Annotated in this window: 51 protein-coding genes, 1 rRNA gene, 1 pseudogene and 1 riboswitch; of the genes and pseudogenes, 17 read left to right on the forward strand and 36 right to left on the reverse strand. The window is 53.8% G+C overall.

What is annotated here, in order from left to right; all coding sequences use genetic code 11:
* The 6 genes from V4U88_RS07960 to V4U88_RS07985 form a co-directional block, all read right to left on the reverse strand.
* Nucleotides 1–123 (reverse strand): 16S ribosomal RNA (locus V4U88_RS07960); the annotation flags it as partial.
* A gap of 394 nt (nucleotides 124–517) precedes the next feature.
* Nucleotides 518–1,489 (reverse strand): SDR family NAD(P)-dependent oxidoreductase, encoded by a 972-nt coding sequence (locus V4U88_RS07965; protein ID WP_334073361.1) that lies wholly within the window; start codon nucleotides 1,487–1,489, stop codon nucleotides 518–520.
* 80 nt (nucleotides 1,490–1,569) lie between these two features.
* Entirely contained in the window at nucleotides 1,570–2,094 is a 525-nt protein-coding gene (locus V4U88_RS07970; protein ID WP_334072746.1) for a TetR/AcrR family transcriptional regulator, read from the reverse strand.
* A gap of 221 nt (nucleotides 2,095–2,315) precedes the next feature.
* On the reverse strand, nucleotides 2,316–2,741 hold the full coding sequence (locus V4U88_RS07975; RefSeq protein ID WP_334072747.1) for a VOC family protein: 426 nt from the start codon (nucleotides 2,739–2,741) through the stop codon (nucleotides 2,316–2,318).
* Nucleotides 2,742–2,791: 50 nt separating this feature from the next.
* Nucleotides 2,792–3,061, reverse strand: a complete 270-nt coding sequence (locus V4U88_RS07980; RefSeq protein WP_334072748.1) for a hypothetical protein — start codon at nucleotides 3,059–3,061, stop codon at nucleotides 2,792–2,794.
* 74 nt (nucleotides 3,062–3,135) lie between these two features.
* Nucleotides 3,136–3,936, reverse strand: a complete 801-nt coding sequence (locus V4U88_RS07985; protein WP_334073362.1) for a sulfite exporter TauE/SafE family protein — start codon at nucleotides 3,934–3,936, stop codon at nucleotides 3,136–3,138.
* 356 nt (nucleotides 3,937–4,292) lie between these two features.
* Between V4U88_RS07985 and V4U88_RS07990 the strand changes: the two genes are divergently transcribed.
* Both V4U88_RS07990 and V4U88_RS07995 read left to right on the forward strand, forming a co-directional pair.
* Nucleotides 4,293–5,525 carry an aminopeptidase gene (locus V4U88_RS07990; RefSeq protein WP_334072749.1) on the forward strand — a complete coding sequence of 411 codons (1,233 nt, stop codon included), beginning with the start codon at nucleotides 4,293–4,295 and terminating at the stop codon, nucleotides 5,523–5,525.
* 161 nt (nucleotides 5,526–5,686) lie between these two features.
* Complete coding sequence (locus V4U88_RS07995; protein WP_334072750.1) at nucleotides 5,687–7,018, forward strand: glycosyltransferase family 2 protein; 1,332 nt, start codon at nucleotides 5,687–5,689, stop codon at nucleotides 7,016–7,018.
* A gap of 3 nt (nucleotides 7,019–7,021) precedes the next feature.
* Here the strand turns inward: V4U88_RS07995 and V4U88_RS08000 are convergent, their stop codons facing one another.
* On the reverse strand, nucleotides 7,022–7,222 hold the full coding sequence (locus V4U88_RS08000) for a hypothetical protein (RefSeq protein ID WP_334072751.1): 201 nt from the start codon (nucleotides 7,220–7,222) through the stop codon (nucleotides 7,022–7,024).
* Between the two features lie 29 nt (nucleotides 7,223–7,251).
* Nucleotides 7,252–8,001 (reverse strand): hypothetical protein, encoded by a 750-nt coding sequence (locus V4U88_RS08005; RefSeq protein WP_334072752.1) that lies wholly within the window; start codon nucleotides 7,999–8,001, stop codon nucleotides 7,252–7,254.
* A gap of 198 nt (nucleotides 8,002–8,199) precedes the next feature.
* Between V4U88_RS08005 and V4U88_RS08010 the strand changes: the two genes are divergently transcribed.
* A complete protein-coding gene (locus V4U88_RS08010; RefSeq protein WP_334072753.1) occupies nucleotides 8,200–10,749 on the forward strand; it encodes a glycosyltransferase in 2,550 nt (849 codons plus the stop codon).
* 77 nt (nucleotides 10,750–10,826) lie between these two features.
* Here V4U88_RS08010 and V4U88_RS08015 read toward each other — a convergent pair whose 3' ends face one another.
* The 7 genes from V4U88_RS08015 to V4U88_RS08045 all read right to left on the reverse strand — a co-directional run bounded on the left by V4U88_RS08015 (nucleotide 10,827) and on the right by V4U88_RS08045 (nucleotide 18,265).
* Nucleotides 10,827–11,585 (reverse strand): glycosyltransferase, encoded by a 759-nt coding sequence (locus V4U88_RS08015; RefSeq protein ID WP_334072754.1) that lies wholly within the window; start codon nucleotides 11,583–11,585, stop codon nucleotides 10,827–10,829.
* Complete coding sequence (locus V4U88_RS08020) at nucleotides 11,554–12,309, reverse strand: galactosyltransferase-related protein (protein ID WP_334072755.1); 756 nt, start codon at nucleotides 12,307–12,309, stop codon at nucleotides 11,554–11,556. Before V4U88_RS08020 ends, V4U88_RS08015 begins: the two co-directional genes overlap by 32 nt.
* Nucleotides 12,310–12,327: 18 nt before the next feature.
* Entirely contained in the window at nucleotides 12,328–13,437 is a 1,110-nt protein-coding gene (locus V4U88_RS08025) for a class I SAM-dependent methyltransferase (protein WP_334072756.1), read from the reverse strand.
* 42 nt (nucleotides 13,438–13,479) lie between these two features.
* Complete coding sequence (locus tag V4U88_RS08030; protein WP_334072757.1) at nucleotides 13,480–14,421, reverse strand: glycosyltransferase family 4 protein; 942 nt, start codon at nucleotides 14,419–14,421, stop codon at nucleotides 13,480–13,482.
* Nucleotides 14,422–14,836: 415 nt separating this feature from the next.
* Complete coding sequence (locus V4U88_RS08035; protein ID WP_334072758.1) at nucleotides 14,837–16,240, reverse strand: protoporphyrinogen oxidase; 1,404 nt, start codon at nucleotides 16,238–16,240, stop codon at nucleotides 14,837–14,839.
* 113 nt (nucleotides 16,241–16,353) lie between these two features.
* Nucleotides 16,354–17,118 (reverse strand): MerR family transcriptional regulator, encoded by a 765-nt coding sequence (locus V4U88_RS08040; protein ID WP_334072759.1) that lies wholly within the window; start codon nucleotides 17,116–17,118, stop codon nucleotides 16,354–16,356.
* Between the two features lie 166 nt (nucleotides 17,119–17,284).
* The gene (locus V4U88_RS08045; protein WP_334072760.1) at nucleotides 17,285–18,265 is read right to left on the reverse strand and encodes an aldo/keto reductase; all 981 of its coding nucleotides are present in this window, start codon (nucleotides 18,263–18,265) and stop codon (nucleotides 17,285–17,287) included.
* 151 nt (nucleotides 18,266–18,416) lie between these two features.
* On the opposite strand from V4U88_RS08045, the gene V4U88_RS08050 reads away from it, so the two are divergent.
* The gene (locus V4U88_RS08050; protein WP_334072761.1) at nucleotides 18,417–21,743 is read left to right on the forward strand and encodes a DEAD/DEAH box helicase; all 3,327 of its coding nucleotides are present in this window, start codon (nucleotides 18,417–18,419) and stop codon (nucleotides 21,741–21,743) included.
* Nucleotides 21,744–21,899: 156 nt separating this feature from the next.
* Nucleotides 21,900–22,751, forward strand: a complete 852-nt coding sequence (locus V4U88_RS08055; RefSeq protein WP_334072762.1) for an AraC family transcriptional regulator — start codon at nucleotides 21,900–21,902, stop codon at nucleotides 22,749–22,751.
* 30 nt (nucleotides 22,752–22,781) lie between these two features.
* On the opposite strand, the gene V4U88_RS08060 is transcribed toward V4U88_RS08055, so the two are convergent.
* Together V4U88_RS08060 and V4U88_RS08065 are read right to left on the reverse strand one after the other, a co-directional pair.
* Complete coding sequence (locus V4U88_RS08060) at nucleotides 22,782–23,159, reverse strand: discoidin domain-containing protein (RefSeq protein ID WP_334073363.1); 378 nt, start codon at nucleotides 23,157–23,159, stop codon at nucleotides 22,782–22,784.
* A gap of 51 nt (nucleotides 23,160–23,210) precedes the next feature.
* Nucleotides 23,211–24,380 (reverse strand): annotated as a pseudogene (locus tag V4U88_RS08065) (glycosyl hydrolase family 8); the annotation flags it as partial.
* A 315-nt stretch (nucleotides 24,381–24,695) separates the two neighbouring features.
* Between V4U88_RS08065 and V4U88_RS08070 the strand changes: the two are divergent.
* Together V4U88_RS08070 and V4U88_RS08075 are read left to right on the forward strand one after the other, a co-directional pair.
* Nucleotides 24,696–24,875, forward strand: coding sequence for a hypothetical protein (locus V4U88_RS08070; protein ID WP_334072763.1), 180 nt, complete (start codon nucleotides 24,696–24,698; stop codon nucleotides 24,873–24,875).
* Between the two features lie 134 nt (nucleotides 24,876–25,009).
* Nucleotides 25,010–25,867, forward strand: a complete 858-nt coding sequence (locus V4U88_RS08075; protein ID WP_334072764.1) for an SDR family oxidoreductase — start codon at nucleotides 25,010–25,012, stop codon at nucleotides 25,865–25,867.
* A 20-nt stretch (nucleotides 25,868–25,887) separates the two neighbouring features.
* Here V4U88_RS08075 and V4U88_RS08080 read toward each other — a convergent pair whose 3' ends face one another.
* Genes V4U88_RS08080 through V4U88_RS08090 form a run of 3 tightly spaced genes read right to left on the reverse strand, consistent with a single transcriptional unit; the run spans nucleotide 25,888 to nucleotide 29,769 of the window.
* Nucleotides 25,888–26,982, reverse strand: coding sequence for a GerAB/ArcD/ProY family transporter (locus tag V4U88_RS08080; protein WP_334072765.1), 1,095 nt, complete (start codon nucleotides 26,980–26,982; stop codon nucleotides 25,888–25,890).
* 22 nt (nucleotides 26,983–27,004) lie between these two features.
* Nucleotides 27,005–28,246 (reverse strand): Ger(x)C family spore germination protein, encoded by a 1,242-nt coding sequence (locus V4U88_RS08085; protein ID WP_334072766.1) that lies wholly within the window; start codon nucleotides 28,244–28,246, stop codon nucleotides 27,005–27,007.
* An 11-nt stretch (nucleotides 28,247–28,257) separates the two neighbouring features.
* Nucleotides 28,258–29,769: a spore germination protein gene (locus V4U88_RS08090; RefSeq protein WP_334072767.1), complete on the reverse strand. Its 1,512-nt coding sequence runs from the start codon at nucleotides 29,767–29,769 to the stop codon at nucleotides 28,258–28,260.
* A 133-nt stretch (nucleotides 29,770–29,902) separates the two neighbouring features.
* Here V4U88_RS08090 and V4U88_RS08095 point away from each other — a divergent pair, with 133 nt between their 5' ends.
* Nucleotides 29,903–31,048 (forward strand): hypothetical protein, encoded by a 1,146-nt coding sequence (locus V4U88_RS08095; protein ID WP_334072768.1) that lies wholly within the window; start codon nucleotides 29,903–29,905, stop codon nucleotides 31,046–31,048.
* An 8-nt stretch (nucleotides 31,049–31,056) separates the two neighbouring features.
* Here V4U88_RS08095 and V4U88_RS08100 read toward each other — a convergent pair whose 3' ends face one another.
* The 8 genes from V4U88_RS08100 to V4U88_RS08135 all read right to left on the reverse strand — a co-directional run bounded on the left by V4U88_RS08100 (nucleotide 31,057) and on the right by V4U88_RS08135 (nucleotide 42,659).
* Complete coding sequence (locus tag V4U88_RS08100; RefSeq protein ID WP_442951879.1) at nucleotides 31,057–32,247, reverse strand: MFS transporter; 1,191 nt, start codon at nucleotides 32,245–32,247, stop codon at nucleotides 31,057–31,059.
* A gap of 25 nt (nucleotides 32,248–32,272) precedes the next feature.
* Nucleotides 32,273–32,728: a MarR family winged helix-turn-helix transcriptional regulator gene (locus tag V4U88_RS08105; protein WP_334072769.1), complete on the reverse strand. Its 456-nt coding sequence runs from the start codon at nucleotides 32,726–32,728 to the stop codon at nucleotides 32,273–32,275.
* Between the two features lie 151 nt (nucleotides 32,729–32,879).
* On the reverse strand, nucleotides 32,880–33,302 hold the full coding sequence (locus V4U88_RS08110) for a PaaI family thioesterase (protein WP_334072770.1): 423 nt from the start codon (nucleotides 33,300–33,302) through the stop codon (nucleotides 32,880–32,882).
* Nucleotides 33,303–33,306: 4 nt separating this feature from the next.
* Nucleotides 33,307–35,022 (reverse strand): AMP-binding protein, encoded by a 1,716-nt coding sequence (locus tag V4U88_RS08115; RefSeq protein WP_334072771.1) that lies wholly within the window; start codon nucleotides 35,020–35,022, stop codon nucleotides 33,307–33,309.
* A gap of 29 nt (nucleotides 35,023–35,051) precedes the next feature.
* Entirely contained in the window at nucleotides 35,052–36,836 is a 1,785-nt protein-coding gene (locus V4U88_RS08120) for an acyl-CoA dehydrogenase family protein (protein ID WP_334072772.1), read from the reverse strand.
* Between the two features lie 24 nt (nucleotides 36,837–36,860).
* On the reverse strand, nucleotides 36,861–38,042 hold the full coding sequence (locus V4U88_RS08125) for an acetyl-CoA C-acyltransferase (RefSeq protein ID WP_334072773.1): 1,182 nt from the start codon (nucleotides 38,040–38,042) through the stop codon (nucleotides 36,861–36,863).
* 24 nt (nucleotides 38,043–38,066) lie between these two features.
* Complete coding sequence (locus V4U88_RS08130; protein WP_334072774.1) at nucleotides 38,067–40,463, reverse strand: 3-hydroxyacyl-CoA dehydrogenase/enoyl-CoA hydratase family protein; 2,397 nt, start codon at nucleotides 40,461–40,463, stop codon at nucleotides 38,067–38,069.
* 18 nt (nucleotides 40,464–40,481) lie between these two features.
* Nucleotides 40,482–42,659: a (Fe-S)-binding protein gene (locus V4U88_RS08135; protein WP_334072775.1), complete on the reverse strand. Its 2,178-nt coding sequence runs from the start codon at nucleotides 42,657–42,659 to the stop codon at nucleotides 40,482–40,484.
* Between the two features lie 204 nt (nucleotides 42,660–42,863).
* On the opposite strand from V4U88_RS08135, the gene V4U88_RS08140 reads away from it, so the two are divergent.
* Genes V4U88_RS08140 through V4U88_RS08150 form a run of 3 tightly spaced genes read left to right on the forward strand, consistent with a single transcriptional unit; the run spans nucleotide 42,864 to nucleotide 45,277 of the window.
* A complete protein-coding gene (locus tag V4U88_RS08140) occupies nucleotides 42,864–43,445 on the forward strand; it encodes a TetR/AcrR family transcriptional regulator (RefSeq protein WP_334072776.1) in 582 nt (193 codons plus the stop codon).
* A gap of 38 nt (nucleotides 43,446–43,483) precedes the next feature.
* A complete protein-coding gene (locus V4U88_RS08145) occupies nucleotides 43,484–44,251 on the forward strand; it encodes an electron transfer flavoprotein subunit beta/FixA family protein (protein ID WP_334072777.1) in 768 nt (255 codons plus the stop codon).
* Nucleotides 44,252–44,293: 42 nt separating this feature from the next.
* The gene (locus V4U88_RS08150) at nucleotides 44,294–45,277 is read left to right on the forward strand and encodes an electron transfer flavoprotein subunit alpha/FixB family protein (RefSeq protein WP_334072778.1); all 984 of its coding nucleotides are present in this window, start codon (nucleotides 44,294–44,296) and stop codon (nucleotides 45,275–45,277) included.
* Here V4U88_RS08150 and V4U88_RS08155 read toward each other — a convergent pair.
* Complete coding sequence (locus V4U88_RS08155) at nucleotides 45,252–45,431, reverse strand: hypothetical protein (protein WP_334072779.1); 180 nt, start codon at nucleotides 45,429–45,431, stop codon at nucleotides 45,252–45,254. The genes V4U88_RS08150 and V4U88_RS08155 overlap by 26 nt on opposite strands.
* 85 nt (nucleotides 45,432–45,516) lie before the next feature.
* Here V4U88_RS08155 and V4U88_RS08160 point away from each other — a divergent pair, with 85 nt between their 5' ends.
* Complete coding sequence (locus V4U88_RS08160; RefSeq protein ID WP_334072780.1) at nucleotides 45,517–47,391, forward strand: ABC transporter substrate-binding protein; 1,875 nt, start codon at nucleotides 45,517–45,519, stop codon at nucleotides 47,389–47,391.
* 50 nt (nucleotides 47,392–47,441) lie between these two features.
* On the opposite strand, the gene V4U88_RS08165 is transcribed toward V4U88_RS08160, so the two are convergent.
* Nucleotides 47,442–48,038, reverse strand: coding sequence for a nitroreductase family protein (locus V4U88_RS08165; RefSeq protein ID WP_334072781.1), 597 nt, complete (start codon nucleotides 48,036–48,038; stop codon nucleotides 47,442–47,444).
* Nucleotides 48,039–48,269: 231 nt separating this feature from the next.
* On the opposite strand from V4U88_RS08165, the gene V4U88_RS08170 reads away from it, so the two are divergent.
* Both V4U88_RS08170 and V4U88_RS08175 read left to right on the forward strand, forming a co-directional pair.
* The gene (locus V4U88_RS08170) at nucleotides 48,270–49,424 is read left to right on the forward strand and encodes a DUF4062 domain-containing protein (RefSeq protein WP_334072782.1); all 1,155 of its coding nucleotides are present in this window, start codon (nucleotides 48,270–48,272) and stop codon (nucleotides 49,422–49,424) included.
* Nucleotides 49,421–49,612, forward strand: a complete 192-nt coding sequence (locus V4U88_RS08175; protein ID WP_148449589.1) for a hypothetical protein — start codon at nucleotides 49,421–49,423, stop codon at nucleotides 49,610–49,612. The genes V4U88_RS08170 and V4U88_RS08175 overlap by 4 nt, the downstream gene beginning before the upstream one ends.
* Before the next feature lie 84 nt (nucleotides 49,613–49,696).
* Here V4U88_RS08175 and V4U88_RS08180 read toward each other — a convergent pair whose 3' ends face one another.
* Together V4U88_RS08180 and V4U88_RS08185 are read right to left on the reverse strand one after the other, a co-directional pair.
* Nucleotides 49,697–50,011: a DMT family transporter gene (locus tag V4U88_RS08180; RefSeq protein ID WP_334072783.1), complete on the reverse strand. Its 315-nt coding sequence runs from the start codon at nucleotides 50,009–50,011 to the stop codon at nucleotides 49,697–49,699.
* Between the two features lies 1 nt (nucleotide 50,012).
* Complete coding sequence (locus V4U88_RS08185) at nucleotides 50,013–50,375, reverse strand: DMT family transporter (RefSeq protein WP_334072784.1); 363 nt, start codon at nucleotides 50,373–50,375, stop codon at nucleotides 50,013–50,015.
* Nucleotides 50,376–50,456: 81 nt separating this feature from the next.
* Nucleotides 50,457–50,562, reverse strand: a riboswitch (guanidine-I (ykkC/yxkD leader).
* A gap of 142 nt (nucleotides 50,563–50,704) precedes the next feature.
* On the opposite strand from V4U88_RS08185, the gene V4U88_RS08190 reads away from it, so the two are divergent.
* Together V4U88_RS08190 and V4U88_RS08195 are read left to right on the forward strand one after the other, a co-directional pair.
* Complete coding sequence (locus V4U88_RS08190) at nucleotides 50,705–51,436, forward strand: futalosine hydrolase (RefSeq protein ID WP_334072785.1); 732 nt, start codon at nucleotides 50,705–50,707, stop codon at nucleotides 51,434–51,436.
* The gene (locus V4U88_RS08195; RefSeq protein WP_334072786.1) at nucleotides 51,433–52,263 is read left to right on the forward strand and encodes a 1,4-dihydroxy-6-naphthoate synthase; all 831 of its coding nucleotides are present in this window, start codon (nucleotides 51,433–51,435) and stop codon (nucleotides 52,261–52,263) included. Before V4U88_RS08190 ends, V4U88_RS08195 begins: the two co-directional genes overlap by 4 nt.
* Before the next feature lie 824 nt (nucleotides 52,264–53,087).
* On the opposite strand, the gene V4U88_RS08200 is transcribed toward V4U88_RS08195, so the two are convergent.
* The 3 genes from V4U88_RS08200 to V4U88_RS08210 all read right to left on the reverse strand — a co-directional run bounded on the left by V4U88_RS08200 (nucleotide 53,088) and on the right by V4U88_RS08210 (nucleotide 55,530).
* The gene (locus V4U88_RS08200; RefSeq protein WP_334072787.1) at nucleotides 53,088–53,972 is read right to left on the reverse strand and encodes a radical SAM/SPASM domain-containing protein; all 885 of its coding nucleotides are present in this window, start codon (nucleotides 53,970–53,972) and stop codon (nucleotides 53,088–53,090) included.
* 111 nt (nucleotides 53,973–54,083) lie between these two features.
* Nucleotides 54,084–54,503, reverse strand: a complete 420-nt coding sequence (gene fosB / locus V4U88_RS08205) for a metallothiol transferase FosB (protein ID WP_334072788.1) — start codon at nucleotides 54,501–54,503, stop codon at nucleotides 54,084–54,086.
* Nucleotides 54,504–54,570: 67 nt separating this feature from the next.
* Nucleotides 54,571–55,530: a DUF4183 domain-containing protein gene (locus tag V4U88_RS08210; protein ID WP_334072789.1), complete on the reverse strand. Its 960-nt coding sequence runs from the start codon at nucleotides 55,528–55,530 to the stop codon at nucleotides 54,571–54,573.
* A gap of 198 nt (nucleotides 55,531–55,728) precedes the next feature.
* Between V4U88_RS08210 and V4U88_RS08215 the strand changes: the two genes are divergently transcribed.
* Nucleotides 55,729–56,142 carry a DUF4183 domain-containing protein gene (locus tag V4U88_RS08215; RefSeq protein ID WP_334072790.1) on the forward strand — a complete coding sequence of 138 codons (414 nt, stop codon included), beginning with the start codon at nucleotides 55,729–55,731 and terminating at the stop codon, nucleotides 56,140–56,142.
* A 66-nt stretch (nucleotides 56,143–56,208) separates the two neighbouring features.
* On the opposite strand, the gene V4U88_RS08220 is transcribed toward V4U88_RS08215, so the two are convergent.
* Nucleotides 56,209–57,534: a voltage-gated chloride channel family protein gene (locus V4U88_RS08220; protein ID WP_334072791.1), complete on the reverse strand. Its 1,326-nt coding sequence runs from the start codon at nucleotides 57,532–57,534 to the stop codon at nucleotides 56,209–56,211.
* Nucleotides 57,535–57,671 lie beyond the last annotated feature (137 nt).

A 57,671-nucleotide genomic window follows, 5' to 3' on the forward strand; every position in this document is an offset into this window, starting at 1 on the left:
GTGTTACTCACCCGTCCGCCGCTAACCATCAGAAGTGCAAGCACTCCATCAAGTCCGCTCGACTTGCATGTATTAGGCACGCCGCCAGCGTTCGTCCTGAGCCAGGATCAAACTCTCCAATAAAGTTGAAACTCATTGAATAAGCTGATAGCTCATTTTGAATCTGACGAGAATTTTACTTCTCATTTTAATACTCACTCGTTGTTCAGTTTTCAAAGATCAACTTCATTCATTTCGTTATCGCCTCATCATCGGCAACTTTTATATCTTATCATATGAGCAAGCTAGATTGCAAGAACTAATTCTTACCATTTCGCTTGCCACCATACCGTCGAAGCGGCAGGAATAATAATATAACATATTCAGCTAATGCTTACAAGTGATAAATTGTTCCAGGATTTCAGCTTTCATGCTTCAAGTTGCTATAAGCCTCGCCAAAACCGACTGGACACTTATCTTACCACGAAGAAAAAAGGATATCCATATATAAAGATATCCAAGGAAAAAGCTTCTTTATTTATTGGGACTTTGCTTTCTCATCTTCCTCCTGCAGCTTCACGATGGTATCGCGAATCGCTTTTTCGTGAGGCGTCCAGATGAGAGGTCCGATGTGTCTTTCGTATTTCTCCCCGCTCAACACAAACGGCTCTTCCGTCAAATATAGCATCTCGACAACCTCTTTCATCACCGGATTAAACCATCCCGCCATAGTCAGACTAACCTTCCCCATTGGAATCACCGTTTTCTTCCGCCCGCTGGCTTGCTGGGCAATCCGGACCAACTCGTGCCCCGAAAGCAGTCCCGGGCCGGGGATGTGCCAGTTTTGTCCATAAGAGCTATCCCGTTCCGCAATATTTACAATCATATTGGCCGCGTCTGGCAGATATACATATTCCCGGGGAACCTTCATGTTTCCGATAAAAGCGGTGCCCTTACCGGCCGCAATCGCCTGCATGGTCAATGAAAGGTAAGAAGCCTGGGCCGAAGGCCCGTAATAATCGGGGAGCCGGACGATCAACGGGCGGGCTTTTTTCCACCGCGAACTCAGGATCATCTTTTCATAAGCGAGACGGGTTTTCCCTTTACGAGTATGCGGAGTTTTAGGATGATCTTCCGTCGCTTTCTCCACGGTTCTCCTCCCATAAGGGTATATTCCATCCACCACTACCACTTTGGTCCCCAAACGTTCGGCCGCCTGCATCACCGCCTCGCCCAAAGGGAGAAGCCGGGTCTCCATCTCGTGATAAGGAATGTTGGCACTATGAAAAATAACATCCGCCCCCTCGGCGGCTTTCACAATGTCCTCAGGATGAAAAGCATCCCCTGCATAAAGACGTAACAACCGGTTGTGACCGATCTCATCCGCTAATTTCTTCAATTTATCCATGGATCTCCCGAATGCAATCGTCTCTACTCCCCTTTTGACCAACTCAACGGTTAATGGATGGCCTACACCCCCGGTTGCACCCAATACGATCGCCTTTTTCATCATTTTAATACTCCCTCCAAATTAATAATATTATTTTTGTTATTGATTGATCAATCACAAATACTCGAAAAAGATCTCCCTCAACCAAGATCTTTTTTCATAAGCTGAGGCAGATTCAAAGCCATCGTCACATTGCACAGCAGACCTCTGGCTATAAAATTTTCGGTTCGCCGTTGAGGATTCCCGATCCCCGCTTTCTCAAACGCATTTAGCACCATTTGATGTATTTCTGCCATCCCTTTTCTCATGGCCTCGCGAATCGGCTCTTCCTGAATGGTCTGCGCTTGCATCTGAAGCAAGATTTCGTTCCGGTGCAACTCCATAATCCCTTCGTATTCCCGGATCAAACCCGCCTCCAGATGCTCCTGATCCGCCGATCGAATGATGCGGTCGAACGCCTGCTGAATCCTTTGAAACGAAACTTCCAATGCCGCGACCATCAATGTCTCTTTATTAAAAAAACGAAAAACATACGGCTGCGAAATTTCGGCCCGCTCCGCCACTTGCGCGGTAGTTGCTCGGTAATATCCGATTTCCGCGAACACCTCAATCGCAGCGTTGACAATGTCGGTTCGCCGATTGGCCGAGGCTGCTCTCTTTGTCATAGGTTGGTGCCCCCTTCACCCGTTGTAGACTATCTGCACAACAAATGTTATTGATTGACCAATTACTAACTGAACTTAGTCTATCGCATCCTACCTGTTTTATCAAGCCTTATTTTTCCTTGTTATTCAAAAAAAATCGCCAAATCAAAAATCCGCGGTGTCCGCGGATTTCCTTACATCAATTTCAGAAAAGCCCTAATAACTTGTCCTGCCGTCCTGTCTTACTGGAGGCCCTTGGTGAAAATTTGAAACAGAACGCCGAACTTATCGGTGACCATGCCATATCCAGGGCTGAAAAATGTATCCTGCAGCGGCATTTCCACCTCGCCGCCTTCTTGGAGCGCACTAAAGATCCGTTCGGATTCAGCCAGATCATCCGTTGTAACACAAATCGAGAGCATGCTTCCTTTTTGCGGGGAATTGCCGGGAAAAGAGTCGGAAAACATCAGTACAGAATCTCCTACCTTTAAGGTCGCATGGGAGATACGGTCCTTCATTCCTTCGGGCAGCGGGAACTCAGGGTTTTCCGGCATCTCTCCAAAGCTTTGGGCGAAAAGCACCTCGGCTCCCAACGCTTGTTTGTAAAATTCGATCGCTTCTCTCGCATTGCCATCCATCGTTAAATAGGAATTTAAATGTAAAGCCATGAATTTTACCCTCCTTCTTTTAAAGTAAAGTTTCCACGGCTATCATACATTTATTTAAACTGATTTTCCACCTGTTCCAAATCGGCGCGGTCTTGTTCCAGACTTTCCTTCGCCCGCTCGATCGGTTCCTGGTTCATGCGCCCTTCGGCCTGCGCGATGGCATTTTCCGCTTTCTTAATAGCGTTACGGGCGTTTTGAATCGTTTCCTCCCTTGGATGGGATTGGGCCTGATTCACGGCACGGCGCACATTTTCCGCGGATTCCTGCGCTTGAGAGATTGGATTTTGCGACTGCAAACTGGAGAAGGGATTTTCTTTCATCTTAGCCTCCTTAGGAAATGATCTAATTCATCCTGCAGTCCTAATTTGAGGCAAACATGCCCGGATTATACCCTTTAAAACAGTACAGTGAACCACACTTTAACCGCGGTGGCAGCGATGATGGCCACCAGGCCGTACCGAAGGGCGCGGGTATCCATTTTGGCCGCAACCCGGGAGCCGAGCGGTGCGCCGATCAGACAGCCGATCACCGTAAATAGAGTGGGCAGGACGGGTAGCCCGCCCGTTGCGAGTTTCCCGGCAACACCACCTACGGCCGACAACAAGACAATTGCCAGCGAGGAGACGATCGCCGTCCGAACCGGAATGTTCAGAACAGTCAGCATGATCGGAATTAACAGAAAGGCACCGCCAGCCCCGACGATCCCTGAGACGATCCCCACGAGAAAGGCCAAAACAACGGCTAAAATTGCGGGAAAACCCGCGTTTTCCCCGGTCTCCGGAGCGGTTCCCCTTGGTGGAACGAGCATCAAAACGATGGCCAAAATCGCGAGTCCACCATATGTTATATTGATTAGATTTCCGGCGATATATCCGGAGGCTAGTCCGCCCAACAAGCTTCCGGCCAGAATACTACCTCCCATATAAAACACTAGTTTTCGGTGAACTCCGGGAGCATCCGGCTTTCTTTTGCGCGTCAATTGCGTGGTCAAAACTCCCGACAAGGCGGAAAAGAACACCTGAAACATACTGATCGCCGACACTTCCAGCGTAGTGAACCCGGCAAGCCCCAGAGCCGGAGGAACAAAAAGCAGCAAAGGATAGTTGATAATCGCTCCCCCAATTCCAAACATGCCCGCCAGAAAAGATCCCGCCAAGCCAAGCAGAACCATGACAAGTAGTAATAAAATGCTGATCACGTCCTTCATAAAACCCGTATACGAACCGGATCAAATCCGTTATAATAATACCAAGTAAATTAATCTGAAAAGAGGAATTAATGGATGGCCGGTCTGTTTAAAAAATGGTTTACTCCCAAATGTCCCGTATGCCAAAAGCCGCTCGCAGCAGACCGGGAACCCGATTGCCACGTCAAAAAATGCCCCGATGGCCATTACCGCGAGGAAAGTTACTACACGCTCGGTGTCAGGGTTACTTACCATTATAACTCCAATCAACAACAGGAGTAATTACTAAATGTCCCTTTTTGCTCCGTGTTTTCCCTTTCCGATATAATGGATTGGATAGAGCAATTATCGGGGAGGACAGAACTTTGAAAAATTTTGAGGTTTTACTGGAGAAATATGCCGAACTGGTCGTAAAAGTGGGCGTTAACATACAGCCCGGCCAGGTTTTGATTGTGCAGGCACCGCTCGAGACCGTGGAATTCACCCGTCTGATCGTCGCCAAAGCTTATGAAGCCGGGGCCAAATACGTTCAGGTAGAATGGGACGACGAGACGATTGCCAAGATTCGGTATGAGAAAGCACCGGACGATTCCTTCGGTTTTTACCCGAAATGGCAGGCGGATATGGTTGAGCAGCTCGCTGAGGGAGGCGGTGCTCTACTGCACATCAAAGTGCCCGATCCGATGCTGCTCAGCGGTGTGGACGGCAACAAAGTAGCTACCGCTGTGAAGGCGGCCGCGGTGGCCCGCGAGAAATTCCAGGGCTATATCCGGACGAATAAAATCAGTTGGTCGCTGATCAAGGCTCCGACACGAGCCTGGGCCGACAAAGTGTTCGCCGACCTGCCCGAAAACGGTCGGATCGAGGCGATGTGGGAGGCCGTATTCCAGATGAACCGGGTTAACGGGAATGAAGATCCCGTTGATGCTTGGCGGAAACATATCGGCAAACTGAAGGAAAAGCAGGAGTATATGAACAAAAAGCGGTATAAAAGCTTGCATTACCGCGCACCGGGTACGGACCTGAAGGTTGAACTGCCCGAAAGACATCTTTGGCTCGGCGGAGGAGACCATAATGAATCCGGCGTGTACTTCGTGGCCAACATGCCTACGGAGGAAATTTACACGATGCCGCTTCGCACCGGGGTAAACGGGACAGTTACGAGCACGCTCCCCCTGAATTTGAACGGGCGATTGGTCGAAGGCATTCGTCTGACCTTCAAGGACGGAAAGGTTACGGAATATCACGCCGAATCCGGGCGAGAACATCTTACCGCCCTGTTGGCTACGGATGAGGGAGCCTCCTACCTGGGCGAAATGGCCCTGGTGCCTCATAACTCTCCGATTTCTTTGATGAATCGGATTTTTTACAATACGGGGATCGACGAGAATGCATCCTGTCACTTCGCCCTGGGCAGCTCCTATCCCGTCAATATCGAAGGGGGCACAAAGCTCTCCAAAGATGAGCTGCTCCAAAAAGGCGCCAACGTCAGTCTGACTCATGTAGATTTTATGATTGGCTCGGCCGAGCTCGAAATCGACGGCGAGCTTCAGGATGGAACGATCGAACCCGTTTTCCGCAAAGGAAACTGGGCATAATGCTTAAGTCGTTGTTCTAACAAAAAGATCATGATTGACGCCTGATCCCGCCGGACTTCCCGTTAACCATGATCTTTTTTATATGACCCGATTTGAACCCGTTGGTGCATCCGGGTCGGCTTATGCATATCCTGAGAAAAACAAATGCAAAGGTGATATCGATGCTAGCGTTTATATTCTCCAAAGACACCCCACCTTACCTTTGTCGGCAAACCGAGCGCTCCCTGCTTTCCGTATTGCCTCAGGTCACGATCATGACCCTTTCGACGGGTCCTGGAAGGGGCGCCGCGGAACTTATCAACAGCGCCTTGGCTGCCATCCCGGAAGACTGGTTCCTTACACTGATCGCCGGCGAAGTCGTTAAACCGGAGCTGGCCCGGCAATTGGAGCACTGGTTTCGGACTGTTCCGGACGATACGGCCGGAGCCGTTCTGGACGACGCTTCGGCCGGTTCCGCTAATTTCCTTCCCGGCTCCCCCGCTCCCCGCGGCCCTATACTATGGCGCAAAGAAGCGGTTTGCACCGGGAGTTTCCCCGGATTTCCAACCTGGCCCGAATGCCCGTTCGATCAATACCTTTTGATTGATAAACAATATCAACTCGCACAAACATGGAAATGGCATCCGCTCGGTGGAGAGGTGCTTATCCCGAGTCCGATGCAGCCGCCTCCCTGGCTTAAAGAACCTGAGACGCGGAGGTTTATTCTCCCGCTTCTGTTCGCGAAGCACCACGAAGAGGAGACGGAGCGCCCGGACTTCACCCGACAGCCTCCGCGGATCACCATCGTCATCGCCTCCTACAACGACAGCGACTATTTGCCTTGGGCCGTACGTTCCGTAATGGCTCAATCCTTTTTGGAGTGGGAGCTAATCCTCGTGGATGACGGATCGACCGACGATACGACGCAAGTCATAGAGCGGTTTTCCCGAAGCTCCAGAATCCGCAGTCTTATCCTAAATGAAAACCAGGGCAAATCGTATGCACTGAATCAAGCTCTCCGGATGGCGCGGGGAGAATGGCTCCTTGAACTCGATGCCGACGATTGGCTCGCACCCGAATGCTGCGCCGCTCTGCTTGAAGGAGCCGAGACTATGCCGGAGGCTGCCGTCATTTGGGCCCAATATGCTCAATGGCAGGAACGGGCGAACCGGCAATTGCTGTTGCAGACCGTTTCCCGGCACGCTCCCGTCATGACCCCTGACGATCTATTGAGCCGGGCGGAACCGCTGGCTCCGCGACTGCTAAAAACCGCGGTTCTAAAAGAATTAGGCGGCTGGAATACGGCAGCACCCTTTGCCGGAAGACTGTACGAAGATTTGGAGCTGCTCATTCGAATCGCGCGCCAATTCCCCTTTGCTTTTGTACCCAGACCCCTTTATCACAGACGGATTAGAGGCGGCAGCATTACGCACCGTCAGCAAAAGGAGACGTACGAAATATGGAAGTCCTGGATGCGGGAACAATTGAAATCGCCGATGACGAGCCTTCATTAGGGGCTACTGCGGAATGCGCACGAAAATGACGTTATCCGAGAACACGGTTACTTGACGGGGCTCGGGAATATAATTGGAGCTCTCCGCCTGGACGACAAACGAGTCGTCGGAAACGCTCAGAAGCTGGCCCTGCAAAAACTGGTTAGCAAAAACCACTTCAATGAACCTTCCGATAAATGCACTTAACCTCTGTTCAAAATCCATCGCTTAATGCCCTCCTATACTCCATTTGCTTAAGATACGGATAAAACTTGATCGAGCGGAATGAGAACAATGCTGCCGTCCGGTTCCACAATTTCTATATAGTCCAATCCGATAGCCACCAATGTACCGAAAATCGGGCCGGCGGCGGTATCGATTGTTACGCTCGTGTTTAACAAAGGGGTCAACAAATTAATGATACCCTCATAATTTTCCGTTGGCCCGACATATTGCTGAACCTGTTGTCTCAAGGCGTTAATGTTGGAAAAAGCGTCATCGATTTGCCGCTGCTGCGAATTGATTTGGCGCAGAATACCGTCGACTAGTTGATGCAGGGCGGTAATCCGGGCATGCGCACTTTCCAGCGAATCCAGGGTCCCGTCTCCACGGGCCGAGCTGTCGTTCACTGTTTTATGAATCGTTGTAACCGTATGTTGAGCGGCGTTTCCGCCGGTAGACGTCCCCACTCCGGTTCCTGTCCCGCCCCCCGGACCTGCTCCAGGGGCTGGAGGAGACGGCGGCTGCGGTTTGGCTGCGGCTTGGGATGCAAGCTGGTTGACCTGCGTTTGCAAGGTGTTTATCCGAACGGTCAATTCGCTCACATTGCCGGTGAGCCGACCGACTTGCAGCTTTAGGCGGACGATTTTGCGTTTAAGACTATGGCGTACCTTGCCGCGTTTTCCCGTCCAAGTCCCTAGTTTGGGTTTTCGTTTTACTTTCCACTTTTTTTGTACCGGTTTTTCGTAATCCGGCAGTTGAGTGTTCCCCCATAAAATCCTCACGTTCCCTACCTCCTCACTTTGATACGGTAACTTATGTCATTCGCCTCCGTGCGGCAACCTATCTTCGCAAAGATAAGAAAAAGGCCTATTTGAGGAACGGAATTCCATAATTTTAGGCAGGCGGGCTTTCGCCCCATGCGGAGCGGCAGCTTCTCTCATACTCTAACCATAGACATTTGCTTAGGGAGGAGAGCTCTGTTGAAAAAAACAGGAACTCGCATCGAAAAACCGATTCGAAGCCTAGCGTTATTGAATGCCGGACCATCAACACCTTTAAGGGAAGGTGCCGGAGAAATGTTTCCGCGGGAGAACGCCGCGCTCGCCGCTCCTCCGGTAAAATCTCCCCCCCATTCCCCGAGCCGTACCGGTGAATTATATGATATATTTCGTTTTCCGGTCATTGATTGGCATTTCAGATGGCAGCGTCCGCAGCAGATATCCCGGCAATTTGCCGACCGGGGGCATCGCGTCTTTTATGTAACGACCGAGATGAATCCACTGCCTATGGATGCCGGAGGTAAAGAAGATATTGCGCGCTATGTCAAAATCAAAAAAATCGCGCCGAGGGTGTGGAACGTAACCCTTTGCTCAAGTTCCAGGCTCAATCTGTACCAAGATCAAATGAGTCCGCGGGATGTGGAGTTTTTGAGCCTGTCCGTCGAAGTCGTCAAAGAAAAATTCGCCATTACCGAGATGGTATCCATCGTAGATCTTCCGTTTTGGTCACCGCTCGTTGAAAATTTGACTGAGCACACGATCGTTTACGATTGCATGGATGACCACGCCGGTTTTTCCACAAACGCTTCATCCATGCTGCATCAGGAAGAAAGAATGATCCTCCGTGCGGATCTGGTGCTTGCCTCTTCTCAAGGACTTCAGGAGAAGCTTCAAAGACTCCGCCCCGATGTATCTTTGCTTCGCAATGCGGCGGATGTCAGCCATTTCGCAAGGTCCGCCCAAGTTCCGACGGCGGCCGAACTGGAGAAGCTCCGCGGCCCGGTGATCGGCTACTACGGTGCCATCTCCGACTGGTTCGACATTGATCTGATTCGGGAACTAGCGGAAAAAAGAAAAGATTGGACCTTCGTCCTGATTGGGCACACCTTCGGCTGCGATATTTCGAAGGTCGAACATTTGAAGAATGTCTTGCTGCTCGGCGAAAAACCTTATCAGCAGCTCCCCGGTTATTTGCGCCGATTTGATGTTGCGTTGATCCCTTTCAGACAGAACCGACTGACGGAGGCGACCAACCCCGTCAAGCTTTATGAGTATCTGGCGGCAGGCAAACCGGTCGTTTCCACGGAACTGCCCGAGGTCGCTTCGGTGTCTCCCCATCTTGTCGGGATGGCTTCGGACCCGGTTTCTTTCGAGCAAGCCATCGAATCCGCTCTAAGAAGCAAAGCCCCAGAATTGGAGGAGAAGCGGAGGGAATTTGCCCGTCAACATTCCTGGGAGCAGCGTTACCTGGATATCCACGAACTCATTCTTAAGCGGCTGTATCCCAAAGTAAGCGTCATTGTCGTGACCCATAACAATTGGACGTATACCCAGCAGTGTTTGCGTAGCCTGCTCCGTCCCGGACATTATCCGAATCTGGAGATCGTCATAGTTGACAATGCTTCCACCGATCAAACTTCACTGCGATTAAGAAGAATCCGGGACAGCAGAATCAAAATAATTCTTTCGGAGCGGAATTTGGGCTTCGCAGCAGGCAATTCACAGGGGATCGAGCAGGCGACTGGCGAGTATTACATTTTGCTCAATAACGATACGATCGTGCCGGACGGCAGTTGGATTTCCCGCCTACTTCGCCCCATGCAAGAAAATCCTTCAGTCGGGATGACCGGTCCGATGTCCAACTTTGTCGGCAATGATCAGGCGTTGGACCATTTTGTCGCGGACCCGGTATCCGGAGCCCATCCCGATTGGCTGCAGGATTTTTACCGGTTTAATCAAGGACGCGTCAGGACCACCGAATTGTTGGGATTTTTTTGCGTCGCCATGAAAAAGGAGGTTTGGGAGAAAATCGGTCCGCTGGACACCGGCTACGGCATCGGGATGTTTGAGGACGACGATTACTGCGAACGGGTGAGGGCTGCCGGATACCGGCTGCTCGTCGTTGAAGACGCCTTCGTGTATCACCACGGGAGCGCCACCATACGCAAAATGCAGCCTGAGGTATATAAAGAGCTTTGGGAAAAAAACAAGGGGTATTTCGAGCAAAAATGGGGGAAATCCTGGCGAACTCCTTTGCGGCCAGACAACCTCTTCTCGATAACGGAAACGCCCCGGCAGGCGGCCGAGCGAATCCAGGAAGCCGGGGTTCCCTGCATTCTGATTTTGGGCGAAAAAAAATGGACGGCGTATGCCTCGCGCTGGCAATACGTGGTCAGGGAGCTCGCTTCGAGCCAGAACTTCCTCCTGATCATAAACGCCCTCCGCCATTATAACCGGCCCATCACGGGCTTCCGTAAAGGAGGGTATCTGCTATATTTGACGAACCGGGTGGATTTGCTGGCGGAAGCGGAACTGGACGCCGTGATCTATTGCGGCGAATCAGCACCGGTCCCCGTCAACGCCAAACGCCGCATAGCCGATAGCTTTGCCTATCCGGAGGATCAGCTTGGACAGCTCTCGGCGGCCCTGCCCGACTTGGAGCGGTGGACGTTCCGGGATCCGGCCGAATTTGCCCGGCGGCTGAAGGAAGAAGTGCTCGGTTCATGCCCACTGCTTCAAAGTTCCACTTAAATGCGAAAATGCGAAAGCCCTCTAGTGCCTACTCGCCATGCGGCAAATGGAACGTAGAGGGCTTATTGTTTTTTCGATCAGGAGGAGGGCTTCGTCTGCTGCAAATAACGCTGAATCACTGCCGGATGCTCCCCTTTAAACTTGTTTGTGGCGATCGCATATTCGGGATGGGCGTAATTCCAATCCGCTTCGCCTTCATTTTCAGGCAAATTGACGTCGCCTCGCCGGTTATCGTTAAACTTGATTTTTTTTCCCAAGGCATAATGGTAATGGTAAATATTGATATCCACTCTGCCTCTGGGAATCTGCCAAATGCTTTGACCTCCCGGCCCTTCCAGCGTGCAATGATGCTTCTCGTCGCGATATCGGATACCGATGCCGGAACGCCACATCCGGGTAATGTCATTCGACCATCTTTCATCCCCGGGACTATTCACGCGGAGCGTTTTGGGATCTCTCCAGAAATTCACAAAGGGAAACTGGTAGATATGCACACCATGGCGGCTCATCAATTCCGGAAGCAACTCTTTAAAGCGGTCCTCCACAATTTCATCGATATCCAAATTCATAATCCAGTCTCCGGAAGCCTGCTCGATCAAAAAATTGCGCACCCGCGATTCATCCCAATCCTCCGAATAAGGAAGACCGGTTTGCGGCATGGTAAACAGTTTGATCGGATAACCCCGTTGTTGGAAAGCTTCTATCATTTCAAGCGTCCCGTCCGTGCTGCCTCCATCCACCATGATGATCTCATAGGCATAGGCACCTACACTCTCCAAATATAGCGGAACGAATGTAGCTTCATTAAGGACAGGAACAATCACCGACAATTTCATTCCCATCTTCTCCATCTGCCCCTTTTCCTTTACATATTTTACGTTTCTCCTCGAGCAGCCGGTACATTTCCTCAGGGTTGCCCCACGCGGCCTTATAGCGTAAGTAAAGCTTGTAATTCTCGTCATAATGCGGATTCCCGCTCGGTCCGACAAAAGGGTGCCAGAAATGAAACAGCTCCCCTTCCAGCCGGACATGCTTCCCTACCATCGTATCCAAGGAATAGGCGAATGCTTCATCCTCACCGCCCCAACCGATAAATCGCTCATCATACCCGCCAACGCTTTCAAAAGATTGCCGCAGCAGCACGTTCATCCCGCCTACGAAATAAGTCGCTTCGGCCGGCTTCGTGTCCGGCTGAACCGGCAGCGGCCAACTGCCGCTCCCTTCCTGCACGATTCGGTGGGAGACGGCCTCGGACAGACGATTGATCCGCGCAAACGGAATAACCCAGCGGTCTTTGCCAAGCCGTTGAATCGACTGGAGCAACAGCGCGGGATGATAAATCAGATCATTGTCCGCGATGACAAAAACACGTCCTGTGGCTTGAGAAGCGGCGCGGTTAATCGCCTTCGATCTGCTGAAAGGTTCATCCAAATCTTCACCGATGCATAACTGCGCCCCCGGCAGCATGCGTTCGTAAAACCGCCTGATATAATGAAAGGCCCGATCTCTAGGTCCGTCATCCGGCTTATACGGCATCAGTACGGATACTTCCTGAAACATATGTCCACACCTCCAAACTTATCTCGGCCGCTTCAAAAAGACACCGAGTTCGCGGTATTTTCCCGTTCCGAACGTATCCGCCAGCTTTACGTAATCCTCAAACCCCGTATGCTTGAACAGCAGGGACTTCTCTTCCTCGATCCGGTCGCCGGATTCCCAGAACAATAATCCTTGAACCGCACAATCTACAATACCAAGAAATCGTTCGCTGAGGTCGGGATCCCCCATGAAATGGTAAAACACCGTCAGCAGAAGCCCGACCTCATATCCCTGAAGTCCCACGAGACGCTCCAACGGCTCGCAAACCAGTTCAAAATCGGCCCGCTCCAGCCGGTTCAATTGCATCAGCAAATCCGTATGCTGCGGGTCCGGCTCGATGCCGGTAACCCGAGCACCTTCACGCGTGAAGTGACGGGCATAGTAGCCGATATTGCAGCCGATATCAAGCACCTTCAATCGTTTCAAGTTCCGGGGGCCCAAATACTCCAGGATCACATCCAGCCTGGTTTTATAAAATTCATCCCGCTCACTTCTCATTTCGTAGAAACGGGGATGCAGGATCGGCGTATAAATGAGGTCCCGTTGCTGCACTGCCATCGTATGCAACGTGTCCTCCAGCGCCTCCGGGTTCATCCAGCGCTCATAATCCGCACGCGGCATCCGGACGGGAATCCGCCTTAAACCGGAACAGTACAGAAAAGCAGCCCGATGATGTCCGTCCTGAATATTAAATCTCCCCGGCGTCCGATAGGTGACCTGCGGGGGATGATCCGTAAAATAGCTTGGGTCGTTCTGCAAATAGAAACGCATATTTTCAAATTCCATCCGTTTCTGGTTCAGCAGGCCTTCCCGTTCCATCGGCGGCACGATGCCTCTAAGGCGATGAATGCCTTCGTACCAATCCAAATAAGGTTCGGGAGAGGCTAAGGTCTCTCCGTAAAAATAGCGGAACAACTCTTGATGCGGCTCCATCCGCATGAGCGATACATCGGAGTAGACCTTATGGTGGGCAAACCATTCTTCCGTAAAAGAGGGAATTGTGTGCTCCTTATTCGCCGTGCGTACATCCACATCCGTAAAAATCAGCTCTATAGGTACTTCGGTCGTAACGTATAGTTCGGCAGTCAATGTCATCCTCCCCGTTTCCTTATCGTTATACGTCGTTAGCCGTCATAAACCGAACAGGACCCGGAACCATCGGGCCACCCCTTGATCTATCCTCCAATGGTCTTCGATCTGCTGCCGGCATTTTAATCCCAGGCTTTGAAGTGCCGTTCTCTCTTTCTTATACCGGTCTACCACCCGGATAAAAGCCTCGGGGCTGTCACTTTGAAGAATCAGTTCGTGAGCCTCGGAAGGCGCCGCTTCCCTGATGTAACCGACATCCGTTGAGAGGACCGGCTTGCCGCAGGCGAACGCTTCCAGCGCCGTGGCCCCGCCGCCCTCGTTCGAAGACGTGATGAGAAGAAGGTCGATGGAATGATAAAAGGAGGGCATATCCTCATGGGCATACCGCCCGGGGGTATCTAAAAATCGAACCTCGGCATCCTGCTCAAAATGGCTGCGTATGGGGAGGAACAAGGTATCATAGTTCTTGGATCGTTTATTCCGGTCCCCCGCCCACCCGACGACCAAAGGTTCGTCCGAAGCCCGAAGACGCTCGGCGGGATGAAACAGGCAATGGTCCACGAAATGACCGATATACTCGATGTCCGCCTTGGGCGCGAGCTGCTTCAGCTTATCCGTGAGCCTGCGGTTCATGCTGCCGATCTTACGGATTCTCGGAATCAGCAGCCGCAAAAATTCCGGATCCGGAACCAGTTCATCCTGCCATTCCCGGTAAGTGTCGTAATTTTTACTGAAATAGTAATAGGAGACCGCTGCGGCGGAATCGATCCGGACATGCTTGAAGATAGCGTAAGCGGCGATGCCGAGACACATAGCGGAAATCGTCCGATACTCCGCATTTAAAGCGGTGGTGCCCTTTTCCCGGATATAGTCGTCCAATTCTCTGGCGGACATGATATCGAGGGCGGGATGATACCGTTGGATCATTTTTGCCGTTTTTCCTAGGATCCACCACTCCACGTCATATAATAAAAGATCTTTCATCTCCCTTGATACTCACCTCCCGCTTCCGTCTGAACCGCCATATTTGATCATATTCGAGCTTGCCCCGCCAAGTTACGGGAGCGGCGAAATTGATGCATTTGCCTCGTCCTGCTCTTCTGCCCAAACAAGAAGAAGACCCCGCGATTGAAAACCGCGGAGTCCTCTGTTGTGGGAAGCGATATTTAAATGTTAAGCAATCTTCCAAAGGCTAGGGTATTCTACCTGACAAGAAACGAAGCAGTTTCTTTCGTCTCTTCCTTTTTGCAAGAGAGTTCATGGTAAATCAGCTGCCTTTCCGGATCGACATGGAACATGACATCCGTCTGGTGTTTTCCTTTTACCACTTCCCACTTGTTATTACTTTACCCGGCCTATGGGGATTGAAACGGAAGAACCCAAAATTTTATTAAAAATCTCAGATTGCCGCCTGCTCAGCCATCCGCCCGGCGATCTTCCCGGCGATCTGTTCCCCGTTCGCAATGCAATCCGGAATACCGACCCCGTAATAAGAGCATCCCGCCAAATAAACCCCGGGATAGGCGGAGGAAAGTTTTTGCTCCAGCGACTGCACCAGTTCGTGATGACGAATATGATAATTCGGCATGGAATCCAGCCATTTGGTAACGACGTGGGTGACCGGTTCGCTATGAATCCCCAGGCTGGCGGCTACATCTTTAAGGGCTACGTCAAGAAGTTCGTTCTCCGAAAGACCTTGAAGCCATGCAAAGGACGGTCCCGAACTTTTGTAAAACAATCTTACCAGCAGACGGCTCGTCCCGGAAGTATGCTTCCATTTCCGGCTGGTCCATGTGCAGGCATCGCAAACGACATCCGGGGACTGCGACACGATAAAGCCGGTGCCGTCGGCCTTCAGCTCCCCGTCGGAGAGATCGAAGCCCAAATAGACGCTGATCATAGAGCTGCTGCGCATCCCCGCGAAATCTTCGTCAAGCATGGCGTCCTTAAGCAAAGCCTGTGCCGCGGTATGCGGCGTGGCGATCACCACGAAATCGGCTTCCTTTTTGCTCCCGTCGGAAAGTTGGACTTGATATCGGCCTCCGGTACGGGATAGCGCTTCAGCCGAGATTTCCTTCAGCAATTCCACATCCTCCAGCCTGGATTCAATCCGATCCACCAACGCGGAAACGCCGTCTTGAAAGGAGAAGAATTTCTTGTCCCCGGTTCCTTTGAAGGTCTGACGGTTTTCGGCCAGACCTTTTATAATGCTCCCGTACTCGTTCTTATAATCCAGCAAGTATGGTAAAGTGGAAGCGAGTGTGAGATCGCTCAGGTTGCCGGAATACACGCCGGACAGCACCGGAGCGATCTGCTTCTCGACGATTTCCTTGCCGAGGAAGGCCTCCAGAAAGCCGCCCACCGAGTCATTTACCGTAAACGTCCCGTTCGGGGTGTAAAAATCCTTCAGCGCTTCAACCTTGCCCTCAGCCGAGATCAATTCGCTCTTGGCCAGCGATTCCAGGCTGAGCGGAATGCCGAAAACCGCGTCTTCCGGAATCAGCTTCAACCGGCCTTCCGTATAAATATAGGATTTGCCAGTTGCGTTATAGACGACCTCTTCGCTCAGGCCCAGTTCTTCCACAAGAGGGGCCACATTCTTCTTCCGGGCGACGATGGAATCGGCGCCGGCTTCCATAATAAAGCCGTCTTGGCGGACCGTATGGATCTTCCCGCCAAGCCGTTCGCTCGATTCGATCAGCGTAATCCGGGTCTCAAGCCGCCGGGACCGTATCTCTTTCTGCAAATAATAAGCCGCGGACAGACCTGTGATTCCGCCGCCGATGATCACGACCGTTTTCAATTGACTTCCACCTCGATTAGAGAACTCTTTCACAATATAATTATAATGATAACCCAAGTAAGGAGGCGGAAACAATGATTTGGCGAACAATCCGTCGGCGGGTTACCGAATCGTCAGCTTTTTTTCCCGGTGTAAATGAGCACGGCATCGCGCAGAAACTCGGCCGTTCCGGGACCATTTTTATCATAGTAAGTTTTAAAACGTTCATCGGCCACGTACATCTCTGCCAATCCGACATGCGCTTCCGCGGAATACTGGTCCCAGTAAAACGTAAGCCACCGCTTATGCAAATCCGCCGCTTGTTGCGCCGCCTCGCCTGCTGGATCCCCGGCCGCCATTCCCGTTTGCAAGGCCGAGAACATCTCCCGCTCCAGACGCTGCAGTTCTTGATGCTCCTCTTCCGTCATATTTAGAACCTTGGCATTGGAACGGTTCACCGCATCTTCTCCGTATTTTTCGCGAATTTCCTTGCCAAATTTCACTTCATTATCCTCAACCAGCTTCTGTTTAAAGCCCTCGAATTTTTCCCGATCCGTCATCTTCGTTCTCCCTTCCTTCATCGCAATCGTTTTGTCCACATTGGCAATCAATGCGTCCAGTTGCTGTCTTCTTTCCAGGAGTCGTTCACGGTGCTCCTTCAAAGCGCGGGCCCCGTCGAATGACGGGTCATTGACGATCGATCCGATCTGTTCCAGGGAAAACCCGAGTTCCCGGTAGAACAAAATCTGCTGCAGCCGATCCACTTCATCCTGACCGTAAATCCGGTATCCCGATGAATTGATCCTCGCCGGCTTGAGAATCCCGATTTCATCATAGTACCTTAAGGTCCGGGTGCTGACTCCCGCCAACTGCCCCAGCTTTTGAATCGTGTATTCCATAGAATCTCCTCCTGACGAATCCAATGTACACCTTAACGCCGCGTGAAGGTCAACCCCGTTTTAAGCTGTGACGGCAAAAAAAATAAGAAGCCCCTTCCGTCATCCATAAGGATGGCCGGGAAAGGGCTTCCTGACACGCGCTAGTTCTGTCTGCCGGGATTATCGCCTACCAGGCGTACGCCTGTGGCGCTTCCCCGCCCGGCCCCGGGAAAATTTCATCCAGCCGCTGGAGCTCCGCTTCGCCCAGCTGAATGTCAACCGCGCGCAGCGCGGTCTCCAGCTGCCCGAGCGTCCGCGGGCCGATGATCGGCGCGGTCATCGCCGGACGCGTAAGCGTCCAGGCCAGCGCCACATTGGCCTCGCTTTCGCCGAGCTCGCGGCAAAAACGCTCGAACGCCTCGAGCTGCCCGCGATGCTTCTCCACGCGGGCGGGATTGTTCGCGCGTTTCGAGCCCGGCGCCGGGCGCAGCGCATGGCCGCTCAGCAGGCCGCCGTCCAGCGGGCTCCAGGCGATCACGCCGATGCCGTGCTCCTCGGCGGCCGGAAGCACCTCCAGCTCCGGCAACCTGCAGAGCAGGCTGAATTTATGCTGCTCGGAAATCAGACCGAGCATGCCTTTCGCCTTCGCTTCGTATTGCGACTTCACCAGATCCCGGCCGGCGAAGTTGCTGGAACCGATGTACCCGATTTTCCCCTGGTACAGCGCTATGCTGAAACCTTCCCAAAGTTCGTCCCAAGACACGTTGCGGTCCACATGGTGCATTTGATACAGCTCGATGTGATCGGTTTGCAGCCGCCGGAGCGATCCCTCCAGATGGCGGCGCATCTTGTAGGCGGACAGCCCGGGAGCATTGTTGGGCCCATCGTTCGAGTCGCTCATCTCCCCGTAAAACTTGGTGGCCAGAACGACTTTCTCTCTCCGGCCCCCTCCTTGGGCGAACCATTTCCCGATAATTTCCTCGGTTCTGCCCGCATTTTCACCCCAACCATAGATATTGGCCGTATCAAAAAAATTAATCCCCGCATCCACGGCGGCATCCATTATTTTAAACGCTTCGCGTTCTTCCGTATCCACGCCGAAATTCATCGTCCCCAAACAAAGCCGGCTGACTTTTAACCCGGAACGGCCCAAATAGCTATATTTCATACTTGTTCACTCCTCATCAATTGAATGAAAACAAAATGCCCATGCTATCTTTCGTTAGGACAAACTGCTGACATCACCACCCTTCCATCTCGCCGTGTTTCTGGTAATATGATATAGTGTCAAAATTTCTGGTTTTAAGGAGGGTACGCCCATGAGCTCACCCTTAACCGAGCGGCTGATCAAGCTGCTGTGCGGACGCATCGCGTACGATCGCGGCGAGGCCTACTTCCGGCAAAAAAGAGTTACTTTCACCCACACCGATCCGGAAGCCGGCCACTACCAGGCCATCGTCCGCGGAACCGACAGTTACCGCGTATTCGTTCACATCGACCTCAACGGCGATGTATCCGCCGAATGTCAATGTCCCGCTTACGCTCTATATAACAACAATTGTAAACATATCGCCGCCGTCCTGTTAGGGATTCGGGAACAACAAGCCGGCTCCGGCTTTCCGACGCGTTCCGTCTCGCTGTTGTATCCCGAGGGCCGCCCCGCCGATGAGTCCTTCAACGAATTGGCGGACCGTCACGCCTCGCCAAGACTACGATCCGGGGGCTCCTCCCGGGACGTTTGGCTAACCCGGGACGTGATGGGTCTATTTGCAGAAGGCGGAATACGCAGAAAAAGCGCAGGGTCCCGCTTTGACTCCCGGACCCGCCTGCAAGCCGAATTTATACTCAAACCATCGCCTGTCGGCCCCAATCAGTACGTCTTCGGCGTCGAACTTAAGATCGGCGGCAACCGGCTCTATATTGTCAAGCATATCCGCGACTTTCTAAACAATCTTGAACGTGGAGAAAACTACCCTTTCTCCGAACAGTTCACTTATGATCCGGCGATTCATAGTTTCGAACCGGCACAGGATAGCATTCTGCGCCAACTGGTCGAGGTATCGCGAAACGAGCGGCTTTATCAGGAAGATGCCAGATTGAGCGTTGGAGCCTCAAGGCGAAACAAAGAGACAAGGACCCTGCTTCTGCCTCCTTACGCTTGGGCCGAACTGCTCCGCAGCTTCCAAGCGTCCGCCCCATCCGTCAAGCTGGATCTCGGGTTCGGAAAACCTCGGCCGTTCGCGATTTCGGACGAACCGCTCCCGGTTAAATACAGGTTCGACCGGGCCGAAGATGGCGGCTATCGTCTGGATGTCGACGGGCTCGCCGATTTAAAAATCCTGGAAAACTACGGGCTGGTTCTTACGGACGACGTACTTCGGAAGCTGCCGGTCGACCGGTGCCGGCGATTGCGGGAATTCAAAAACATGCTGGATGCTTCCCGCAGAAATCATATCTATATCGCCGCCGATCAAATGGAGCCGTTTATGCAGAAGGTTCTCCCGGGTTTGCAAAGAATGGGCTCCGTACAAATCGCGGAAACCGTCACCGAGCGGATGGTTAGATCCCCGCTGAAAGCCCGGCTTTATCTGGACCGGGTGCGCAACCGTCTTCTGGCCGGATTGGAATTCCAGTACGGCGATATCGTCCTCAACCCGCTCGAAAGCGGAACCGCCCGAGGCAGCGATCTCATCCTAATGCGCGACGAAGAACAGGAAAGCCGGATCCTTGAGATTATGGAGGAAAGCTCTTTCGTCAAGACGGAAAGCGGCTACTTTCTGGATGAAGAAGAGGCCGAATACGATTTCCTGGTGCATATCGTCCCCCGGCTTGAACAACTGCTCGATGTTTATGCCACTTCGGCGGTCAAGACCCGGATCGTTCCGGTTTCCGCCCCGCCGAAGGTTTCGGTCCAACTGGGAGAACGAACGGATTGGCTGGAAATCTCCTTTGACCTGAGCGGGATCTCGGAACAGGAAATCCGCGGAGTGATTCAGGCCCTGGAAGTAAAAAGGAAATACTACCGGCTTCCCGAAGGCGCCCTGCTGCCGCTCGACAATGAAGAATTCAAGCAGATCGTCAACTTGATGAACGATTTGGGTCCGCATATGGTAGGCGAGGCCGGAAACGGATTTCGGGTCCCGGTGACCAAAGGCCTTCATCTGCTGGACGAGCACAAGTACGGCAGTTCCATCAAGCTGGACAAAAGCTTCCGCCTGCTTCTGCATCACATCAAAAATCCTGACGGCCTGGATTTCCCGGTGCCGCGGCAGTTGGCATCCGTTCTCCGCGATTATCAGGCGTACGGATACCAGTGGATGAAGATGCTGGCCCATTACCGTTTCGGCGGCATTCTCGCCGATGATATGGGCCTTGGCAAAACCCTGCAAAGCATCGCCTTCCTCCTCTCGGTCCTGCCGGAAATTCGGGACCAGCAGCAGCCGGCTCTCATCGTAGCTCCGTCTTCCCTCGTTTATAACTGGAGGAACGAACTGCGAAAATTCGCTCCGGATATCCGTTGCGCCGTGGCCGACGGCAGTAAAAGCGACAGGCTGCAGGTGCTGAAGCAGGCCGCGGCAACCGACGTGCTGATCGTCTCCTATCCGGTGCTGCGTATGGATATTGAGCATTTCGCCAAACACGCGTTTCACACCATGTTTCTCGATGAAGCGCAAACGTTTAAGAATTACGCTACCCAAACGGCGCAGGCGGTTAAGGCGCTGCAGGCCAAGCACCGCTTTGCCTTGACCGGAACGCCGGTGGAAAACAAACTGGAGGAGCTTTGGTCGATTTATGACGTCGTTTTCCCGGCCCTGTTCCAAAACCGCCAGCAGTTTCACGAGTTAAGCCGGGAGCAGATCGCCAAAATGATCCGCCCGTTCTTGCTCCGGCGCTTAAAGACCGATGTTCTTAAAGAGCTTCCCGAAAAAATCGAAACCGTGCAGACCTCGGAATTGCTTCCGGAGCAGAAGAAGCTCTATGCCGCCCTTCTGGCCCAACTGCAACAGGAAACTCTAAAACATCTGAACGAAGAGAGCTTCCAGAAGAACCGGATCCGCATCTTGGCTGGACTGACCCGTCTTCGCCAGATATGCTGCCATCCCGCCTTGTTCGTCGAGGATTACGGAGGCAGTTCGGCCAAGTTCGAGCAACTGCTGGAAATCACGGAGGAATGTCTCAGCTCCGGCAGACGCTTGCTGATTTTCTCGCAGTTCACCGAAATGCTCGGCTTGATCGGCAAGGAACTGGGTTATCGCGGTGTCCCCTTTTTCTATCTGGATGGTAAAACGCCGCCTTCCGAGCGCGTTCAATTGTGCTCCCGTTTCAATGACGGCGAACGCGATTTGTTTCTGATCTCTTTGAAAGCCGGAGGTACCGGGCTCAATTTGACCGGCGCCGATACGGTGATCCTTTACGATCTCTGGTGGAATCCGGCGGTCGAGCAGCAAGCGGCCGATCGGGCGCATCGCATGGGACAAAAAAGTGTCGTACAGGTCATTCGGCTCATCACCGAAAATACCGTTGAAGAGAAAATGTACGAGCTTCAGCAAAAGAAAAGAGATCTTATCGATGAAGTGATCGAGCCCGGACAAGAAGCGCTGTCCAGTCTGACGGAACAGGAAATCCGTGAAATTCTGATGATTTAGGTCCTCTTGGGAGGGCCTTTTTTATATGTAATCATATTAAGAGGAACTAGCGATTACATCCTGATTATACTGAGCAATCAGCCCCAAAATAAATACCCGGATGTTGTATTTTCATGGCATAATGTAATTGTACTTTGAGAACAGGAGCAAAATATAATGACGACCCAATACTCGATATCTTACTGTTATCACGGCAAGCAGCATTGTGAACGGGGATACTGCTGGGGCCCGGGCATCAAAGAACAGTATAAGCTGCTGTTTATCCATGAGGGTAAAGGCCGGTACGATTTAAACGGTCAACAATACGAGCTTGAAAAAGGGGGCGGCTTTGCCGTTTATCCCGGGCAGATCTGCTGCATGAAGGCGGACGAAGCCGAACCTTGGGTGTACTCCTGGATCGCGTTCGAGGGTGAAGATGCGGAAACTTTGCTCGAAACTGCGGGATTGAACCGGGATCGGCCCGTGTTCGAATGCTCCCGTCCCACCTGGTTCGATACGTATTTGGACGAGTTTGAGCAGACCTTAGGCCGGCCTGAACCGATCTGCGGATTGGCCCTGCGCAGCGGGTTATACCGGTTTTTGGCCGACTGGCTGGGAGAGATGCTCTCAAACCGCGGGGCCTCCTCCCAACCGGCTCTCAAAACACGTTACGTGGACCGGACGATCGAATATATCCGGATGAATTACTCCAATCCGGTCAGCATCACCGAGCTTGCCCGGATGATCGGGATCGATCGGGTTTACCTCTCCACGTTGTTCAAAGAGAGAATGAACCTGTCGCCGCAAAAATATCTGCTGCAATTTCGCATGAACAAAGCGAGGGAACTGCTGGAGTCCCTCAGCCTGTCGGTCGCCGACGTGGCGCGCTCCGTCGGCTACAGCGACCCGCTGCTCTTTTCAAAAATGTTTAAGCGCGTGACCGGTTTGTCTCCGTCCCAATATCGTGGCACTCGGGTGAGTACAAAACCCGGAAACATTGCCGCACATGCCAAGGAAGCCGGACGATAAGCGTCCGGCTTCCTTTTTTTTAAAATGACCTCAGTTTTCACCGTATACTTCAAACTCGTACAAAGAATAACCGTACGATGTCCCCCGCTGCGTCCCGTACATTCTTACGTATCTGGCGTTCTGGGGGGCGAAAGTGAAAGAATCTTCTCCTCCATCCCCGTTGGTGACCGTTGCGACATCGGTCCAGTTGACCGGATTTCCGCCGGTCTCGGAAGAAACCTGAATTTTGAATTGGGTGGCGTGGGCATCCTCCCATTTCAGCTTTACTCCGGAAACGGACTGAACACTGCCCAAATCGACATATATCCATTCGGGATCCGTCCCTTCGTTGCTGGCCCAGCGGGAAACCAGGTTACCGTCAAACGCTTTACCCGCCTCAAAACCCATTCCCTCGATCGAGCTGGACACCGCCGGTTTATTCAGTCCCAGGTTGACTGCCGGCTCCGGAGCTTGTCCGGACGGAATCCACCAGTTACCGGAAAGATACAGCATGCATAAAAGATTATAAGTGTCGCTAAAATAATCCTCTTTCTTATTCTTGATCCAATCCCAACCCGCGTTCACCCAGGCTTGATTGGCACCGTCCGCCGTTCCCGCGGCGATCAGCGGGGCGACGAACACGGCGGTCGCGTAGTCGCCGATCGGCGTTCCATCCATCTTGTATCCGTTCTTGATATTCGCCGGGTTATTGTTGCTCTTGGACTTGATCCACTTCGCCAGTTTATCGGCCGCGGCCTTGCCCCTGGAGTCGCCGTATAAGGCGTAATCCATCACAATCCGAAGCGGGAAGCGGCTCGCGTTATAGTAATATTGGTTTGTTTCCTTAAATTCATCCAAGTAATATTCCGGGGCTGGTTTGGGCGGATCCTCGACGACAAAATCGGAAATCAGTCCGGTAGAAGAAGAATATTTCGTGCTGAACTGATTGTATACCCGGTAGAGATTGTCGATCACATCGATCCAAACCTGGTCCCCGGTGACCTCATGAAAAGCCCGGAAATGGCTCAACATCCAATCGGATGGGCGGGTATTTAACGCATTCTTGCTGTCCCAATCCCCCAGATTGATCCGGCGCTGATTCGTCACATAGCTCGCTTTGATCCCGCTGTTAATCATTTTCCGGGCTTCGTTCAAATAGTTGACCTCGCCGTCCGATCCCCATTGATGATGAGCCAGGATTAACGAATAGGCGATATCCAGGTCACCATCTGTCGCTGAACCGAAATGGCCCTGGGCCCGAACATCATCGGCCACGACCCAACCCATCAGATTCGAATTTCCGGAGCTTTTATAAGCGCGTGCAGTTTTGAATAATCCATTATAAATCGTCTGCGCCTGGGGATCGTATCCCGCCATCAGGGCGGAGATGACCATCCCGTAGCCTTGGCCTTCGGATGAGCCCAAAGCTTTAAATCCGTCGGGATTTCCGGTAATATTTCCTTTAACGTAATACCCGCCGGGTAAAGACTTCAAATCATGCTTTAAATACTTGGACTTCCAGTAATCATAGTAAGCGGAAACGGATTGATTCATGTTGTCCTGACTGACGTGGGAGGGTTTGATGACGCCGGGGTAATCCACTTGCTGGGGAAACGGCCGGTTTGGCGAAGCCGCATAAACCTCGCTGTCGGGTAAAAAAGATACCGTAGGCACGAGCAGCACCACCATCAGCAAAAAGTTGATCCACTTCCATTGCCTCTTGCCGTGTCTTGCGCGAATCGTCCTTGACCTTACCATGATCATTCCTCCTTAAGTCTTCATAATAGAAACTGCAGGCCGGAATTCTGTGTTAGCAAGGATGTCCTACAAAGGCATTATATACCATTTTTATTAAAAGTTAAAGCGCTTTTATATTCTATCGAAAAAATGTTTGTAAATAGCGGTAACGGGTAACTATAAATAAGGAATCACCCCAGAAACCGACATCTAAAGGAGGATTTGACCATGCCTAATCAGGACAATAACCAATACCGCGATGAAGCCGAACTGCGCAACAAACCGCATGAAGGAGATTCTTTGGCCGAGAAGAAGAAAATGGAAAACGGCGTTGATATCGAACCGGAAGCCGATGAGTGGGTTGCCAAACCGGCAGCATTTACAGATTCCAAATCGGCAAAAGAATAAGCCTTTCGCCAAGCCGCCCCGGAGATTCGGGGCGGTTTTTTCGTCGCAGCAAAATGCCGCTAAAAGGTTTAAAGCGTCGTGTGCGCGAATACCTCTAGGATATGCGAAATCGATTCCGAAAGGAGAGCTTGGGGATGGGGATCTTTCAGGAACAACTGTTGGAAGGAAAAATTATCTTGGTGACCGGAGGCGGAACCGGGCTTGGTCTGGCGATGGGCAGCCGTTTTTTGGAGCTGGGGGCGAAGCTTGCGATCTGCGGCCGCCGTGAAGAGATTCTTCGGCAAGCGGCTGCAGGGCTGGAAAAAAGAAATGGCAGCCCCGTATTCTATAAGACGTGCGATGTGAGGGATCCGGAGCAGGTCCGGGAATTGGTGGAGGCGGTGGAACGGCATTACGGCGGTGTGGATGTGCTCGTGAACAATGCGGCGGGCAATTTCATCAGTCCGACGGAGCGCCTGTCCCCCAGAGCGGTGGACGCTGTGCTCGGCATCGTGCTGCACGGAACTTTTTATATGACACTGGAAGTCGGCAAACGCTGGGTTGAGCAAAAGCGCAAAGGCGTGATGCTGAACATCGTCACGACCTATGCCCTGACCGGCTCGGGCTATGTTGCCCCCTCCGCCGCCGCCAAAGCCGGCGTACTCGCGCTGACCCGGTCGCTCGCCGTCGAGTGGGCGCCCTACGGCATCCGTCAAGCCGCGATCGCTCCCGGGGTCTTCCCGACGGAAGGCGCGGGCTCCCGCCTCTCCCCGACCCCGGAGCTTGAGGCCAAAATGATGGCGCGCCTTCCCCTCGGCCGGACCGGCTCTCCCGGCGAATTGGCGGATCTCGCCGCTTTTCTCGTGTCCGACGCCGCTGCCTATATCAATGGCGAAGTCATCACCGTGGACGGCGCCGAATGGCTGCGGGGCGCGGGCCAATTCAACGACCTTGCCGAGTTATCCCGGGAGGAGTGGGACCGCCTCACGGAACTGACACGAAAAGGTAAATAACTAACCGGACAAGGCGCCCGTTATCCCTGCATTCTTTTTTTCCGCCGCAGCAGCATGACGGTAAGCAGAACAAGCGGTAATCCGAACTGGAAGTATGGATCCAACTTGTTTAAAATCACATCGATTCCGACCCAAAGATGGTGGGAGAAATTAGGGGAAAGGAAACTCGCACCAAAGATAAGCGCTCCTATGGGAAGAACCCATTTCCTGTATCCGATTTTTGTGATCTGGGCGAGTCCGGTGACTGCTCCGATGTAAAACATAATGACTTTGGTCCCTAACCCGACAAATAAAACAATGACAAACAGCACGTCCATCCGCTCAAAAACCTCCGCCGCCTCGATTAATTGCACGACTTGAAGCAGCGGAAATAACGTTAACTTGGTCAACGTCGGACCCAACACCAAAATATTGATCTGATTGATCACCGTTAAAACAACCGCAGTGCAGATATATGAGATCAGCATGGCTTTTCCCAGGTTTTTATCCTTTCTTACCATCGGGAAAAAGACAAGAAACAGCAGGCTTTGCCCGAAAGGAAAGGAAACCGTCTCGGGCAAGGCGGCCGATATGACAGGGCCGAACCCGTTTTCCAGAACCGGCTGCATATATTCAAAATGAAGCATCCCTTTTCCTATGATCATAAAGATGAGCAGCATATAGCTTAGAAGAACGGTAGGCAGCATGGCAAGACAGACTAAAAACACAATGTGGGCCCCATAACGAACGCTGTTGCCCACGACAAGAATACCGATTAACATGAGGACCGCCAAGGGAGTCCGATTCAATAGCGCAAACGCGGCAAGTTCTCCGAGGTCCCGTAAGTTCCGTGAGGATTCGTAAGCAAAGTAGAACACCAATATAAAACCCACGCCCTTACCCAGCCACTTTCCGTAAAAATGGACGCACATCTCGTAAAGGCTTCGATTCGGATTCATCTTATGGATCCAGAGGTATAGCAGGAGTAGCATAAAACCGACGGCAGACCCGATCAGCATGGCAAGCCAGGCGTCCTGGCCGGCATCCGCAGCAATCTGGAACAGAGTGGTGCTGCCGATCTCAAAGAGGACAAAACAGGCGATCAGCTCGGTTAATCGGCTCTCTTCGTTTTTCATGCTCCCTCTCCTCTCTATTTTGTTAACTGTCCTGCTCGACGGTTTCTTTTTGAAGCTGATCGAACGATTTATTTGTTAAACCCGGCCGCTGCACGGACACTTTGATATCCAAATCAAGCTCGATGCTTGCCAGCTCCTCTTCCCAAGAGGCTTTTTTCTCTTTCCATGCCTTCGGATATTTGCGGTGAACCTTATCGGCAAATCCGGGAAGATCAACACGCATCTTTTGCGCTGCCTTCCAACCGCTTTGAATTATCGACTGAATTTCTTCTTCCAATGTTTTCTCGATCTTGCGGATCTCTTCAGGTTTGGTCAAATCCCCTTTACACTGGAATTCCAACAAGTCCCCCTTGACCCTCACCTTAATTTTCATTTTAAAATGCTCCCCGGATTTCACCGGTTTGACGGTTGTTTTGGCATTGGTAACCCGAAAGGCCGATTGTCTGCTTTTATTATCGGTTTCCGGGCAGCCGAACGCCAAAGTACTGCCTTTCACTTGATTGGAGAGCCAGGAGATCCCGAAGCTTTCCTCACGGTTCATCCATCCGATAAATTGGTTGCGGCGAAAAACGCCTAACTTGGTCAGTTTAAGCTTACTTGACGATGAAATCGTTTTTTCGGTTTCCATGGACTCCATCCCATGATCATCCTTACCGCTAAACTGGATTGTGGGAACTCCCGCTCCTCCGGCATCCGACAGTATTTTTTGGGCCAGCTCATATACTCTGATCTTGGGAAAAATCGAAGAGAAGGTGCTTTCTTTCTGGATAATATCGGCCAGGGCCGGACCCGGCATCTTCTCCGCGGGAACCAGCTTTAATAAAATGTCTCTTGCTTTTCCGTCCGTCAATGCGACCAGCACGGTTTCCCGCGCATCGTTGTTTCGAAAATAAAGCCCCAAAATCTGATTTATACCGTACTCGGCCGCTTCCCGGCCAATGATGAGAATATCCGTATGCGCGAAATAGAGTCTTCGTGGATTTTCGACATAACCCATATCAGCAGCCTCTCTAATTGAAGTGCCTTCCGTCGTAAATACATGCACGCTTGGCCGGCCGCCGCCCCCACTTCCCCCGCTTCCGCCTTGCCCCGTTCCCATTGCCGAAGGTACGACCATTTGATAGGACATTGACCATTTTCCGTTCTCCCGGTCAAATCCTGTCGCGACGGTAATGCCCAATTCATTCAGCTCCGTACGGTTCCAGCATCCTGCCAGAAACAAAGACAATAACAACAACAAAAAGCAAGCTTTTAACTTACGCATCTCGGTTCTCCTTAGTTCGTTTTCTTCTCTCTCTTCGTGGAGGATTGACGAACCCGATTGTTGGCACTGAAATGGGACGGCCGTGTTTTAAGCAAGGGCCATGGCGCCCTAATCAACACATCCTTCAAATTGTTGAAGCTTAACGGAGAAAGGGGCAGAAAATAAGGAACTCCAAACGATCTTAGCGAAATCATGTGCACCAACAAGGGAATTCCTCCCGCCAGAATTCCGTACAGTCCGAAAGTGCCGGCAAGCAGCATCAGCCCGAAACGAACGAGCCGAACCGCCGCAGACATACTGAAGTACGGGATCACAAAATTTGAGATCGCCGTAAAGGAAACGATAATGACCATCGCAGCGGACACGAGCCCAGCCTGTACGGCGGCCTGCCCTAAAACGAGCGCGCCGACAATGGAGATGGCCGGCCCGACCACCCTAGGCATGCGCACGCCGGCTTCGCGGATGACCTCGAAAGTCAGTTCCATCAGCAGAGCTTCAAGCAAAGCCGGCAACGGCGTCCCCTCCCGTTGGGCGGCGAGACTGATCAGCAGCGTGGTCGGAATCATTTCCTGCTGGAATGTCGTCACCGCGATATAGAGCGAGGGCAGCAGCAAAGCCATCAAGAAGGAAAATAGCCGGATCAGACGGAGAAAGCTGGAAATATCATACCGTTGGTAATAGTCTTCACTCGCAAGAAAGAACTTGAAGAAAGTTACGGGAGCAACCAACACAAATGGACTACCGTCCACCAGAATGGCGACCTGGCCGTCCAGGAGATTTCCCGCGACGGCATCCGGACGCTCCGTGTTAATAAGGGTCGGAAAAGGCGTAGCCGTCGTGTCTTGGATATACTCCTCGATATACCCGCTTTCCAGAATACTATCGACATCAATACGATCGAGCCGTGTGAACACCTCTTTTACGACTTCATCTTTAGCGATCCCCTTGATATAAGCCACCGAGACCCGCGTTTTTGTAACGCGTCCGATCGTGCGGTCTTCAAATCTTAACTCCGGGGATCGAATTTTTCGCCGGATTAACGCAATGTTGGTCGCAACGTCCTCCGTAAAGCCTTCCTTAGGTCCGCGAATCACCGTTTGCGAGGAAGGCTCCTCCACGGCTCTCCTCTTTCCCCCGGGAAGTGAAACGATCGCCGCGCTAGGGAGCCCGTCGATCAGCATCACCGTTGAACCATCAAGCAAAGCTTGGATCAGGTTATCGATATTGCCCGACTTTCTCAAATCCCCTGGAATGATATCCTCAATGGAAGAAGGCGAAGGATCCCCCTGCTTTTCTCCCAGTAAGTAATCGTTGACGGTGGCTATCATTTTGTTGATGCTCTTCAGATCCACCAGCCCGTTGAAATAACAAATCGCCGCGACAGGAGAGCTTTGCCCGGGCAATATGATCTCCCGCGCTTTGAAATCGGAGCTTTTGCCCAAACGATTCCGGACAATCTCCACGCTCTGCGATAGATCCGAAGGAAGGTTTTTGTCGGAACCTTGGTTTCCTTTGTCCACCATTACCCCTTACCCTTTCCGTATTTGTCGTATTTTGTAATATACCCTACTCTTTCAACGGTATTCTTCATAAGTTAAGCTCTATCAATGTTATAATCAGATGGAAACAACATAAGTCAAAGGGAGAGAATGATCCGTGATTGAAATGCGCAAAGGCGACAGTTTGAATTACTCCAATCAGATTCCGGGCTGGGCGAAAATCGCACATCTCGTGATTTTCTTCTTTCTGGCCCTGTTGAGTCTCGGCGGCTTCGGACTAGGCGCTTATCTGCTGTGGACGGGGTTGTGGGGCGGCGCGCTGCTGTCCCTGTTTACCGGTGCCGTTATCTCCTGGGCAGCCTGGTTCACATGGAAGAACAGCAAATTATACACCGATCATCAGTTTGAGACGGGGCTGAATGACGAGGGATTCTTCAGCAATTATAAAGATCTGAAAAAAGGAACGGAAACGAAGCGGCTGATTCCCTATGGCAGCATGAGAGAAGTTCTGGTTGCCAGAAAAACACGCTATATCCCCACCGCCGGGAACAGGCCGGGATCTTACTGCATAGGCGCCCAGATGATCATCCAGTGGGAGAATGAGCGTGGGGAAACGGATTATGCTTTTTTCGGGATGGAGAACAAAGAGGAGGTTCTTCAATGGGCCGGGCGATTTTTGAGCCAAGAGGTGACCGTGATGACTTCCACCGCAAATGTCTCCCTGGCCGCCCCTGCGGATTACATAACCGGCTATGGGCAATTGGAGAAAGAACCCTACATGGGAGAAGGTTCTTTGAGTGACATCGGAACTATGACAAGAAAAGAGCCTCCGGCTTGGCGCAGCCCGGAAATGGAGCGCGCCAGGGAAATAAAACAAGAACAAAACGATAAGAAATGGTTTAAACCTTTGTACGGGGGGCTTCTTCTGTTCAACCTGCTGATCGCCGCCGTCTGGATGCCGAACTGGGATTTGGAGGGTGATCTTTTTTCGGACCATTCGCCATCCTTCACGTTCATTATGATCAATGTGGCTGCCCTATTTATCTTCGGCAGGTATTGGAGGATAACACGGCGCTGGTTCCGCCCTCTCTTGGATACACTGCTGCTTTATGCCTTCCAGGCTGCGGGTCTTGCTGTCTCCGGGCTGTTCCGGAAATTTCCTCCGATTTATTATGAGGCCGTATGGATCGACACGCTGACCATCGGCGTGTTTATCTGCATCTTCTTCGCCATGGCCCAACTCGGCGCGAGACGAAGCAAAGCCCGCCGGGCCAAAAACGACAGGCACACGACGGGCGGGTGATCTTAAAATCAAGAGGACTTTCTTCTCAAAGTAAACACATGGAAAATAACAAACAACACGAGGAAAAGAATCATAAATCCGGCGGAATAACGGTACATAATCGCATAATTGGTCGCGGAAGCGATCGCCCCCAGGATTATTGCGCCAATGGCCACTCCAAAATCCGTGGAATTGTAAAACATGCTGTTAGCCGTGCCGTACTGCTCGGGTGCGGAAGAACGAAGCATCCAGGCTTGTATCGTCGGCTGGATAGCTCCGAAGCCAAGGCCGTATAGGAGCGCCGACAGAATCAACAGCGGCATCGATGCCGCATACGACAGCACGGTCATGCTCGCCACAACCAGGATAGCTGCCGGAATCAACACGGCCGCGGGGCCTCTGCGGTCAAACACGCGTCCCGAAATCGGGCGAATCACGATGACCGTCACCGCATTGAATAGAAAGAATAATCCAACCTGCGCGAGGTGCATGAATTCTCCAAATAAAGCGATAAAGCTTAACAAACCGCTATAAGTAATCGATAACGTCACATTGAGCAGGGCCGGCAACAGCAGCTTTGTGTTGAATTTGGCAGGCTTCTTTTCACCCGCCTCCCCGCCGGGGCTCTGGATTTGCGGGGCTGGCGGAATAGATCGGCTGAGCAGCAAAATCGGCAGAATCAAAGCGACCGTGACCGTACCGGCCGCGCTAAGCATACCGAATCCGGCCTGCTTCATCATATTCAACCCGATCATCGGCCCGATCGACATCGCCAGGCTCGTGGACAAACCAAAATATCCGATCCCCTCCCCCATACGGCGGAGAGGAATGATTTGCGAGACAAGGGTCGGCAGAATGGTGCTGGCCATCCCGAACCCGATTCCGTAACCGGCGCGCATCAGCAGTAGGCTTCCGACCGAGCCGGCCAACACATAAATGCCCGTCGTGATGGCGGCGATGACCAGACCGGCATATAGCAGCAGGTTTCTGGACCATTTTTTTAAGAGCGCAGCCGTCAAGAAACGGGTAAGGATGGCGGAAAGCGCAAAAACGCTCGTCACCAGACTAACCTGCAAGTCCCCGGCTTGAAATTCATTTTTGACATAGGCTGGAAACGACGACAACAGCATTTGCAAATTCAAGAACAGTAAAAAGGAGCATACCGTCAAGGATATGAACGATTTGCCCCATAACCTGTCCCCGTGTAACTCTTGATTCAAGTTGATCTCTCCCACTCTATCTTGTCTAAGAAGTACTTTCGGCATCGATCAGGCTGCCGACATGACGGTTAATCCGCAGGAGAAGTTCGAGCAATTGCCCGTATTCCTCCTCGGTCATACACGCCTTTACGTCCTCGGTCACTCCGGCTTCAATACCGATCGTGTCCCGGATCAGCGCCTTGCCCCGTTCCGTGCTGAAGACGAGAAAGGAGCGGCGGTCCCGTATTCCCGCCTTCTTGAGGACCAGCCCCTTCGTCTCCAGATGATCGAGGATCCGGGTGGTGGTTGGCTTGTCTTTTCCCGTGCGGCTGGCGATTTCCCGCTGAATCAGGCCTTCGGCACGATCGATCTGAAACAGGACGGACCACTGTTCCGGCGTGATATCGTATTCCCGCAGCCTGCTTTGCAGGAGGCCGGCAATTTTCCGGTAAGTGACGCCCATAATAAAACCGATAGCCAGATGAGTATCCTGCGCTTCCATACAGAACGTCCTCTCTAATTAGTTGCTTAAACAACTATAACAAAGGCAACTAATTACGTCAATGACGGAAATGCCAAAAAAAAGACCCGTACGGTATACTACCGACGAGTCTTGCAACGAATGAATAAACGGATAGTGACCATAATCGGATCTAGGTTATCCGAAACGTCCCCGTACCAAAGGCGCACAAGTCCCCATCCCTCGTATGCAGCGATGCTTGGGCGGTAACCGATTTGCGCGAAACATGGATCGCCTCGGCCGTGACGGTAACCGGCCCCTGTCCGGACTCCGCCTTGGCCACATAGTTAAGATTGAGATTGGTCGTCACCACGCTCGCGCCCGGTTTTAAGATCATGGCCAGTAGCCCCATGGCCGAGTCCATCATCGCCGCGTGAACCCCGCCGTGTAAAATCCCGATCATGTTCAAGTGATGCGGCTGAATCTCGAGCGTAACGACAACTTTCCGGTCATCCGCGGCTTCCAGCTCGCAGCCGAGCAAATCCCATAAAGTCCCCTTTGCGGACTGGCTCCATGCCTCCCATTCCGGATGCCGTTCCTCTGTATTCGCTTTCATTTCATCACCCTCCTTTCCGCCCCGTCTCATCGTCGACTGGTCTGCTTTGCAGCCTTGTGGCCTCTTCTTCGACCAGTTTACGGCGGAGCACCTTTCCGGCCAGCGTCTTGGGAAGGCTCTCCCGAAACTCGTAGATTTTGGGGACCTTGTAAGCCGCAAGCTTGCCTTTACACCACAGCTTCAACTCTTCTTCATCGGGAACGGCGCCGGCCCGCGGTACGATATATGCTTTGACCGTCTCTCCACGATAGGGGTCATACACCCCTGCCACGATGGCTTCCGCTACGCCGGGATGCTCGAACAGCACTTCCTCCACTTCTCGGGGGTAGATGTTGTAGCCGCCGGCAATAATGAGATCCTTTCTCCGGTCCAAAATATAGAAAAACCCGTCCTCATCCATCCTTCCCAGATCCCCGGTCAGCAGCCAGCCGTCCTTTAGGCATTTGTAAGTTTCCTCCGGCTGGTTCCAGTACCCCTTCATCACTTGCGGGCCTTTCACGGCCAATTCGCCGATCTCGCCGGGCATCACTTCCGTTAATGTATCCGGCTCGACGATTTTCGCCTCCGTGTCGGGGAAAGGAATACCGATAGATCCATTCTTCCGCTTCTCCCAAATATTATTGGCATGCGTGACCGGCGAGGCCTCCGTCAATCCGTATCCTTCGATCAGCTTGCCCCCGGACAGCGCCTCAAACCGGGACTGCACCTCGAGGGGCAGCGATGCCGCCCCGCTGATGCACACCCCAATCGACGACAAATTATAGCGGGCGATGTCGGGGCGATTGATCATGGCCACGTACATGGTGGGCGCCCCGGGAAAAACCGTCGGTTTCTTGCGGTCGATCATCCTCAGCACCTGCCCGACTTCGAATCTCGGGACAAGCAGGAGGGTACAGCCCAGCGAAATGGCCTGATTTAGGAGAACGGTCATCCCAAATACATGAAAAAAGGGAAGCGCCGCCATATACCGTTCGCGTCCCGCCCGGGAGCGGTAGAACCATAGCCGGCTCTGCAAAGTGTTGGCGACCAGGTTACTGTGGGTCAGCATGACCCCCTTGGCATACCCGGTCGTTCCGCCCGTATACTGCAGAAGAGCCAGGTCCTCGTCCGGCTTCAGCGCCGCCTCGACAGGGTCGGGCGAGGACTGCCTCAACAGGGCCGTGAAAGAGAGTACATTATCGTCGTAAGCAACTTCGGGCTTCATCCCTTCTTTACGGGCCTTGATCGGGTATAGGGCATTCTTGGGAAAAGGCAGATAGTCCTGCAAACGGGTAACGATGATTTTCTCCAGCGGACGGTGCTCCATGGACGACTTCACTCTGGCGACCAGAACGTCGAGCGTCACGATGAGGCGCGCCCCCGAATCCGTGAGCTGATGCTCCAGTTCCCGGGGCATATACAGCGGATTCGTCATGACGACGATGCCGCCCATCAGCAAGGTGCCGTAATAAGCGATTACAGCTTGCGGGCAATTCGGGAGCATCACGGCAACCCGGTCCCCTTTGACGATTCCGAGACGCAGCAGCGCCCGGGCAAAACGGTAACTCTGCTCCAGCAGACGGGCGTAAGTCATTTTTTTACCGAAAAAATCAAGCGCGCATCCTTTCGGATGGTCTGCGGCGGATTGCACAAGAAACTGGGCCAAGTTTTGCTGAGGATAAGCGTAGGTCGGTGGTACTTCGGCGGGATAATGTCTTAACCATGGCTTGTCGGACAACATCGCCTTCCCTCCCGTAGATTAGCTTCCTTCTACACCACATATTTCTCCGCGCGGATGACCCGTTCGGCGATCGAACGTTTCAAATGCAGGAGGTCCACGGCCGGCTGTTTCGCCAGTTTTTTGAGGATGGACAATTGGGTCCGTAAGGTATCCCCGCTTTCCATGGCCGACAGCACCTCCCTTGCTCCGTTTGCGATCAGCCCGAATTGATCATGAACGAAGGCGGTCGTCATCTCAATGGCCGGTCCCGCCTTATCCTCACCGGACCGGTCGATCATTTTCCGGGTGCGGAAGAGAACGCTTTCCATCGCGTAGATGGCAATCATCATATCGGCCAGATGACTCAGGATTTCCTGCTCCCGCTCCAGCTTGGTCTGATATTTCTGCACGGCCTGGGCTCCGGCCATCAGGAAGATTTTTTTCGCCATGGCCAGCAAATGCGCTTCCTGTTCCAACGTTCCTTCAAAGGTCTTGGCGGGCATCGGCTCCATCAGTTCGGCCTGAAGTTTCATAGCCTTTTCCATCAAAGGAAGTTCTCCCTTCAAAGCCCGTTTGATCAGCGTTCCGGGAATTAACAGGCGATTGATCTCATTCGTCCCTTCGAAAATCCGGTTGATCCTGGAATCGCGATAGATCCGCTCGATCCGGTATTCTTGGGTAAACCCGTACCCGCCATGGATTTGAACCCCTTCATCCGCCACGAAATCCAGCGCCTCCGAACCGAACACTTTATTGATCGAACATTCGAGTTGATATTCGGCTATCGCTTTGGCCGACTGGTAGCCGACGTCCGTGCTTTCATAATTCACTTCGGCCAGCCCGATATCGAACAGACCGGCGGTCCGGTAGACCATGCTCTCCATCACGAAGGTACGGATATTCATCTCGGCCAGCTTTCTCCCGATGAGCGGGAATGACGAAAGACTCCGGCCGAACTGGGTCCGTTCGTTCGCGTAGACGGCGCTGAGCTCGATGGCGTCCTTCGCCGAGCCCACACAGCCCGCCGCCAGTTTAAAGCGGCCGATGTTCAGGATGTTGAAAGCGATCAAATGACCTTTGCCGACCTCCCACAGCAGGTTCTCCGCAGGCACTTTGACATCCTCCAGAATCAGCGGGCACGTCGACGAACCTTTGATGCCCATCTTCTTTTCCTCCGGCCCGATGCTGACGCCTTCCATTTCCCGCTCCACGATAAACGTGCTGAAATCTTTCCCGTCCACTTTGGCATAAACGATAAAAATATCGGCAAATCCCGCGTTCGTAATGAACTGCTTCGTTCCGTTCAGCACGTAGTGGGAACCGTCCTCGGCGAGCTTCGCCGTCGCTTTGGCCCCGAGGGCATCCGAGCCGGATGAGGGTTCGGTCAGGCAGTAGGCGGCGATTTTGGCGCCGGCGGCAAGCTCGGGCAAGTATTTGCGCTTCTGCGCTTCTGTTCCAAAATACACGATCGGCAGCGTGCCGATGCCGACATGGGCGCCGAAGGATAACGCGAACGAGGAGCCCTTGGTCAGCTTCTCGTTGATCAGCGTGGTGCTGACCTTATCCAATCCGAGCCCGCCGTAGGCCTCGGGGACGTCAGCGCCGAGCAGCCCCAAATCGCCCGCCTTGCGCAGCAGTTCGACCGTCAGCCCATAATCGAGCTTCTCGATCTCCTCGTCTCTGGGAACGATCTCCCCCTCGACAAACTGCAGCGTCGTATCCGCAATCATCCGCTGCTCCTCGGTAAAATCTTCGGGGGTGACGACACTGCGGTAATCGCCTTCTTCAATAACAAAGCTTCCGCCAAGCACCTTGCTCATCGTCTCATGACTCATCGTGATCCTCTCCTTCGTATCGGATTAACCGTGCACTTCAAACACGCCGGCCGCTCCCATGCCGCCGCCGATGCACATGGACACCACGCCGTATCCGCCCGCGCGGCGGCGAAGCTCCTGGATCAGCGTGGCGCTCAGCTTCGTGCCGGTGCAGCCGAGCGGATGGCCGAGCGCAATCGCCCCGCCGTTGACATTGACTTTGTCCTCGTCAAGGTTCAACTCGCGGATAATATGCAGGCATTGGGAAGCAAAAGCCTCGTTAATTTCGAACAGCGAAACGTCTTGTAGCCCGATGCCCGCCAGCCGCAGCGCCTTGGGAATCGCTTCGACCGGCCCGACGCCCATCAGTTCCGGCTCCACTCCGGACAAGGCGAAGGAGCGGAAGGTCGCCAACGGCGGAAGTCCCAGCCGGTCGGCCCTTTCCCGGCTCATCACGGCGACCGCCGCGGCGCCGTCGCTCATCTGCGACGTATTGCCCGCCGTCACCGTTCCGCCCGCCTTGAACCCCGGCTTTAGCTTCGTCAGGGCTTCCAAGGAGGTGTCCGGGCGAACGCCTTCATCCGTGTCGAACATCAACGTATTCTTGACCGGCTTTCCGTCATCGCCGATTTGCGTATACTCCGCCTGAAACGGCACGACCTCCTCCTTGAACTTGCCTTCGGCAATCGCAGTGGCGGCCTTCTGGTGCGAGCGGAGCGCGAACCGGTCCTGATCCTCGCGGGAGATGCCGAACCGCTCCGCCACCCGTTCCGCGGTATGCCCCATCGCCATATAAACTTCCGGCATGTCGTCCACGATTTTCGGATTCGGCGACGCTTTGAACCCCGTCATCGGCACGTGGCTCATGCTTTCCACCCCGCCGGCAATAACGACCTCCGCATGCCCCAGCATAATCCGCTCGGCCGCGAGCGCGATCGATTGCAGACCCGAGGAGCAAAACCGGTTGATCGTCATCGCCGGTACGGTGACCGGGAACCCGGCATACAGCGACATGATCCGGGCGAAATTAAGTCCCTGCTCTCCTTCCGGCATCGCGCAGCCGATGATGATATCCTCCACGTCAGCCTTCTCCAAACCCGGCGCCCGGTCGATCACCGCTTCCAGTACCGCTTTCCCCAAATCGTCCGCCCGCGTCTGCGCCAGGCTGCCCCGCTTGGCTTTCCCCACCGCGGTCCGGGCCAGCGAAACAATAACCGCTTCCTTCATCTCATCACTCTCCCCAAGACTCAATTAATTCCGCAGCGGCTTCCCCTTGGTGAGCATATGCTGCATGCGCTCTCTTGTTTTCGGTTCGCCGCAAAGACTCAAAAACGCCTCCCGCTCCAGATCGAGCAAATACTGCTCCGTCACCAGGGAACCCGCGGGCACATCCCCTCCGGCTAACACATGCGCCAGCTTGCCCGCGATCAGCAGATCATGGTCGGTGATAAACCCGCTTTCTCTCATGCCGAGTGCGCCGAGGCGAAGCACCGCCTTGCCTTCGGAACCGATAACGCGGATCTTCTTTTCGGGGATCGGCTCGTAACCCGCGGCGGCCATCCGCAGCACCGCCCGCTTCGCTTCGTAAATGCGGTGGTCCGGATGCATAACGACCCGGTCGGTTTCCCGCAAGTAACCGAGCTTGATGGCGTCATGGCCGCTGGTGGACACCTTCGCCGTCCCGATCGTCTCAAACACTCGGCTCAGATAGGGCTGCAGATCCGCTTCGGGAAGTCCGGCCCGCTCGCTGGCCCGCAGCGCCATTTCCTTGCAGCCGCCTCCCGCGGGAATGAGGCCGACGCCGACCTCCACCAGGCCGTAATAGGTTTCCGCGGCCGCGACCACCTGGTCGGCGGGCATGCAGGCTTCGACGCCGCCGCCCAGGGTCATGCGGTGCGGGGCGGCCACGACCGGCTTCTCGAACCGCTTCAGCCGGTACATCGTGTTCTGGAACAGCCGGATGATGTCATCCACTTCATCCCATTCCTCGTCCTGCGCTTCCATCAAGAGCAGCATCAGGTTGGCGCCGACGCAGAAATTTCTGCCCTGATTGGCGATGACCAGGCCCGTGAAATTCCGCCGGACCTCTTCCACGCTCTGCGAGATCATCGATAATATATCCGCTCCGATCGCGTTGTTCGGCGAATGAAACTCCAGGCAAGCCACCCCGTCGCCCAAATCGATGAGGCTCGCGCCGCTATTCGCTTTGACCACCTTGTTCCGCTCTCTCAATTCCCGCAAAGAGATGACTTCCGGCGGAAATTCCACCCTGGTGTAGCGGCCTTCACTGACGTGGAACAGCTTGCCGTCCTCCCGTTTGTAGAACGAACGGTTGCCGGCGGCCATCCATTCCTTCACCCAGGCGGGAAGGACCGCCCCTTCCGCTTCCATTCGCGCGGCGGAACGCTCAAGGCCGATGGCGTCCCACAGTTCGAACGGACCCATCTCCCAGTTGAAGCCCCACTTCATCGCCTCGTCGATATCCCGGATGCTGTCCGCGATTTCTTCGAGTTTCCCGGCGGCATAAATCAGCACCGGCTTTAGCACTTCCCAGGCCAAGTCCGCATAGCGGTCTTTTCCGGCCAGCAATGCGGCGGTTTTGGCCGCGGCTCCTTTCGCCAATTTGGCTGCTTCCAGAGACCCCGAGGCCGGCCTGGATTGCGGCCGGTATTCCATGCTGTTCAAATCGAGCGCCAGGATCCGGCTTCCGCCCGGTCCCTTTTCCTTCCGGTAAAACCCTTGCCCCGCTTTCTCCCCAAGCCTTCCCTGCGATACCATGACCTTGAGCAGCTCCGGGACCGCAAATGCATCTTTCTCGCCCGGGTCGGCTGTATTCGTGTGCACATTATCCGCTACATGAAGAAACGTATCGAGCCCGACCAAATCCAGCGTGCGGAAGGTCGCGCTTTTGGGCCGCCCCAGCGCCGGACCGGTAACCGCATCGACCTCCTCCACGGTGTAGCCTTTTTCCAGCATGATTTTCAGCGTCATCAGTAAGCCGTAAGTGCCGATCCGGTTGGCGATGAAATTCGGGGTATCTTTGGCTCGCACCACGGTTTTTCCCAGCCTGGATTCGCAAAAAGCGCTCAATTCCTTGACCAGACCGGGATCGGTCGACTCGCCGGGAATGATTTCGAGCAGTTGCATATATCTCGGCGGATTAAAGAAATGCGCTCCGAGAAAATGCTTGCGGAATACCGGTGACCTCCCTTCCGTCATGGCATTGACGGAAATGCCCGAAGTGTTGGTACTGACGATCGTGCCCGGGCGCAGGTGCGGTTCCAGTTTGGCCAAGAGCTCCTTTTTGGCGTTTATGTTCTCCACCACCGCTTCGACGACCCAATCCGCTTCTCCGATCCGGTCAAGATCGTCCTCCAGATTCCCCGGGGTGATGCGTCCGGCAAAATCGTTGTCGTACAAGGGAGCGGGGGACGTCTTTGTCAATCGCTCGATCGCCGAGATAGCCAGCCGGTTTCGCACGGCGGGATGCTCCTTCGTGTATCCCCGGGCCGTCTCCTCCGGGGTGAGCCGCGACGGTACAAGATCGAGCAGCAGGCAGGGGATGCCCGCGTTCGCAAACTGGGCGGCGATACCCGAACCCATAATGCCGGACCCGATAACGGCGGCTTGACGAATTGTTCTCATCATATTCATGAACCCTCCGTTCTAATGAATGGACTCATTTGGTTTGGCGCTTTCACCGAATATGGACAATTCCAGCAGTTCGGCGATATCCTTCGCTTGCACTTTCATTTCCACCTCCTTCATCTTTGTCCCGTCCTCCAGCATGGTCAGACAGTAAGGACAGGCGCTGCTGATGACCCCCGGATTCACTTCCAGGGCTTGCTCCGTACGGGCCAGATTGATCCGTTTGCCGCCGGTTTCCTCCATCCACATCAATCCGCCGCCGGCTCCGCAGCACATGGCGTTTTCCCTGGTGCGGGCTATTTCGACCAATTCGACGCCGGGGATCGCCCGCAGGACGTTTCGCGGCTGTTCATAGATGCCGTTATAACGCCCCAGGTAACAGGAATCATGGTAGGTAATCCGCTCTCTCACTGCATAATCGGGACGCAGCCGGCCTTCCCGGATGAGCTGTTCCAGCAGCTGCGAATGATGCAGCACTTCCACCCCCTCCAAGCCAAATTCGGGATATTCGTTTTTGAATGTATTAAAGGTGTGCGGGCAGGCCGTGACGATCTTTTTGACGCCGTATTTCCGGAAAAGATCGATGTTCTCCCGGCACAGCTGTTGGAACAGCAGTTCATTGCCCATCCGCCGCGGCGTATCGCCCGAGTTCTTCTCCTCGTTCCCGAGAATGGCGAAACTCACATTCGCCCGTTGCAGAAGCCGGACAAACGCCCGGGAGACTTTGCGGCTGCGCAGGTCATAGGAGCCCATTGAACCGACGAAAAACAGATACTCAAAATCCGGTCGTTCCTTGACGGTCGGCACTTTGACGTCTTCCACTTCTCCCGTCCACTCGGCCCTGGCGCTTCTGCTGATGCCCCAGGGGTTGCCCTGACGCTCGATGTTCATCAGCGCCCGCTGCCCTTCCTGGGGGACGCTTCCCTGCATCAATACGAGATGGCGGCGCAGGTCGATGATTTTATCGACATGCTCATTGCCGACGGGGCATTGATCTTCGCAGTTGCGGCAGGTGGTGCAGGACCAGATTTCGTCCTCCGTCATCACATCGCCGATCAGCTCCAGACCAGCGGGATCGGTGCCGGGTTCCCGTGCCGTCCAGGTTTGCTTCTGCCAGGCGAGCGTCGGCCCGATACCCGTCATCCCCGCCGGCTCTGCCCACTCTGCGGCCGCGGCGTTTTCCGCCGAAACGCCGTGCGTGACGGCTCCCTCCGGCGAGAATACAAATCCGGGCGACCACGGCGGCTTGCCCGTCATCACCGACCCTTTTTCCGTCAAATGATCCCGCAGCTTCGTGATCAGGTGCATCGGGGACAGCGTCTTCCCGGTGTTTGAAGCGGGACACACATTGGTACACCGCCCGCATTCCACACAAGCGTAGAAGTCAAGCATTTGCTTTTGGGTGAAATCCTCGATTTTTCCTGCGCCGAAGCTCTCCGCTTCCTCATCCTCGAGATCGAGGGAGGCCAATCGGCCGGCCGGTTCTCTCCGCCGGAGCCAGATATTGAGCGGAGCCGTGATGAGATGAAAGTGTTTGGATTGCGGGACATAAACGAGAAAAGAGAGTAGAATCAGCAGATGCAGCCACCAGAAAACATAAAACCCGATTTCGGCGCCGTGTGCGGAAATTCCGGAGAAGAGTTCTGCAATGAGTGATGAAGTCGGTGCGAGCGCGGAGTGTTCCAATCCAAGCCACAGGCGTTCAAAACCCAGCGACAAAATGACAGTGAGCATCAAGAAGAAAATGAAGAGGACGACGATGCTGGGTTTCCAGCCTCTTTTTAACCGGGGAAGCTTCTCCCCGTAGCGGCGATAAGCGGCGTAGCCCATGGCCGCCAAAACAAGCAGGACGGTGATCTCCTGCAGTAACCCGAATACATCGTAGGCCGGAAGCGGGAGATGCCCGCCTTCCGTCAATCCTTTGACGATCAGGTCGACCGCCCCAAACTGCAAAATAATGAATCCGTAAAAAATCACGGCGTGCATAATCCCGCTCTTGGGGTCTTTTAACAGCTTTCTTTGGCCAAACACCTGGGAAACGAACTCCATCCCCCCTCCTTTCATTCGACTGCGGAAATCAACGGGCCGCCCCAGACGCACATACAGATAGCGGTGATAAACGACCCTCCAGAACAGATAAATCCCAACTCCCGTAACGCCCAGAAACAGCGCCAGATGAATCAACGGCCACACCATTTTTGCTCCCGCCTTTCCCCTGAAAATAAGCCGACAAAAATGAATGCAATTGGACACTGAGATAGCCAAGCTATAGTAAGCGTTTACAAGCTCTTGGTTTTATAAAGCGCATTCTATTGACAAAGCGCTCGGTTTCTCCTAAGATATAGAAAAATGAATGAGCATTCATTCAGTTGCTTTAAATTTTAGCATTGAGGTGTCGTCATGACAAGTAGAAAACAAGAAAAATTTGAAATGATTTTGGATGCCGCGGAGAAAGTCATCGCCGAAAACGGGTTTCACGGCTCACAGGTATCCAAAATCGCCAAGGAGGCTGGGGTTGCGGACGGTACGATTTATTTGTACTTCAAGAAAAAAGAAGACATTCTGATTTCGCTGTTCGAAGATCGGCTGGGTAAACTGGTCGCTTTGTTTAACGCCAGCATTGAGGAATCCGGCACGGCGGACGAGGCGCTGCGCAAAGTGTGCGAAATCCACTTCACCCGGCTCGAGCAAAATGTCAATCTGGCCTATGTGACGCAGATCGAGCTTCGCCAAAGTTCCCTGGAGCTGCGCAAGGCGATCGGGTTGTCGGTGAAGCCTTATATCCAGCTGATCGAGCAGATTTTAATCCGGGGGATCGAGGAAAAGAGCTTTCGCGCCGATCTCGATACGAAGCTGACCCGGCATCTTGTGTTCGGCGCGATGGACGAGGTTGTGACCTCCTGGCTGATTTCCGGACGGAAATACTCCCTGTCCGCCCAGGTCGACAAGACGGTGGATTTTTTCCTGAGGGGCTTGAAATAACCCGGTCCCTCCAAACGAGGTTGAGAGGAGAATTGGCGATGGATCTTTACGTAATCCTGAAGCAAACCTTTGACACGGAGGAAAAGATTGCGATAGAAAGCGGCGAAATCCGCGAAGACGGCGTGAAGTATATCATCAATCCCTATGATGAATACGCCGTGGAGGAAGCGCTCCGCTTGAAGGAAAAGCACGGCGGAACCGTGACGGCGGTATCCGTCGGCCCCGAACGCGCCGCGGAAGCGCTGCGCACGGCTCTCGCGATGGGCGCGGATGAAGCCGTGCTGATCTCGGACGATGGTTTCCGGACCGACGAATCCGGAATCGCCGCATTGTTAGCCGCCTACTTCCGCGATCGGCCCTTCGATTTCATTCTTGGCGGCTATTTCTCGGTCGACAACGGCGCCGGTCAGGTAGCCGTCCGGCTGGCCCGGCTGCTCGGCGTCCCCCATGTCTCGGCGGTCGTCAAACTTGACGTTTCCGACGGCCTAGCGGTCGCGGTCCGCGACGCGGAGGGGGATACGGAAACGGTCGAACTGCCGCTGCCGGCGCTGCTTACCGCCCAGCAAGGGCTCAACGAACCGCGCTACCCTTCCCTGCCCGGGATTATGAAGGCCAAGAAGAAGCCGTTCCGCCAACTCGAACCGGATGACCTTGGGGTAAGTACGGCGGACCTCGCCCCGAAAACGGAGCGCACGCTCCTCTTCGCTCCCCCGAAACGGCAGGCCGGACGGGTGCTGCAGGGAACGCTGAACGAACAGGCTGCCGAGCTGGTTTCGCTGCTGCAAACCGAAGCCAAATTCATTTGAGCCGATTTACGGACTTTAGCGATAATCTAGGAGGGACTTACGATGGGTAAAGTGATGATGGTCGTGGCGGAGGCACAGGGCGGAAAACTGCGTCAGGTTTCTTTGGAAGCGCTTCAGACTGCTTACACTCTAAAAGAGGAAGACGATGAAATCATCGCCGTCCTCCCCGGATATGAACTGACCGATGCGGCCCATGAACTCGCCGGGCACGTCGAAGGCCGGGTGATCACGCTGGAACACCCCGATTTGAAAACTTACCTTGCCGAAGCCTACGGCTTCGTCTTCTCCCGGCTGATCGCCAACCTTCAGCCCGATCTCGTGCTGCTCGGACATACGGCGGTCGGGCGGGATCTCGCTCCCCAGCTCGCTTCGCTTCTCGATGCCGGTCAAATCTCCGATGTGACCGCGCTCGAAATGACGGATGAGGGCGCCCTGTTCACCCGCCCGCTGTTTGCCGGTAAAGCTTTCGAGAAGAAACGGCTCCTCGGCAGCCGGGGTGTCGTTACGCTGCGGCCCAATAATCTTCCTCCTGCCGCGCCGGTCAACGCTTCGGAAGAAATCGTGCCTTTCGATTACACAACTCCGGAAACTTCGCTTCGCACCGCGATCCGGGATGTCGTCCGCAAGGCGTCGGGCCGGGTCGACCTCAGCGAAGCCAAGGTTGTCGTGTCGGGCGGCCGGGGCGTGAAGAGCGCGGACGGCTTCAAGCCCCTGGAGGAACTTGCCGAAGTGCTGCAAGGCGCGGTCGGAGCCTCCCGCGGCGCCTGCGACGCCGGCTACTGCGACTATGCGATGCAAATCGGACAGACGGGCAAGGTTGTGACCCCGGAGCTTTACATCGCCTGCGGCATTAGCGGGGCCATCCAGCATTTAGCCGGAATGAGCCAGTCACGAATAATCATCGCCATAAACAAAGATCCCGAAGCCCCGATTTTCAAAATGGCCGACTACGGGATCGTCGGCGACCTTTTTGAAGTCGTACCCCTTTTAACCCAAGAATTCAAACAGGCCCTTTCACGCCAATAACCGTATCCCGAAACCTGGTGATCCAGGTTTTCTTTTTTTTCGGCCCGGGCCTGTCCTTCCCGATCTTTACAATATCAAAAGCAAACGGCTGATTGATGGCATTATGGAATTTCTTTAGCTCCAGTTCCCTTCGAAAATACTCGTCGTAGCTCATTGCTGCCCCTCCCCTTCTTTTACCGGCCGGGTGTGATTGACGTCCCCATTATCCGCTTTAAAAAAGGGAAGAAAAAGTGTACAGTATGAAAAACGCCTTTCCCCTTTTAAGGAGAAAAGGCGGTGTACCGGAGGTGAAGTATGCCATGCTGTCGGCCGAACGCTACATGGCCTTGATCAATCATTACGTCGGGCCGGCGCCACGGGAGCAGGAAGAGTACGAAGTGGCGCTCGAGGAGTTAACGAAGCTCTTCCACTGCACGGAACGGAATGTCAAATTGATCGTCCGCAAGCTTCAGGATGAAAGCTGGATCACATGGCTGCCCGGAAGAGGGCGGGGAAACAAATCAAGGATCCGTTTTCTGGTCAAACGCGACCATTTCTTGCTCGAATTCGCCAAGCGGCTGGCGGAAAAAGGGGAATACCGCTCCGCTTTTGAATTCCTGCATCAATACGAGGAGGACCGGACAGTATTGGATCAGTTCCTCCAATGGCTGAACGGACAGTTCGGCATGGAAAAATTCGGGGCCGAACTTCATGCGAAAGATGTGTTCCGCCTCCCGGTCTATCGCGCACCGCTCACGCTCGATCCGTCGGAGCTATACTTCGGATTCGATTCCCATCTGGTGAGACAATTGTTTGATCGCCTGATCGAGTATGACTCGGAACAGCAGAAGATCCTGCCGAAGCTGGCGCACTATTGGGAAAGCGATGCCTCGGGCAGACAATGGACGTTTTACCTTCGCAAAGGGGTTCTGTTTCACCACGGAAAAACGTTGACAGCCGAGGATGTCGTCTTTACGCTGGAACGGTTGCGGAATGGAGCCATGAACTCCTGGATGATGGAGACGATGGAATCCGCGACAGCGCTGGATTCGCGGACGGTTCGCATCATGCTGAGCCGGCCGAATTGGCTGCTCCCCCGCCTGCTCTGCTCTTCCTGCGCCTCTATTATCCCGTCGGACCTGAACGGGCTGGATGAGAGCCGCTTCTGGCAGCTCCCGAGCGGAACGGGCCCTTTTCGGATTACACATTGGGGCGGCAATGGAATCGAGTTGGAGGTCCATGCGCGCTATTTTCTCGGCAGGCCTTATCTGGATGGCGTCAAATTGATTTTTATGCCGGAGAATATCCCGAACCTTTCCAGACTAAAGTGGGAGCAGTTGATCGCCAATGACGCCAGAATACCGGCCGATGCGGGAGGCGACTGGCAGCGGATCGAAACGCTCAGCCAGGGGTGCAGTCTGATCAGCTGGAACCGGAACAAAGGCGGACCGCAGCAATCCCTTTCGTTTCGTCAGGCCGTCAATCTGATCATCGACCGTTCCGATTTGATCCGGTGCACGGGGAAACCCGGCTACCCCGCCCGCGGCTTCCTGCCCATGGAGGAAGCCGCACACGGCCACCGCAGGCCTGATCCTGAAGCAGCCAGGCAGCTGCTGGCGCAATCGGGTTACGACGGCACCCCCATACTTCTGGTCGCAGCCGAAGCGGAGTGTGAAGACGCCGAATGGATCGCCCGCCAATGTGCCTCGATCGGGATTCCGGTCCGTATCCGTTACGGGAACAGGGGGATTCTGTCGCGGATCGAAACGGCCCAGGAAGCCGACGCCCTGCTGATGTGCCTCGTTTTTGCCGATGATGAGATCTGCGAGCTGGAGACCGTGCTGCAAAGAAACAGCATTATTTTCCAGCATCTTGACCCTGGGCTCCGCAGATGGATTCATCAGGTGGTGGACGATATTTACGCGAGTCCCATCAAAGAGAAACGCCGGGCTCTTCTGGAGCAGATTGAAATCCGCCTGCAGGAAGAGGCACAGATTTTATTCCTCATTCACCAGCAATTGAACACTTATGTCCACCCTTCCATCCGGGGAATCGTCATCAACAACTTGGGGTGGATGGATTTTAAGGATATTTGGCTTACGCCTGCGGAGGAAATCGCCTCCGAACGCAAATAAAGAGCCTGCAGGATCTTTACGGATCCTTGCAGGCTCGTACTTTTTATGATTTATTTGAACACTTTCAAACGAGAATCCAGCGGTGCAAACTCTTTGTCGCCCGGCGCTGCGGCGATTCCGCCGAAAGGCATTTGCGCGATCAGCTTCCAGCTTGCCGGCACGTTCCATTCTTTGCTCACTTCTTCGTCAATCAGCGGGTTGTAGTGCTGCAGGGAAGCCCCTACGCCCTCTTGCGCCAATGCCGTCCATACCACATACTGAAGCATACCGTTGGATTGCTGCGCCCAGATCGGGAAGTTTTCGGCGTAGGCCGCAAACTGATCCTGAAGTCCTTTGATGACGGTTTGGTCTTCAAAGAACAAAACCGTTCCGCGGGCATTGCGGAAAGAGGCCATTTTTTCTTCCGTCGGTGCGAAGCTGTCGGCCGGTACAACCTTGCGCAGCGTTTCTTTCGTCAAATCCCACAGCTTATGGTGCTGCCCGCTGAACAGTACGACCGCTCTTGCGCTTTGCGAGTTAAAGGAAGACGGGGAATGCAGCACAGCTTCCTTTACAATTTCTTCGACACGCTCTTCGGAAACCGGGATTTCCTGGTTCAATGCATACACGCTGCGTCTTTTCTTGATCGCGTTCAAAAATTCGCTCATTTCTTCAATCTCTCCTTCGATATTTTAGGTTAGTTTATCCGCTGAACCCTGATTTAATCGGATGAACTCAGTCGGATAATTTATACTTACATTTATTTAGTAGCTGACGTTATTATATTACATAAAAATATTTTGGTTTGCAAGCAAAATTTTGAAATTTCTTAATCTTAAACGACGATTGGTTCATTTGGGTTATAATGGGAGAAATAGCCATGGAAGGGAGCATGCTGGGTGGCAAGAACTAAAATATTCATCAGCTCCGTCAATGAAGATGGTCTTAAACCGCTTCGCCGCAAGGTATTCAAGGAATTGGAAGCGATGGGGCATGAACCGCTGATGTGGGAGGAGAATCTCGGACCCTGGCCGGCCCATGTCGATCCGGTCGTCCGCTGCCTGGAAGCGGTGGCGGAGTGCGACATTTATCTGCTGTTTATCGGCGGCAAGGCGGGTACATATGATGCAAAGGCGATGAGAACGATAACCCACATGGAGTTCATTAAAGCTTACGAACAGGAGAAGACTATTCTCGTATTCGGCGATGTCGAGGTAAAGTCCGCTTTTTTCGGGCGGGTTAAGCCGCTGCTGGACCAGTACATCGATCATTATATCGCCAAGGAGAACCTTTTTCCCTCCCCGCCTCATATGATGGAAATGCTAATGCGGGATGAACGCGTTCCTAAAGAAATCGATCCGTACGTATGGTATTTTCTCCATGATATGACGATGCGAAAGGTCTATATTGATGACTTGTCGCTTGGCGTAACGATTGACTGGAAAGCTTACTTCAGCGACTTGCTTCGCCGTGGCGCCCTCCTGCTTCCTTTGGAGGAATCGATCGAGCAGAATGCCGCCAGGCTGGATGGTTTTGACGCCGCCTTTGAATTGATGACCGCCTTGCTCCCCTGCCTGAATATCACCGGGCTTAGGCAACCGGATAAATTCCTTGAACTCGTCGTCGACACACTGGAGGGCGGAGACATCGAGCAGCGTTACGGCCCTTATTTGTCCGAATGTGTCGGCCATTATGAGGATTGCAATGCCGCAACCCTTTACGCCCTGCGGGAAAGAGAGCTACATCTGGTCGCCAAAACGGGCGATGCGGCATCCATACCGATTTTTTCGCTGGACGATAAAAGTTCGTACGCCGTATTGACGCTGGATCTAGGGGACCCCGGTGAGCAAGTGTTCTTCAAAGAAGCGAAAAAAATGTTCTATCATTGCATCCGGTCGGGCTCCTATGTGATCACCCTGCACTATCCGGCCGATCCGGACTGGAATTATAAGAAATTCATCCACTACAAAGAGAGTATTAACCATGCTATAATGAGTAAAAATCCGCTCCTCATCGAATTGATCAAATTATGCTTGGGAGGAATGCAGCCATGAGTGCCGGAGTATTCGTATCCAAAAACGGTCGGGTGAGCAAGGCCGTTGGAGCCCAACCTAAAGAGGCGCTATTGTTCGCTCCCGCGTCGAAGAATTCGTCGCAAATCCTTCGCGAGCAGCGCACGGCGATGAAGCGCAATAACAAGCAAATTAAGGACCGTTTCGCCCAGGCCACGAAGCGAGCCTAGCCGCAGCCATATAATAACCCGTCCGGGAAACATCCTGGACGGGTTATTTTTGCCCTTAACGACAAGATAATATTATGCAGGACTTTAGGCGATTAATTTCAACCCTACCGCCGCAGACAATACCATAGCGATGAACAGCAGTCTTTTTGCGTCTTTGGATTCGCCGTACAAAAACATCCCGACCAGCGTGCTCCCCACCGTTCCCATGCCGGTCCAAATCGCATAAGCGGTTCCCATCGAAATGAACTGCATGGCGATGGACAGGAGCGACAAGCTTAGAACAAAACCGCCAATCAGCAGAATAAACGAGAGCAGATCGCGGGAACGGTTCAATCGGCTGATCCCGGCTACGCCGATCACCTCACCCATGCCCGCCAAAACCAACAACAACCAAGCCATCTTATCTTCCTCCTCCCGAATCAACCTCAGGGCCCGCTTCCCCACCGCTTTCGGCGGTAACGATTTTCAACCCGATCACCCCGGATACGAGCAGCAATATCAGTAAAATTTTCAGAATTCGGAACGGCTCGCCGAAAAGCACCATTTCCGCCAACACCGTCCCGGCCGTGCCGATCCCGGTAAACACTGCGTACGCGGTCCCCACAGGCAGCTTGGCGGTCGACCGAATCAACAGATAAGTGCTAAACCCCAAGGCGAGAATCGTGCCCACCCAAGTCCAAACGTTATAGGAATGCTTGAGTCCAATCACCCATCCGATCTCTAAAGCGCCCGCGATCCAGATCAAATTCCAGTATCGATTCATTTGCTCTCTCTCCTTGTTGTTTTTGGGGATTGTTCTGTAGCGCAGAACACCTAAAAACCCGGGAAGATATCTCCTTCGATATCCTCCCGGGCTTTTATCCCTCCGTGTCCGCGGCGTATTCGCCGCGCGCTCCCTCTCGGACCAGACCGGCGCGAACCGGCGCCACGGAACCCTAGGGAACAAATTGAGCTTTATTTTACACAAATGGGCATCGAAGGTCAAGGCCTTTCGGATAGTCTTCTTTCGGGCAGCCAACCCTGCGACTTGTGCAAGCATTAGGTTTGATCTAACATAGTACAAGGAGAAGAAGACGAAGGAGTGTTAGACTGATGAAGGATTCCACAACGCAGGAGACGGCAGCCCCGCGGGGCATTTGCCCGCGGCGCGTGCTGATCATGACCGCGGTCGAAGCGGAGCGGAGCGCGGTGCTGCGCGGGCTGAGCCGCGGCGGCGCATCGGCGGCCCCCGGCCTGCCCGGGGGGCCCGCCTTCGACGTGCGGCTCGCCGGCGTCGGCCCCGCGCTGGCGGCCGCATCGACGGCCGCCGAGCTCGCCGCGGACGGCGGCTACGAGCTCGTCGTCAGCGCCGGCATCGGCGGCGGCTTCCCCGGCCGCGCGCCCGTAGGCTCGCTCGTCGTCGCGAGCGACATCGTCGCCGCCGATCTCGGCGCGGAGACGCCGGACGGCTTCGCCAGCGTGGACGAGCTCGGCTTCGGCACGGCCCGCGTGCCGGTCGCCGAAGCGCTGGCGGCGCGCTGGACGGCGGCGCTGCAAGCCGCCGGCCTGCCCGTCTGCAGCGGGCCGGTGCTGACGCTGTCGACGGTCACCGGCACGGCCGTGACCGCCGAACTGCTGGCCGCGCGGGTGACCGGCGCGGCGGCCGAAGCCATGGAGGGCTTCGGCGTGGCCGTTGCGGCCCGGCGTCTAAACCTCCCCGTGCTGGAAATCCGCGCGGTTTCCAATGCCGTCGGCCCGCGCCAGCGTGAGTTGTGGAAGATCGGCGACGCCCTGCAGGCGCTGGAACGGGCCTGCTCATACTTACCGGAGGTGCTGCAATCATGAATATCGCGTTTTCCCCGTGTCCTAACGACACGTTTGTTTTTCATGCCCTGGTGCACGGGCTAATCCCTGATGCCCCGGAGTTCCATGTGACCTATGCGGATATCGACATTACCAACGGCCTGGCGGCGGAAGGCCAAGGTCCCGAAATCCTTAAGATCTCTTATGCCGCCCTCCCCTGGGTGCTGGACAAATACGCCCTTCTCCCCTGCGGCGGCGCGCTGGGCCGCGGCTGCGGCCCGCTCGTCCTGACCCGGGAGAGCGGGCAAGGAGCGGAGGCGCTTGCCGGAAAACGCGTAGCGGTACCAAGCGAGCGGTCCACCGCTTACCTGCTGTTCCGGCTCTGGGCCGCACAGCATGTACCCGGCGGGATCGGAGAAATCGTCGTCCTTCCTTTCGACGAAATCATGCCCGCCGTGCAAAACGGATTGATCGACGCCGGCCTGGTCATCCACGAGGCACGGTTCACCTATCCGTCGTACGGTCTCCAAATGCTTGCCGACCTCGGCAACTGGTGGGAGACCGATACGGAGCTGCCCATCCCGCTCGGCGCGATTATCGCCCGCCGGGACCTGGATCTCGCGTCCCTTTCCGCCTGGATTCGCGCTTCCGTCGAATATGCCTGGGCTCATCCTGAAGCCTCCGCGGCTTACGTGCTGGAGCATGCCCAGGAAATGTCGCCGGACGTGACCCGTGCGCACATTAACTTGTACGTCAACGAATACACGGCAAACCTCGGAGAAGACGGCTATGCGGCGGTAACCGCGTTGTTGGAACGGGCCGCACGGGAGGGTTTGGTGCCTGAAGTGGACCTCGCCTTGTTAAAGTAAATTAAAAATTCCCCTTAGATGTTAGATATCCAGGGGGAATTTCATTTCGATTAACCTTTTGGCATTATATAGTTTAAAGTATTGATTTGCATACTAATGCCCCGTCAGACAATCTTGACTAACAAGAATTCCTGCATATCAGTTTTTTTCCTGTTCGGAACAAAAATTTGAAGATTCCTGCAATTCTGCAGGAATTTCCGACGAAACCGGCTCGTTTCTCTAAAATCGCTAGAAATACCTGCAGATTTGCATCTTTTGGAGTTGGAGTTGGTAGTTCGCTAGGCACCTTGATAGCGTGGGCCTAATACGGATTCGGATATCTGTCCGGCTTGAGAATGCGTATTCGGGTACCTCACTCACTCCAAATTATAGTTGAAGTAGCGGATTCTCATTTTCTCCTACTACGATGTCTGACGGGGCACTAGACTTTTCACACTCTTCACCTGCAACTCATTGAATTAAAGGGAATTCTTCCCGTTAATGATGTAGACTCTGACGATGAGGCTTTATATCTACAATTGTGGATGTGGGCAACGTATCTCCGAAACCATTTCATATCCTTACCCAACGCCAATTCTTTAGTTCAACTTATTTTAACGGGAATTTCTCCCGTTAAATTAGCTCATTCAGCCCACTTGGCATATTTTAGCTGTAATTTCTCCAGTTAAATCCGCCGGAAGGGCCGAACAAGGCCATCGCCTCGTTGATTAGCTGGAAGTTTTCCAGCTAAAAGCGAATTTCGGGCGCCACAGCCGAAATTACCGGGAGGTTTTCCCGTTATTTGTCGGCTGCTGCCAGCGGTCTTACTCTTACGGTAATTCCCTTCACTCGGCTCCCCCAAAACGCTTGCGATATCCGCACTTCCGGCATAATTCCTCCACGGCAATTCGCTGGGAAAAGCCGTCATACAAGCGGTTGGCACGCTCGCCTTCGATAATTTCGGAGAACGGGGTATTGTGCACATTCCCCAAATTGATCACGCCCTCCCCGTCCAGACAGCAGGGGATGACCGTACCGTCCACCAGGATTCCCGCCTGATTGCGAAGCGCGTGGCAGAATCCCCGTCCGTCGTCTTCTGGGGCGCTTAAACTCGGCCAATCAAATTCGTGGTCCTGGTTCAAGTAGACGCGTTCGGCCAGTCTGATGCCGCTGCCGGGGGTGACTTTTTCTTCAATGTGAAAGTCCAGTCCAAATTCCCGTTCAATCATCTCCAACGTGGCGCGGTTTCGGCTCCGCTGCAGGTTGGTTTCATTATCCTGCGTCAGATTCCATAACCGGAATGAAACGATAAGATCGGATATGGCCGTAGCCTCCCGTACAAAGGACAAGACGCTTGTAATATACCCTTCCCGGTCCGTGGAGCCTTCATGCCCGTCAAAGCTATGCAGTGAAAAGTTGATCTGCCTAAGGGCAGGCTTGCCCAGCAGTTTATGGGCAGCTTTATGCAGCAGCGTTCCGTTTGTCGTAATATTGACTTTAAACCCTTTTTCATGGCTGATATCCAGCAGTTGATCGATTTTGGGATGCAGCAGCGGCTCCCCTTTGACGTGAAAATAAATATAATCGGTATGAGGCCTGATGTCGTCCAAAATTTTGCGGAAATCCTCAAGCTTGATAAATTGGGCCTGACGCTGTGTCGGCGGACAAAAGCTGCACGCCAAATTGCAAACGCTGGTCGTCTCGATATAGAACTTTTTGAACTTTTTCATGATGGCAATAACCTGCTTCTTTCATAATGGGTGGTAGACTGTTACTTTACTATCTAATTTGAACGTTCAACCTTATATAGTTTAGCTTATTTTTTCCGCTTGTCCCAGCGTCTAATCGAAAAGCTCAATATGCGGCTTGTCCGCTTGGTAATAGGCGAGCCTGTCGGCAAGGGTCCCTGTGTGAAACTCGAACATATGCCCGTCCGGATCCAAAAAATAGACCGACTTGCCATCCCGCTCGTCCCGCGTTCGTCCGGGCAGGACTTCCGCCCCCGCTCTCTGGAGCCGTTCCAACATAACCGCCCAGTCTGCCTCTTTAACGGAAAAAGCGATATGTGTATAAGTGCGCGGGCTTCCGTTCCGTTCTACGTCCTCCTGGTTGAGCGCCAGCCAAAGGCCGTTCAGGTCGAAATAAGCCAGCGACCTCCCCTTCGCGAGAAGCTTAGCCTCAAATACCTGCCGGTAAAACCTGATGGACGCCTCCAAGTCGGAGACGGAAAAGCAAAAATGATTGATGCCCTGAATGCTCATCGTTTACTGTGAATCTCCTTGTCTTCTCCAGGACCGGGAAACCCCCGGCCGCCGGAGTCTGTATCGGTTAACCTGATTTAACAAGCACTTTCAATTCCACGTTCTCTATAATAACAGGAGTCCCTGCGAGTATGATATCCGAACCGAGGTCCAGCGTCAAAGTGGTGGAAGAGATGGTATACAGGCGTTGTTCCTGCAATACGCCATTGATAAATAAATTAGTGTAACTGCTTTCGGATAACCCGGCAAAATCCAAGGCTGTCTTCCCTTCATCATCCGTAAATTGACTGGCTTCGATAGTTACTTGGGATTGAAGATTTTCCTCCGGCAAGTAAAAGTACCTGTAGACGACAGGCACAACGCTGAAATCACTTCCCGGCGAACCGGGCGGTCCGGGTGGTCCCGTTGGACCTTCAGGGCCTTGCGGCCCAGGCGCTCCTTGCGGCCCGGACTGACCCGCGACTCCCGGTGGCCCTTGCGGTCCCGGCAGACCCGCGGCTCCCGTCGGCCCGGCCATTCCCGGTGGCCCTTGCGGTCCCGGCAAACCCGCGGCTCCCGTCGGCCCGGCCATTCCCGGTGGCCCTTGCGGTCCCGGCAAACCCGCGGCTCCCGTCGGCCCGGCCATTCCCGGTGGCCCCTGGGGTCCCGGCAGGCCCCCCTCTCCCGTCGGCCCCCCGACTCCCGGCAGGCCTTGCGGTCCTCCCAGGCCTACCCCTCCCACCGACCCCGCGACTCCCGGTGGCCCTTGTGGTCCCGGCAGACCCGCCTCTCCCGTCGGCCCCGCGTTTCCCGGCTGCCCCTCGGACCCTCTGCTCCCCGGAGAACCCGGAACGCCGGGAGGGGCGTAATGGCCGACAGCACCTTGTCCTTCGCCACTGTTCGGCGCTCCCGCCGGACCTCCCAAATTTTTTCGGGATCGTCTGACACGGCATGATCCCGTCTTTTTCGGATTACGCATTTTGGGGCAGCGGCGCCGACGGCGCTTGCGGGGCTGTTTCATCCTGCATCTCGTGCTCTTTCTTAACATGTGGCCACCTCCATATGTGTCTTCTGATGGTTATCATATGCGGGTCACCCGACTACGAATTAGGCGGGGGTACCATACGTTAAGAAAGAAAAGGACTCCTGGCGAGGGGGAACCGCCGTCTCACAGCCAGGAAAGAATCACTAAAATAAAGGGAATCGAATTACCCTTCGATATCCCCCGACAAGGAGGTGAATGACAATGCCTGTAATCAAACCCGTTTTTACGGCCGTAGCAACCGCTCCGGTAGCAACCGGCGGAGCTGTCACCACTACGGTAGCTCCCGAAACCAGCCGATTTTTTGTAACGATCACGGCGGGAATGATTGGAGCCACGGAGACGACCATTCCCGCCGCCAGCTTTGTCGACGATGCGGACGGGGCCGTTACGACACTCCCTGCATTGACGGCCAGCGATTACTTCAATGTGTATATCAACGGCGTCCTTCAGCAATCTTCCCTTTCGACATTGACTACGGCAAGCCTGGTATTGGCAACGACGGATCTGACTCCCGGGGTCCCGGTTCAACTGGAAATCTCCAGCTTTGCCGGCGTAACCTCGGCGATTACGACGCAGCCGACCATCTCAGCCCCTACGATTACCATTATTACTTGAATGGATGACGTCAAAGTACGGTAATAAAAAAGGATCCGGTCTCGATCGGATCCTTTTTTCAAAGCTTTATTTATCTTTTCTGCTTTTCCAGGCGGCCAGGGTAATTCCCTCTGCCAGCGGCCATCGTCCGCTCTTGGGGGTACCGATTTGCTGCGAACTGTAAATCCCGCTGTGTCCGGAGAACGCATAACTGACCATGCATGCGATGAAAAGATAGAGCGCCCCTTCGGAACCAAACAGCTCGATCCCCATAATAAAACAGGCCAGCGGTGTATTTGCGGCCCCGCTAAATACCGCCACAAACCCTAATCCGGCGAGAAATGGAGCATATAAATGCAGCCACCCCGCCAAGGTATGACCCAGGGTCGATCCGATGGCAAACAGCGGAGTTACTTCTCCCCCTTGGTATCCGGTGCCCAAGGTTAACGCAGTAAACAGAAGCTTCCAAAGAAATGCGAGCGGGGATATGCCCTCACCCTCGCTATGGAACGAATCTGAGATCAACGGAATCCCCAGCCCCAGATAGTCGCGGGTACCCAGTACATAAACGAAGCCGATAATCAGCAGACCGCCTAACGCGCTTTTTAACACCGGATTCGGCAGCAGCCGGGTAAACTGGCGCTTTAAAGCGTGGGTAAGCCCGCTAAAACATAAAGCCGCGAGGCCGAAAAGGATCGAAGCCAAGACCACTTTCAGCAGTACCGCTCCAGACAGGGCAGGGACGGGCCCCATTGCGTAGTGCAGGTGATGCACTCCCCAAACTTTTATAGCGACTAGGTCACCCACAAAACTGGCAGCAAAGCAAGGAATTAAGGCACGATGGCTAATCAGCCCGAACACAGCCACCTCCAGCCCAAAAACGGTTCCGGCGAGCGGCGTGCCGAATACCGAGCCGAACCCCCCGCTAATGCCGCACATCAAAAGAATTTTCCGTTCAGTCTCATCAATCCTTATGACGTTCCCGAACCATTCGGCCAGACTTCCGCCCATCTGCACCGCTGTTCCTTCCCTTCCCGCCGATCCGCCGAACAGGTGGGTCCCGAGCGTACCGATCAGCACCAATGGAGCCATGCGCAGCGGAATCCGTTCCGTTCCATTTTGAATACGTTCAAGGATCAAATTATTTCCCTTGCCGCTATTTTCTCCGAATTTCATATACATATGGCTGATCAGCGCGCCGCCCGCCGGGAGCAGATAAAGCAGCCAACCATGCGTCAACCGTTGTCCGGTAACAAAATCCAGACTGAGCAGAAAAAACGCCGATGCGCTCCCCGCCATCACCCCTACGGCGCTTCCAAGCAACAGCCATTTTATAAACGAGCCGGGGTAAGCCGCATATGGAATTTTGTCCGTCACTTTCCTTCCCCAGGCAAGCCATTTGCTGCGGTTCATACAAACGCCCCTTCGTATCCCTCAAAATTAAATTCATAATAGCGCAGTAAACCAGAATAGTTTATCCCAAGCCTTCCGACCCGTCAATAAACTTGCTCCCTTCTTACCTCCACTGCTCTCCAAGCATAGAATAAAGC

The organism is Paenibacillus sp. A14 (assembly GCF_036864815.1).
Lineage (GTDB): Bacteria > Bacillota > Bacilli > Paenibacillales > Paenibacillaceae > Fontibacillus > Fontibacillus sanfengchensis.

Coding starts and splice junctions, on each gene's coding strand:
- V4U88_RS08160 (WP_334072780.1), top strand. CDS start 45,517: ATGAAAAACGCCTTTCCCCTTTTAAGGAGAAAAGGCGGTGTACCGGAG.
- V4U88_RS07995 (WP_334072750.1), top strand. CDS start 5,687: ATGCTAGCGTTTATATTCTCCAAAGACACCCCACCTTACCTTTGTCGG.
- V4U88_RS08040 (WP_334072759.1), bottom strand. CDS start 17,118: ATGGAATACACGATTCAAAAGCTGGGGCAGTTGGCGGGAGTCAGCACC.
- V4U88_RS08180 (WP_334072783.1), bottom strand. CDS start 50,011: ATGGCTTGGTTGTTGTTGGTTTTGGCGGGCATGGGTGAGGTGATCGGC.
- V4U88_RS08210 (WP_334072789.1), bottom strand. CDS start 55,530: ATGTTAAGAAAGAGCACGAGATGCAGGATGAAACAGCCCCGCAAGCGC.
- V4U88_RS07975 (WP_334072747.1), bottom strand. CDS start 2,741: ATGGCTTTACATTTAAATTCCTATTTAACGATGGATGGCAATGCGAGA.
- V4U88_RS08140 (WP_334072776.1), top strand. CDS start 42,864: ATGACAAGTAGAAAACAAGAAAAATTTGAAATGATTTTGGATGCCGCG.
- V4U88_RS08110 (WP_334072770.1), bottom strand. CDS start 33,302: ATGAAAGCGAATACAGAGGAACGGCATCCGGAATGGGAGGCATGGAGC.
- V4U88_RS07980 (WP_334072748.1), bottom strand. CDS start 3,061: ATGAAAGAAAATCCCTTCTCCAGTTTGCAGTCGCAAAATCCAATCTCT.
- V4U88_RS08080 (WP_334072765.1), bottom strand. CDS start 26,982: ATGAAAAACGAAGAGAGCCGATTAACCGAGCTGATCGCCTGTTTTGTC.
- V4U88_RS08090 (WP_334072767.1), bottom strand. CDS start 29,769: ATGGTGGACAAAGGAAACCAAGGTTCCGACAAAAACCTTCCTTCGGAT.
- V4U88_RS08115 (WP_334072771.1), bottom strand. CDS start 35,022: ATGTTGTCCGACAAGCCATGGTTAAGACATTATCCCGCCGAAGTACCA.
- V4U88_RS08105 (WP_334072769.1), bottom strand. CDS start 32,728: ATGGAAGCGCAGGATACTCATCTGGCTATCGGTTTTATTATGGGCGTC.
- V4U88_RS08120 (WP_334072772.1), bottom strand. CDS start 36,836: ATGAGTCATGAGACGATGAGCAAGGTGCTTGGCGGAAGCTTTGTTATT.
- V4U88_RS08030 (WP_334072757.1), bottom strand. CDS start 14,421: ATGAAAGATCTTTTATTATATGACGTGGAGTGGTGGATCCTAGGAAAA.
- V4U88_RS08175 (WP_148449589.1), top strand. CDS start 49,421: ATGAGTGCCGGAGTATTCGTATCCAAAAACGGTCGGGTGAGCAAGGCC.
- V4U88_RS08055 (WP_334072762.1), top strand. CDS start 21,900: ATGACGACCCAATACTCGATATCTTACTGTTATCACGGCAAGCAGCAT.
- V4U88_RS08075 (WP_334072764.1), top strand. CDS start 25,010: ATGGGGATCTTTCAGGAACAACTGTTGGAAGGAAAAATTATCTTGGTG.
- V4U88_RS08045 (WP_334072760.1), bottom strand. CDS start 18,265: ATGAAATATAGCTATTTGGGCCGTTCCGGGTTAAAAGTCAGCCGGCTT.
- V4U88_RS08155 (WP_334072779.1), bottom strand. CDS start 45,431: ATGAGCTACGACGAGTATTTTCGAAGGGAACTGGAGCTAAAGAAATTC.
- V4U88_RS08150 (WP_334072778.1), top strand. CDS start 44,294: ATGGGTAAAGTGATGATGGTCGTGGCGGAGGCACAGGGCGGAAAACTG.
- V4U88_RS08195 (WP_334072786.1), top strand. CDS start 51,433: ATGAATATCGCGTTTTCCCCGTGTCCTAACGACACGTTTGTTTTTCAT.
- V4U88_RS07965 (WP_334073361.1), bottom strand. CDS start 1,489: ATGAAAAAGGCGATCGTATTGGGTGCAACCGGGGGTGTAGGCCATCCA.
- V4U88_RS08125 (WP_334072773.1), bottom strand. CDS start 38,042: ATGAAGGAAGCGGTTATTGTTTCGCTGGCCCGGACCGCGGTGGGGAAA.
- fosB (WP_334072788.1), bottom strand. CDS start 54,503: ATGAGCATTCAGGGCATCAATCATTTTTGCTTTTCCGTCTCCGACTTG.
- V4U88_RS08215 (WP_334072790.1), top strand. CDS start 55,729: ATGCCTGTAATCAAACCCGTTTTTACGGCCGTAGCAACCGCTCCGGTA.
- V4U88_RS08185 (WP_334072784.1), bottom strand. CDS start 50,375: ATGAATCGATACTGGAATTTGATCTGGATCGCGGGCGCTTTAGAGATC.
- V4U88_RS08070 (WP_334072763.1), top strand. CDS start 24,696: ATGCCTAATCAGGACAATAACCAATACCGCGATGAAGCCGAACTGCGC.
- V4U88_RS08220 (WP_334072791.1), bottom strand. CDS start 57,534: ATGAACCGCAGCAAATGGCTTGCCTGGGGAAGGAAAGTGACGGACAAA.
- V4U88_RS08135 (WP_334072775.1), bottom strand. CDS start 42,659: ATGGTGTGGCCGTTGATTCATCTGGCGCTGTTTCTGGGCGTTACGGGA.
- V4U88_RS07970 (WP_334072746.1), bottom strand. CDS start 2,094: ATGACAAAGAGAGCAGCCTCGGCCAATCGGCGAACCGACATTGTCAAC.
- V4U88_RS08085 (WP_334072766.1), bottom strand. CDS start 28,246: ATGCGTAAGTTAAAAGCTTGCTTTTTGTTGTTGTTATTGTCTTTGTTT.
- V4U88_RS08015 (WP_334072754.1), bottom strand. CDS start 11,585: ATGAAATTGTCGGTGATTGTTCCTGTCCTTAATGAAGCTACATTCGTT.
- V4U88_RS08145 (WP_334072777.1), top strand. CDS start 43,484: ATGGATCTTTACGTAATCCTGAAGCAAACCTTTGACACGGAGGAAAAG.
- V4U88_RS08050 (WP_334072761.1), top strand. CDS start 18,417: ATGAGCTCACCCTTAACCGAGCGGCTGATCAAGCTGCTGTGCGGACGC.
- V4U88_RS08190 (WP_334072785.1), top strand. CDS start 50,705: ATGAAGGATTCCACAACGCAGGAGACGGCAGCCCCGCGGGGCATTTGC.
- V4U88_RS08000 (WP_334072751.1), bottom strand. CDS start 7,222: ATGGATTTTGAACAGAGGTTAAGTGCATTTATCGGAAGGTTCATTGAA.
- V4U88_RS08130 (WP_334072774.1), bottom strand. CDS start 40,463: ATGATGAGAACAATTCGTCAAGCCGCCGTTATCGGGTCCGGCATTATG.
- V4U88_RS08020 (WP_334072755.1), bottom strand. CDS start 12,309: ATGTTTCAGGAAGTATCCGTACTGATGCCGTATAAGCCGGATGACGGA.
- V4U88_RS08165 (WP_334072781.1), bottom strand. CDS start 48,038: ATGAGCGAATTTTTGAACGCGATCAAGAAAAGACGCAGCGTGTATGCA.
- V4U88_RS08200 (WP_334072787.1), bottom strand. CDS start 53,972: ATGAAAAAGTTCAAAAAGTTCTATATCGAGACGACCAGCGTTTGCAAT.